The sequence below is a fragment of the Paenarthrobacter sp. 4246 genome (genome assembly GCF_040546855.1).
GTDB lineage: Bacteria > Actinomycetota > Actinomycetes > Actinomycetales > Micrococcaceae > Arthrobacter.
Map to the genome: position 1 here is coordinate 113,456 of NZ_JBEPOP010000004.1, position 56,445 is coordinate 169,900.

Annotated in this window: 52 protein-coding genes (2 of these 52 only partly in view); 20 read left to right on the forward strand and 32 right to left on the reverse strand. The window is 62.8% G+C overall.

The genetic code is table 11. The features are described 5' to 3' along the window. The 4 genes in view from ABIE35_RS08405 to ABIE35_RS08420 are tightly spaced (at most 3 nt apart) and all read right to left on the reverse strand, a layout consistent with a single transcriptional unit that may run on beyond the window. Window positions 1–361, reverse strand: partial view of a hypothetical protein gene (locus tag ABIE35_RS08405; protein ID WP_354514018.1) — the beginning only. 395 nt of this gene lie to the left of the window's left edge; the window shows 361 of its 756 coding nt (coding positions 1–361); its start codon is at window positions 359–361; its stop codon lies beyond the left edge, outside the window. Further along, on the reverse strand, window positions 348–872 hold the full coding sequence (locus tag ABIE35_RS08410) for a signal peptidase I (RefSeq protein ID WP_354514020.1): 525 nt from the start codon (window positions 870–872) through the stop codon (window positions 348–350). The genes ABIE35_RS08405 and ABIE35_RS08410 overlap by 14 nt, the downstream gene beginning before the upstream one ends. Then, window positions 869–1,528, reverse strand: a complete 660-nt coding sequence (locus ABIE35_RS08415; RefSeq protein WP_354514022.1) for a SipW-dependent-type signal peptide-containing protein — start codon at window positions 1,526–1,528, stop codon at window positions 869–871. Before ABIE35_RS08415 ends, ABIE35_RS08410 begins: the two co-directional genes overlap by 4 nt. 3 nt (window positions 1,529–1,531) lie before the next feature. Continuing rightward, window positions 1,532–2,161, reverse strand: coding sequence for a SipW-dependent-type signal peptide-containing protein (locus tag ABIE35_RS08420; RefSeq protein WP_354514024.1), 630 nt, complete (start codon window positions 2,159–2,161; stop codon window positions 1,532–1,534). A 400-nt stretch (window positions 2,162–2,561) separates the two neighbouring features. On the opposite strand from ABIE35_RS08420, the gene ABIE35_RS08425 reads away from it, so the two are divergent. Further along, window positions 2,562–3,194, forward strand: coding sequence for a uracil-DNA glycosylase (locus tag ABIE35_RS08425; RefSeq protein WP_354228844.1), 633 nt, complete (start codon window positions 2,562–2,564; stop codon window positions 3,192–3,194). 145 nt (window positions 3,195–3,339) lie between these two features. Here ABIE35_RS08425 and ABIE35_RS08430 read toward each other — a convergent pair whose 3' ends face one another. Then, window positions 3,340–4,392 carry an ABC transporter substrate-binding protein gene (locus ABIE35_RS08430; RefSeq protein ID WP_502921374.1) on the reverse strand — a complete coding sequence of 351 codons (1,053 nt, stop codon included), beginning with the start codon at window positions 4,390–4,392 and terminating at the stop codon, window positions 3,340–3,342. Window positions 4,393–4,503: 111 nt separating this feature from the next. Here ABIE35_RS08430 and ABIE35_RS08435 point away from each other — a divergent pair, with 111 nt between their 5' ends. From ABIE35_RS08435 to ABIE35_RS08445, 3 genes are read left to right on the forward strand one after another with little or no spacing between them, the layout of a single operon-like run. Then, on the forward strand, window positions 4,504–5,586 hold the full coding sequence (locus ABIE35_RS08435; RefSeq protein WP_354514025.1) for an iron chelate uptake ABC transporter family permease subunit: 1,083 nt from the start codon (window positions 4,504–4,506) through the stop codon (window positions 5,584–5,586). Beyond that, a complete protein-coding gene (gene fepG, locus ABIE35_RS08440; protein ID WP_354514026.1) occupies window positions 5,583–6,629 on the forward strand; it encodes an iron-enterobactin ABC transporter permease in 1,047 nt (348 codons plus the stop codon). The genes ABIE35_RS08435 and fepG overlap by 4 nt, the downstream gene beginning before the upstream one ends. Beyond that, window positions 6,626–7,447 carry an ABC transporter ATP-binding protein gene (locus tag ABIE35_RS08445; RefSeq protein ID WP_354514027.1) on the forward strand — a complete coding sequence of 274 codons (822 nt, stop codon included), beginning with the start codon at window positions 6,626–6,628 and terminating at the stop codon, window positions 7,445–7,447. The genes fepG and ABIE35_RS08445 overlap by 4 nt, the downstream gene beginning before the upstream one ends. 79 nt (window positions 7,448–7,526) lie before the next feature. Here the strand turns inward: ABIE35_RS08445 and ABIE35_RS08450 are convergent, their stop codons facing one another. Together ABIE35_RS08450 and fbaA are read right to left on the reverse strand one after the other, a co-directional pair. Next, window positions 7,527–7,949 carry a DUF3151 domain-containing protein gene (locus ABIE35_RS08450; RefSeq protein ID WP_354514029.1) on the reverse strand — a complete coding sequence of 141 codons (423 nt, stop codon included), beginning with the start codon at window positions 7,947–7,949 and terminating at the stop codon, window positions 7,527–7,529. Continuing rightward, window positions 7,949–8,968, reverse strand: a complete 1,020-nt coding sequence (gene fbaA / locus ABIE35_RS08455) for a class II fructose-bisphosphate aldolase (protein WP_354514031.1) — start codon at window positions 8,966–8,968, stop codon at window positions 7,949–7,951. Before fbaA ends, ABIE35_RS08450 begins: the two co-directional genes overlap by 1 nt. Before the next feature lie 187 nt (window positions 8,969–9,155). Here fbaA and ABIE35_RS08460 point away from each other — a divergent pair, with 187 nt between their 5' ends. Next, a complete protein-coding gene (locus tag ABIE35_RS08460; RefSeq protein WP_354514033.1) occupies window positions 9,156–10,238 on the forward strand; it encodes a hypothetical protein in 1,083 nt (360 codons plus the stop codon). A 35-nt stretch (window positions 10,239–10,273) separates the two neighbouring features. Here the strand turns inward: ABIE35_RS08460 and ABIE35_RS08465 are convergent, their stop codons facing one another. Together ABIE35_RS08465 and ABIE35_RS08470 are read right to left on the reverse strand one after the other, a co-directional pair. Further along, complete coding sequence (locus tag ABIE35_RS08465; RefSeq protein ID WP_502921378.1) at window positions 10,274–10,945, reverse strand: TrmH family RNA methyltransferase; 672 nt, start codon at window positions 10,943–10,945, stop codon at window positions 10,274–10,276. Between the two features lie 83 nt (window positions 10,946–11,028). Continuing rightward, window positions 11,029–12,204, reverse strand: a complete 1,176-nt coding sequence (locus ABIE35_RS08470) for a hypothetical protein (protein WP_354514037.1) — start codon at window positions 12,202–12,204, stop codon at window positions 11,029–11,031. A 304-nt stretch (window positions 12,205–12,508) separates the two neighbouring features. On the opposite strand from ABIE35_RS08470, the gene ABIE35_RS08475 reads away from it, so the two are divergent. Together ABIE35_RS08475 and ABIE35_RS08480 are read left to right on the forward strand one after the other, a co-directional pair. Then, the gene (locus ABIE35_RS08475) at window positions 12,509–13,330 is read left to right on the forward strand and encodes an HAD-IIA family hydrolase (RefSeq protein ID WP_035761154.1); all 822 of its coding nucleotides are present in this window, start codon (window positions 12,509–12,511) and stop codon (window positions 13,328–13,330) included. 12 nt (window positions 13,331–13,342) lie between these two features. Beyond that, window positions 13,343–14,089: a tyrosine-protein phosphatase gene (locus ABIE35_RS08480; protein WP_354514039.1), complete on the forward strand. Its 747-nt coding sequence runs from the start codon at window positions 13,343–13,345 to the stop codon at window positions 14,087–14,089. Between the two features lie 29 nt (window positions 14,090–14,118). On the opposite strand, the gene ABIE35_RS08485 is transcribed toward ABIE35_RS08480, so the two are convergent. From ABIE35_RS08485 to ABIE35_RS08575, 19 genes are all read right to left on the reverse strand, one after another. Beyond that, window positions 14,119–15,243 (reverse strand): thioesterase domain-containing protein, encoded by a 1,125-nt coding sequence (locus tag ABIE35_RS08485; protein ID WP_354514041.1) that lies wholly within the window; start codon window positions 15,241–15,243, stop codon window positions 14,119–14,121. A gap of 105 nt (window positions 15,244–15,348) precedes the next feature. Further along, window positions 15,349–15,921, reverse strand: a complete 573-nt coding sequence (pyrE, locus tag ABIE35_RS08490; RefSeq protein ID WP_089593522.1) for an orotate phosphoribosyltransferase — start codon at window positions 15,919–15,921, stop codon at window positions 15,349–15,351. A 26-nt stretch (window positions 15,922–15,947) separates the two neighbouring features. Beyond that, window positions 15,948–16,934 carry a LacI family DNA-binding transcriptional regulator gene (locus ABIE35_RS08495; RefSeq protein ID WP_354514662.1) on the reverse strand — a complete coding sequence of 329 codons (987 nt, stop codon included), beginning with the start codon at window positions 16,932–16,934 and terminating at the stop codon, window positions 15,948–15,950. Window positions 16,935–17,069: 135 nt separating this feature from the next. Next, a complete protein-coding gene (gene mmsB, locus ABIE35_RS08500; RefSeq protein ID WP_354514043.1) occupies window positions 17,070–18,353 on the reverse strand; it encodes a multiple monosaccharide ABC transporter permease in 1,284 nt (427 codons plus the stop codon). A 5-nt stretch (window positions 18,354–18,358) separates the two neighbouring features. Further along, a complete protein-coding gene (gene mmsA, locus ABIE35_RS08505; RefSeq protein ID WP_354514045.1) occupies window positions 18,359–19,888 on the reverse strand; it encodes a multiple monosaccharide ABC transporter ATP-binding protein in 1,530 nt (509 codons plus the stop codon). Between the two features lie 142 nt (window positions 19,889–20,030). Next, entirely contained in the window at window positions 20,031–21,155 is a 1,125-nt protein-coding gene (gene chvE / locus ABIE35_RS08510) for a multiple monosaccharide ABC transporter substrate-binding protein (protein WP_354514047.1), read from the reverse strand. A 339-nt stretch (window positions 21,156–21,494) separates the two neighbouring features. Next, on the reverse strand, window positions 21,495–23,780 hold the full coding sequence (locus ABIE35_RS08515) for a gluconokinase, GntK/IdnK-type (RefSeq protein WP_354514049.1): 2,286 nt from the start codon (window positions 23,778–23,780) through the stop codon (window positions 21,495–21,497). Then, window positions 23,770–24,999: a D-mannonate dehydratase ManD gene (gene manD / locus ABIE35_RS08520; protein WP_354514051.1), complete on the reverse strand. Its 1,230-nt coding sequence runs from the start codon at window positions 24,997–24,999 to the stop codon at window positions 23,770–23,772. The genes ABIE35_RS08515 and manD overlap by 11 nt, the downstream gene beginning before the upstream one ends. 35 nt (window positions 25,000–25,034) lie before the next feature. Continuing rightward, a complete protein-coding gene (locus ABIE35_RS08525; RefSeq protein WP_354514053.1) occupies window positions 25,035–26,405 on the reverse strand; it encodes a mannitol dehydrogenase family protein in 1,371 nt (456 codons plus the stop codon). After that, entirely contained in the window at window positions 26,402–27,808 is a 1,407-nt protein-coding gene (gene uxaC / locus ABIE35_RS08530; protein WP_354514055.1) for a glucuronate isomerase, read from the reverse strand. Before uxaC ends, ABIE35_RS08525 begins: the two co-directional genes overlap by 4 nt. Before the next feature lie 107 nt (window positions 27,809–27,915). Then, window positions 27,916–28,962: a LacI family DNA-binding transcriptional regulator gene (locus ABIE35_RS08535; RefSeq protein WP_354514057.1), complete on the reverse strand. Its 1,047-nt coding sequence runs from the start codon at window positions 28,960–28,962 to the stop codon at window positions 27,916–27,918. Between the two features lie 76 nt (window positions 28,963–29,038). Continuing rightward, window positions 29,039–30,208: a Gfo/Idh/MocA family protein gene (locus ABIE35_RS08540; RefSeq protein ID WP_354514059.1), complete on the reverse strand. Its 1,170-nt coding sequence runs from the start codon at window positions 30,206–30,208 to the stop codon at window positions 29,039–29,041. A 41-nt stretch (window positions 30,209–30,249) separates the two neighbouring features. After that, window positions 30,250–31,086, reverse strand: a complete 837-nt coding sequence (locus ABIE35_RS08545; RefSeq protein ID WP_354514061.1) for a sugar phosphate isomerase/epimerase family protein — start codon at window positions 31,084–31,086, stop codon at window positions 30,250–30,252. Window positions 31,087–31,173: 87 nt separating this feature from the next. Continuing rightward, a complete protein-coding gene (locus ABIE35_RS08550; RefSeq protein WP_354514063.1) occupies window positions 31,174–32,073 on the reverse strand; it encodes an ATP-binding cassette domain-containing protein in 900 nt (299 codons plus the stop codon). After that, window positions 32,070–33,971: a dipeptide/oligopeptide/nickel ABC transporter permease/ATP-binding protein gene (locus ABIE35_RS08555; RefSeq protein WP_354514065.1), complete on the reverse strand. Its 1,902-nt coding sequence runs from the start codon at window positions 33,969–33,971 to the stop codon at window positions 32,070–32,072. The genes ABIE35_RS08550 and ABIE35_RS08555 overlap by 4 nt, the downstream gene beginning before the upstream one ends. Then, a complete protein-coding gene (locus tag ABIE35_RS08560; RefSeq protein ID WP_026542293.1) occupies window positions 33,968–34,909 on the reverse strand; it encodes an ABC transporter permease in 942 nt (313 codons plus the stop codon). Before ABIE35_RS08560 ends, ABIE35_RS08555 begins: the two co-directional genes overlap by 4 nt. Window positions 34,910–34,915: 6 nt before the next feature. After that, the gene (locus ABIE35_RS08565) at window positions 34,916–36,454 is read right to left on the reverse strand and encodes an ABC transporter substrate-binding protein (protein ID WP_354514067.1); all 1,539 of its coding nucleotides are present in this window, start codon (window positions 36,452–36,454) and stop codon (window positions 34,916–34,918) included. Window positions 36,455–36,700: 246 nt separating this feature from the next. Beyond that, window positions 36,701–37,708 (reverse strand): Gfo/Idh/MocA family protein, encoded by a 1,008-nt coding sequence (locus tag ABIE35_RS08570; protein ID WP_354514068.1) that lies wholly within the window; start codon window positions 37,706–37,708, stop codon window positions 36,701–36,703. 56 nt (window positions 37,709–37,764) lie between these two features. Next, entirely contained in the window at window positions 37,765–38,610 is an 846-nt protein-coding gene (locus ABIE35_RS08575) for a sugar phosphate isomerase/epimerase family protein (protein ID WP_354514070.1), read from the reverse strand. Window positions 38,611–38,812: 202 nt separating this feature from the next. Between ABIE35_RS08575 and ABIE35_RS08580 the strand changes: the two genes are divergently transcribed. From ABIE35_RS08580 to ABIE35_RS08600, 5 genes are all read left to right on the forward strand, one after another. Beyond that, entirely contained in the window at window positions 38,813–39,832 is a 1,020-nt protein-coding gene (locus tag ABIE35_RS08580) for a LacI family DNA-binding transcriptional regulator (RefSeq protein ID WP_354514072.1), read from the forward strand. A gap of 58 nt (window positions 39,833–39,890) precedes the next feature. Continuing rightward, the gene (nadE, locus tag ABIE35_RS08585) at window positions 39,891–40,712 is read left to right on the forward strand and encodes an NAD(+) synthase (protein WP_354514074.1); all 822 of its coding nucleotides are present in this window, start codon (window positions 39,891–39,893) and stop codon (window positions 40,710–40,712) included. Between the two features lie 282 nt (window positions 40,713–40,994). Further along, window positions 40,995–41,645: a PadR family transcriptional regulator gene (locus tag ABIE35_RS08590; RefSeq protein WP_354514076.1), complete on the forward strand. Its 651-nt coding sequence runs from the start codon at window positions 40,995–40,997 to the stop codon at window positions 41,643–41,645. 77 nt (window positions 41,646–41,722) lie between these two features. Continuing rightward, complete coding sequence (locus ABIE35_RS08595) at window positions 41,723–42,481, forward strand: MerR family transcriptional regulator (protein ID WP_354514078.1); 759 nt, start codon at window positions 41,723–41,725, stop codon at window positions 42,479–42,481. 44 nt (window positions 42,482–42,525) lie between these two features. Then, entirely contained in the window at window positions 42,526–43,119 is a 594-nt protein-coding gene (locus tag ABIE35_RS08600; protein ID WP_354514079.1) for a TetR/AcrR family transcriptional regulator, read from the forward strand. A 42-nt stretch (window positions 43,120–43,161) separates the two neighbouring features. Here ABIE35_RS08600 and ABIE35_RS08605 read toward each other — a convergent pair whose 3' ends face one another. Next, the gene (locus ABIE35_RS08605; RefSeq protein ID WP_354514080.1) at window positions 43,162–43,953 is read right to left on the reverse strand and encodes an NAD-dependent epimerase/dehydratase family protein; all 792 of its coding nucleotides are present in this window, start codon (window positions 43,951–43,953) and stop codon (window positions 43,162–43,164) included. 308 nt (window positions 43,954–44,261) lie between these two features. Between ABIE35_RS08605 and ABIE35_RS08610 the strand changes: the two genes are divergently transcribed. Beyond that, entirely contained in the window at window positions 44,262–46,865 is a 2,604-nt protein-coding gene (locus ABIE35_RS08610; protein WP_502921379.1) for a GH32 C-terminal domain-containing protein, read from the forward strand. Window positions 46,866–46,926: 61 nt separating this feature from the next. On the opposite strand, the gene ABIE35_RS08615 is transcribed toward ABIE35_RS08610, so the two are convergent. After that, complete coding sequence (locus tag ABIE35_RS08615) at window positions 46,927–47,220, reverse strand: putative quinol monooxygenase (RefSeq protein WP_354514084.1); 294 nt, start codon at window positions 47,218–47,220, stop codon at window positions 46,927–46,929. Window positions 47,221–47,257: 37 nt separating this feature from the next. After that, on the reverse strand, window positions 47,258–48,268 hold the full coding sequence (locus tag ABIE35_RS08620; RefSeq protein WP_354514664.1) for a LacI family DNA-binding transcriptional regulator: 1,011 nt from the start codon (window positions 48,266–48,268) through the stop codon (window positions 47,258–47,260). Between the two features lie 176 nt (window positions 48,269–48,444). Here ABIE35_RS08620 and ABIE35_RS08625 point away from each other — a divergent pair, with 176 nt between their 5' ends. The 5 genes from ABIE35_RS08625 (at window position 48,445) to ABIE35_RS08645 (ending at window position 55,387) form a co-directional block, all read left to right on the forward strand. Then, window positions 48,445–49,557, forward strand: a complete 1,113-nt coding sequence (locus ABIE35_RS08625; protein ID WP_354514086.1) for a substrate-binding domain-containing protein — start codon at window positions 48,445–48,447, stop codon at window positions 49,555–49,557. Window positions 49,558–49,645: 88 nt separating this feature from the next. After that, a complete protein-coding gene (locus tag ABIE35_RS08630; protein WP_354514087.1) occupies window positions 49,646–50,692 on the forward strand; it encodes an ABC transporter permease in 1,047 nt (348 codons plus the stop codon). Then, window positions 50,689–51,483, forward strand: a complete 795-nt coding sequence (locus ABIE35_RS08635; RefSeq protein WP_089593486.1) for an ATP-binding cassette domain-containing protein — start codon at window positions 50,689–50,691, stop codon at window positions 51,481–51,483. The genes ABIE35_RS08630 and ABIE35_RS08635 overlap by 4 nt, the downstream gene beginning before the upstream one ends. A 133-nt stretch (window positions 51,484–51,616) precedes the next feature. Further along, complete coding sequence (locus ABIE35_RS08640) at window positions 51,617–52,573, forward strand: carbohydrate kinase family protein (protein WP_354514089.1); 957 nt, start codon at window positions 51,617–51,619, stop codon at window positions 52,571–52,573. A 93-nt stretch (window positions 52,574–52,666) separates the two neighbouring features. After that, window positions 52,667–55,387, forward strand: a complete 2,721-nt coding sequence (locus ABIE35_RS08645; protein ID WP_354514091.1) for a carboxypeptidase regulatory-like domain-containing protein — start codon at window positions 52,667–52,669, stop codon at window positions 55,385–55,387. On the opposite strand, the gene ABIE35_RS08650 is transcribed toward ABIE35_RS08645, so the two are convergent. Beyond that, on the reverse strand, window positions 55,357–55,521 hold the full coding sequence (locus ABIE35_RS08650; protein ID WP_354514093.1) for a hypothetical protein: 165 nt from the start codon (window positions 55,519–55,521) through the stop codon (window positions 55,357–55,359). The genes ABIE35_RS08645 and ABIE35_RS08650 overlap by 31 nt on opposite strands. Here ABIE35_RS08650 and ABIE35_RS08655 point away from each other — a divergent pair. Both ABIE35_RS08655 and ABIE35_RS08660 read left to right on the forward strand, forming a co-directional pair. Then, the gene (locus ABIE35_RS08655) at window positions 55,514–56,392 is read left to right on the forward strand and encodes a GNAT family N-acetyltransferase (RefSeq protein WP_354514096.1); all 879 of its coding nucleotides are present in this window, start codon (window positions 55,514–55,516) and stop codon (window positions 56,390–56,392) included. The two genes, ABIE35_RS08650 and ABIE35_RS08655, sit on opposite strands and share 8 nt — an antisense overlap. Then, window positions 56,382–56,445: the beginning of an SAM-dependent methyltransferase gene (locus tag ABIE35_RS08660; protein ID WP_354514097.1), read on the forward strand. Its footprint extends 683 nt past the window's final position; 64 of the gene's 747 nt are visible here — the first part of the coding sequence; it begins with the start codon at window positions 56,382–56,384; its stop codon lies beyond the right edge, outside the window. Before ABIE35_RS08655 ends, ABIE35_RS08660 begins: the two co-directional genes overlap by 11 nt.

Genomic DNA, 56,445 nt, shown 5'->3' on the forward strand with positions numbered 1-56,445 from the left:
TCCGGTGCATCAACACGCGGTGGCCGTCGGCGCAGGAATTTCCGATCCAAGGTTGGGCGCAGGACTGGAGTTCAACGCTGAGGAAGTCCCGCAGCACATCTGTTGCCACCGGCTCCGATATCAGCCCGACTTCGAGGGAGGCGGCCGGCTCACCACGGACAGTGACGTCCATGGCCCAATCTGCGCTCCCGCCCGGGGTGAGCCGATGCACCTGGCCGGCCGGACCGGCGTCGAGCTCCAACCAGCCGGACGGGTCGCTGTTGGCGGCAACAGTGACTGCACCTGCCGGAGCGGCAAGCGCGGCGCCCAGCATCAGTGCGCCCAGCAAACCCGCCATCCCCACTGAGTTACGCCGCGGCATGCTGCCCGGTCTTGCGTCGGCTTGGGCTCCGTGGCCACAGCACCCAGGTCACCAACGCGGACACGGCCACGGTGGTGGCGCCAAGGACCACAGGGTTGGCGGCCGCGGCCAGCGGGTGCGCGAGCCCCGGTACGGACCAGAGGACCAGTCGGGCTTTCTCCACGGTGTAGGGCGCTGGATCGGCTTCGGCGTTGGCATCGCCCTTCATGGTGATCGTTCGCGCGGTTCCGTCCGCAGGCACAATCGATTGGACCCTGTGCGTGATGGGCAGCTTCCCGGGCCTGTCCACGGTCACCACATCGCCAACGGCGATCTCATCCGCCGGGATCCCGCGGACCACGGCCAGTGAACCGGCCGGAATTGCCGGTGACATGGACCCCGTCTTGAACATGATCAACGTGATGTTGAACAGCAGCGCGCAAACCACCGCGAGGATACACACCGCGCCGCCCGCCGCAGCGATGTTCAACACGGTTTCCTGCAGACCGCCACGGATCCGACGGCGGCTCATGAGCTTGAGGTGGCAGTAAATTGCCAGGTAGCGGTGGCGGTTTGGCCCTGCAGGGCATTGTTGGCGCCAGCCGGAAGCGTCACTTCGAAGCAGAACTGCGTGGGCGCCCCGGGCAGCGTTGCTGTCGCGGCGGCCAGGGGATTGACGACGCCGGCCGCTTGCCCTTGCGTGAACGGTTTGGCGCCGTCGCTGCCCACCACGAACGTTGGCGACCCAGTAAACGACGCGGCCTCGCACGTCGCAGAACGAACCACCCTGTAGCGCAGGGCGGCGCCCAGATCAGCAGTGCCGATGCCGCTGCTGGTCACCACAGGTACACCAAGTACCACTTCGCCTGCCACGGAAGTTGCTTTGGTCCTGATGGCGAACGGCGCGTAGCCCACACTTCCGGGGCTCATGGCAGTTGCCGTGAAGGCCAGCGCCGCACCGGGCGATACATCATTGGCACTCCACGTCCCTGCGGCGCTGTACGGCTTGGTGACATTGGATTCGGTAACGAACGCACTCGCTCCGAAGGAACCCGTGGCGAAGTCGCTGTCGGTCCACGATGCCAGGGTCACGGAGCTCCCGAGCCCCAGCACCAAGGTCCCGGCAAGGAGTGCGCGTATGCGGAGCAGGGCCGCACCGCGCTTGGTTTCGGCTTCTCGTCGGCCCATGGATTACTGCGATTGTGCGGCGAATTCCCAGGTGGTGGTCCCGGATTGGGATTGGACGAGGTCATCATCGGCAGTGATCCGGAAGCAGAGGTTCACGGCGTCGCCGTCGGCCGTGCCGGCTCCTTGCGTCAGTGCGAAGGTGACGCTGCCCGGCGTCGTGCCCAATGCCTGCCCGGCTGTCACCAGCGTTCCCGTCACAGGTTCAGCGCACCCGAAATCGGTGGACTGCGTGAGCGAGTACGTCAGTCCGGTCAAAGCTCCGGTGGACGCTTCCGTGGAAACAGTGACCGTGGCATCGTTGGTTGTGGTGCCATCCAGCCTGACCGCGAAGGGGGCTGTGACCACATCGCCGGGCGCAAGGTTGGCTGGCGCGGCAGTGAAGCCAAGAGTTGCCGGGTCGGAAACGGGGTTCTCCCCGAAGGCGGTCCCGTCCGTGCTGCCCTCAAGGTTGAACGCACCGGCGGTGAAGGTTCCCTGGGCAAACTCGGAGTCATTCCACGCTGCCAAGGTGATCGCTGCGCCCACCCCCAGCACCAGCCCGCCGGCAAGGATGGCACGGATTCTAGGTGACTTTCCGGGAACGGCGTCGCGATGATCCGGTTCCGTCTCTGGTGATGCTGCCGATGCAACCACTATTACCCCCCACGATTGATGTGATGCTAACGATCAAGAGATCGGAGCCCGGAAGTGGAGGTCCCCCGTTGGTTTCCCCCAAAACCACTGGTTACAACCCATCATCCCCGCGAAGGTATGTCAACGCTTTTGACCTTTGGAAGTGGTTTTCAGACCCTGTTCACCCGCCACGGACTCCAGCGCTGCTTCGGCGGATGCGGGCCACGGCCGTCGAGACCCCGGACACGTTTCCGGGCAACACGCCGCGTCGCATTTAAAGGGCGCGCCGGAGCAGGACCCGTTAACCCCCATAGTCCGGTAAGGTTAGTTAGCCCCCAACAGCACCCTTTGAGGTTCGGCTGCGGCATGCCCGCGGCCCCTTGGAACGGTGCGCTGTAACACCTAGGAGACCTAACCCCTGATGCAAGAACTGGCGACTGAATCACCCGAAGAAATCCTCTGGAACCGCCGCTACGAACCGCACATCGCCGAGGTCAACGAGCTGTGCGACTCCATCAAGGTGCAGAAGCCGGGCAGCGAGGTCCTCTACATCGACCCCGCCCACAGCATGGATGACTGCCGCATCGTCAGCCTTTTCTCCAATCAGCGCACCACCACCGGCGAGGGTTTCATCAACCCGGGCGACGAAGAAGCCACCACCCGCATGCTGGGCATGCAGTGGCAGCTGGGCCTGCGCCCCGAGCTCATGATGCCCTGGAACGCGTACCCGTGGATTGAACCTTCCGAGGAACCGGGCAAGCTCACGCCGGCCAACATCACCGAGGGCCTCAAGCCGCTCCTGCGCCTCCTGCAGCTCCTGCCGCGCACCTCCGCCCTGGTGGCACACGGCAATGAGGCACACCGCCTGGCCGATCAGCTCATGAAGGCCGCACCGGCCAGCATCGCGCGCCGCGGCTTCAAGACCTTCAAGGTCCGCTCGCTCGGTGGCCGCTCCTTCGCCGGCACCCCGGCCCGCCAGCAGGAATACCTGGACGCCATCCACGGTGCTTACGCCGAGGCCATGGCACGTACGGGTATCCCCCGCAAGGCCTGATTAACCTTCCGTTGCGGGGCCCGCTTTGCGCCTCAATCCCTCGGATTAGCCCGCAGACCGGGCCTCACAACGCACGTACGACGGCGGCCCTCACTTTTCTGGTGAGGGCCGCCGTCGTCGTTGGGGTGCTTTTGGTGGGGAGGCGTTAGCCGACGAGCATGCTCCGGAGGTCCTTGAGGATCAGCTGCGCGCCTGTGGGGCCAAGGCCGAGGAACCAGACGTCGTCGCTGACAGCCTTGGCCTGGCCGGCTTTGACTGCGCCGAGCTTGGGCCAGACAGCGCCCTCAACCACGGACGTTTCACCGGTTGCTGCGGGATCGCCGTAGCTGCTGTAGAAGATCCAATCGGCGTCGCCTTGCTCGATATTCTCAGCCGAGATCTCGGCAGCGAGTTCGTCGATGTTCTGGTTCTCCGGGCGGGCCAGGCCGGCGTCCTTCAGGATGACACCGATCAGCGACTTGTTGGCGTAGAGGCGGATCTTGCCAGGGAGGAAGCGCACCAGGGAGATCTTGGGATCGCCCTTCACATCTGCCTTAAGGGCGTCAGCCTCGGCCTGGTAATCGTTAAGCGCCTTGACAGCCTTGTCTTCCTCGCCCAGGGACTTGCCCACCAGGAGGAAGTTTTCCTTCCAGGGGAATCCGGGACGGATGCTGAAGACCGTGGGGGCGATGGTGGACAGCTGCTTGTACAGCTTGTCGGCGCGGAGCTGGCTGCCCAGGATAAGGTCCGGCTTCAGCGCAGCGATTGCTTCGAGGTTGAGGTCCTGGATTGTGCCCACCGAAGCCACGTCCTTGACCTTGTCAGCCAGGTAGGTGGGGACAGGGTTGGCGCCTTCAGTAGTGGCCATGCCCACCGGCGTGATGCCGAGGGTCACGACGTCATCCAACTCGCCGGTGTCGAGGACCACCACGCGGGTGGGCTTCTTCTCCAGGGTGGTCTCGCCGTTGGCGTGCTTCAGGGTGCGCGGGAAAACGCCGGGAGCGGCGTCGGTGCCCAACTTGGCTGTTTCCTGGTCCGCGGTGGTGAACTTGGAGCCGCCGGTGGCAACGTCGGCGTTGCCGGCGGCCGAACCTGAGCCACCACTGGTGCCACAGCCCGCAAGGAGGCCTGCCACCACAGCGACTCCGGCCACCTTCATGGCCAGCTTGCGTAAGCGGGAAGCCTTAAGCGGCTGGACTTCAAAATCGTCATTTTTCACGGAGTAAGGCTAACCTAATTAAGTCACACTTCCGTGACCTTGTGACGACAGTCACTAAAAGCACCGTCACATTGCCCCACCTCTCCGGAACGGTCCCCTGCTGTGTCCCAAATGACGGCCCCTGCGCCGAAGCCGAGCCCCGGGCCACCGGCCACCTCGCCGTCGGCCGGGCACGCGACCGAACGTTCCGGCGTCGTCAGTAAATCCCGCTGGCGGGTCCTCTTCCTGATCCTGGCGGCTGCAGTTCTTCTGGGTGCCGTGCTCCTTAGCCTGGGCGTCGGCGCCAAGTTCATCCCTGCGCCAACGGTCTTCGATGCTTTCACCAATCCGCAGGACTCAGCCGATCACGCGATCATCCTGCAAAACCGGCTGCCGCGCACGTTGACGGGCATCGCCGTGGGTGTTGCCCTGGGCGTGGCGGGTGCGCTCATCCAGGCGATCACGCGGAATCCTTTGGCCGATCCCGGCATCCTGGGCGTCAACGCGGGAGCGTCGTTCGCCATTGTCATTGCCATTGGCGTCTTCGGGATCGGATCCCTCAGCGGCTACATCTGGTTCGCGTTCCTTGGCGCCATCCTGACAACCGCGGCCGTCTACTTGATCGGCACCTCGGGCAGGAACGTGGTGAACCCGATCCGCCTGACGTTGGCCGGTGTTGCTTTGGGCGCGGTCCTCACGGGAATCGGCTCCGGACTCACGCTCCTGAACCCCAAGGCGTTTGACCACCTGCGCTCGTGGAGCATTGGCTCGCTGGACACCCGGAGCATGGAATCGGTGATGACTGTAGCGCCGTTCATGGGCGTGGGACTGGTTATCGCCTTGTTCTGCGTTGGGGGGCTTAACGCCATGGCGCTGGGCGACGACCTTGCCACCTCCCTCGGCGCCAGTGTCAACCGCACCCGGATCATGGGGGTCGTGGCCATCACCCTCCTCAGCGGTGCGGCAACTGCCGGTGCCGGTGCCATCGGCTTCGTGGGCCTCATGATTCCGCACGTTGCCCGCTGGATCGTCGGGCCGGACCAGCGATGGATCCTGGCAACCACCGTGCTGCTCTCCCCCATCCTGCTGTTGGTCTCGGACGTGGTGGGCAGGATAGCCGCGCCAGGCGAGTTGCCGGTAGGCGTGGTGACGGCGTTCATCGGGGCGCCCGTGCTGATCGCGTTGGCGCGGCGCCGGAAGGTGAGTGGGCTATGACGCGCCTGGATGTTGGCAGGCCCGTTGTCCTGCTTCGCAACCGTTCGCTGAGCCTCCGGTTCGATGTCCGCAGCATCCTTGTCTGCGTCCCGTTGATCCTCGCCGCCCTGACGGTTGCTGTCATCAGCTTGGCCACCGGCGACTACGACGTTTCAGTACAACAGGTCCTGCAAGCCTTCACAGGTGATGCCCCCGGGCTGGCCCAAACAATCGTCATGGAGTGGCGGCTCCCCCGGGTACTCGCGGCGCTGGTATTCGGCGCCGCGCTTGGTATGAGCGGTGGCATCTTCCAGTCCATGACCCGGAATCCCTTGGGCAGCCCGGACATCATCGGCTTCAATACCGGCGCCTACACCGGGGCGCTCATCGTCATGCTGACCCTTGGCGGGGGCTATCTTGGCATTGCCGCAGGAGCACTTGCAGGCGGTATCCTCACTGCTTTGGCCGTCTATTTGCTGGCCTACCGGCGAGGCTCCCAAGGATTCCGGCTCATCATCGTGGGCATCGGCATCAGCGCGATGCTGGCCGCGTTCAACCACTGGCTGATCCTGCAGGCAGAACTTGAGGCCGCTTTGGCGGCAGCCGTCTGGGGAGCCGGGTCCCTCAACGGCATCACGTGGGAGCAAGCGGCGCCTGCCGCCGTCGTGATTGTTGTGGTTGGCTTGGCCACGCTGGCCGCCGCACGCCGCATGCAACTTCTGGAAATGGGCGACGACGCCGCACGGGCCTTGGGCGTCCGGGCGGAACCCACCCGTTTGCTGTTGCTGATCCTGGGCGTGGCGTTGACTGCAGCCGTGACTGCGGTGGCCGGTCCCATCGCGTTTGTCGCCTTGGCCGCACCGCAGCTCGCCCGTCGTCTTACCCGAAGCGCCGGCATCACGCTGGTGCCTTCCGCCGTGATGGGCGCCTTCCTCCTGGTGGCCAGCGACCTCGCGGCCCAGCGTTTGTTCGCCCCGATCCAGTTGCCGGTGGGCGTGGTGACGGTGTGCATCGGCGGTATCTACCTCGTCTGGCTGCTGGCCAGGGAAGCAAGGAAATCATGAGCCTCACTACAGCCGCGCCACAGCTCCATGCCGAAGCACTGACCATCGGCTATGAGCAACGCATCATCTCCGAGAACCTCAATGTGCGCATTCCCGAGGGACAGTTCACGGTGATCGTCGGGCCCAACGCCTGCGGCAAATCCACGTTGCTGCGCGCCCTCGCCCGGCTCATCAAACCCCGCAGTGGACAGGTGCTGCTGGACGGAAAATCAGTGACGACCCTGCCGGCAAAAGAACTGGCACGCCGCCTCGGGCTGCTGCCCCAGTCCTCCATCGCCCCCGACGGCATCACCGTGGCAGACCTCGTCGCCCGCGGCCGATACCCACACCAGAAGCTGCTCCGGCAATGGTCCGTGACGGATGAAGCGGCTGTGGTTGACGCGATGGAGGCCACCGGCGTCGCTTCCTTGTCCGGCCGACTGGTGGACGAACTGTCCGGCGGCCAGCGGCAGCGCGTGTGGGTAGCCATGGTCCTCGCCCAGCAGACACCGCTGATGCTCCTGGACGAGCCCACTACGTTCCTCGATATCGCGCACCAGATCGAGCTGTTGGAGCTGTTCCGCGAGCTCAACCTGGACAAGGGCCACACGCTGGTTGCCGTGCTGCACGACCTCAACCATGCCAGCCGCTACGCGGACCACATCATCGCCATGAAGGACGGCGTGGTGGTGGCCGAGGGTGCTCCCGCTGCCGTGATCACCGAGTCCTTGGTGGAGGAAGTGTTCGGCATGGCGTGCCGGATCATCGATGACCCCGTGACACACACGCCGCTGGTGGTCCCGTTGGGGCGGCCGCGGCACTCGGCGGTCACGGACTAACGCTGTTCGGCTAACGCTGTTAACGACGACAGCGACCCTCGCCTTTTGGTGAGGGTCGCCGTCGTTGTTTGCTTGGGTCCTAGCGGGCCTCGATCGCTGCCTTGGCCTTCGGGTCGGAGTCATTCAGGAACTTCTCGATCCGCTCCGGCTCTTCAGCCTCGCCGATCGCCGACGCGGCACGGCCCAAAGCGTAGAGAGCACGCAGAAAGCCCTGGTTGGGCTCGTGCTCCCACGGGATGGGTCCGACGCCGCGCCAACCATTGCGGCGCAGGGAATCCAGGCCGCGGTGGTAGCCGACGCGGGCGTAGGCGTAGGACTCGATGGTCCGGCCTTCGGCCCAGGCTTCTTCCGCGAGGATGGCCCACAGAAGAGATGACGTGGGGTTCTTGGCCACCAGGTCCAGCGCCTCGTTGCCCAGTGCCAGGTGCTGGTAGATCTCGGTTTCGGCGGGCAGGAGCGTGGGCTCCGGCCCCATCAGGTTCTTCCGGAATTCGTCGGACATTAGAAGGTCTTGCCCACCGATCCGAGCTGCTGGGCGGCTTCGACGATGCGCGCGGCCATGCCGGCTTCGGCGGAAGCGCCCCAGACGCGGGGATCGTAGGTCTTCTTGTTGCCCATTTCGCCGTCGATCTTCAGCACGCCGTCGTAGTTGGAGAACATGTGGCCGGCCACCGGGCGGGTGAATGCGTACTGGGTGTCGGTGTCGATGTTCATCTTGATAACACCGTAGGAAACGGCGTCAGCGATTTCCTGCTCCGTGGAGCCCGAGCCACCGTGGAAGACCAGGTCGAACGGGTTTTCCTTGCCGATCTTGGCACCAACCTCGGCCTGGATCTGCTTGAGCAGTTCCGGGCGGAGCTTCACGTTGCCCGGCTTGTACACGCCGTGCACGTTGCCGAAGGTCAGCGCGGTGAGGTAGCGGCCGTTTTCGCCGGCTCCGAGTGCCTCAATGGTGGCGAGGGCGTCTTCGGTGGTGGTGTAGAGCTTCTCGTTGATTTCGTTCTCAACGCCGTCTTCTTCGCCACCAACAGTGCCGATTTCAACTTCGAGGATGATCTTGGCAGCAGCAGCGCGCTCAAGCAGTTCGCGGCCGATGCGCAGGTTCTCGGAGAGCACCTCGTGCGAGCCATCCCACATGTGCGAGTTGAAGATCGGGTCCTTCCCGGCCTTGACGGCTTCCTCCGAAGCGGCCAGCAGCGGGAGGACGAAGTCTGCCAGCTTGTCCTGCGGGCAGTGGTCCGTGTGCAGGGCGATGTTGACGTTGTAGTTCTTGGCAACTTCGCGGGCGAACGCTGCGAAGCCGAGGGAACCCGCAACCATGTCCTTGATCGAGGCGCCGGACCAGTAGGCTGCGCCACCGGTGGAAACCTGGATGATGCCATCGGATTCGGCCTCGGCGAAACCGCGGATCGCAGCGTTCAGAGTCTGCGACGACGTCACGTTGACCGCGGGGAAAGCGAATCCGCCAGCCTTTGCGCGGTCGATCATCTCGGAGTAAATCTCTGGGGTTGCAATGGGCATGGTGACTCCTATGCTGAATTCGTCTGTGGGTTGGTAACCCTGGAGTAGACCGCTTACGGCTAGCACCCATCCTAGCGATATCCGCCGGGACGCCGTGTTTCGGGTCACTGAGAGCCTTAACACTTCCGCGGGGTTCACATCCCACCTACCCCCTGGGATTCATCGAAACGGTGGATATACTGCGGGAATGGAGATCCCACCGAGTGCAAACAATCAGCCCCGTCTGGCGCCACCCCTGCAGCAGCAGGGCGGTTCTTTCCCCGAAGGGAAACCCGGGCGGAAGCGGAACATTATTATTGCCATCGCAGCGGGCGCAGCGGTAGTCCTCACCGCGGCAATCCTTGCCTTGGTTCTCGTGGTTTTACCGCTGTTCTCACCGGACCGGGGCATGAGCGCCACAGCTGGAACATACTTTCAGGCCCTGATCGACGGAGACGGAGAGAAAGCCCTGAGCGTCTCCGATCCCGGCGTCCCCGAGAATGAAAAAGCACTCCTCCAGAACAACGTTTACAAAAGTGCAGGACAGCGCATTGACGGCTACCGGATCCTGGACGCAAGATCCGATTTTGTCACTGCCGAAGTTACCCAGAACGGCCGCAAGCAGGACATTCTTTTGAGGATGACCCAGTCACGGGAGGGCGAGTGGAAGGTCGGACCCAAAAACTTCCAGAAGATCCGGCTCAGTTCCAGCCGTCCCGTGGGGTCGTTCACCGTGAACGGCGTGGTTGTTACCGCTCCTGACTCCGGAACCGCTGCCAGTGATTCCCTGCTGATGCCGGCCTTCCCCGGCGAGTACATCCTCGGCATTTCCGGAGACAAGTACACAACGGCAGAAGAGCAGAAGGCCTTGATCAGCATTGACCGGGCGATTTCCAAGAACACCGAAAGTTTGAAAGTGTTACCCACCCAGCTGCTCCTGGACGAGACCCGGACACTTCTTGAGAACAAACGGACTGAATGCACTGCCTCCGCTCCGGCTAGTACCGCCGAAGCGACGCGACGTGGCTGTTCCGGGTTTGCGATCTCCGAATACCGACCTACCCGCAACGTGAAATGGACCATCGAGAAGGATCCCACCTTCACTCTCCTTCGCGGCGAGGACAGTTGGATCATTCAGTCGGCGCAATCGGGCGCGGCTTCGGTGAGCTACGAAGTGAACAGCGGCCGTGACGACGCCCCGCAATGGGAGCCGAAGGTTGAGCTTGTAATACCCAGAGCCTCAGGTGAGATCCAGATCGTGGACGGAAAAGCCACCCTGAAAGATCGGTAGACGGGCATCGGCGCGGGCCGATACTTGAGGCTTGCCTAGCTGACAGGTTGCTGGAACACGTGTCGGCGGACCCACGCGTGCATGGCGATGGCCGCGGCTGAGGCCGCGTTCATGGACCGGGTGGAGCCGAACTGCTCGATGGAAAGCGTTGCGACGGCGGCATCGTGCACCTCGGGCGTGAGGCCGGGGCCTTCCTGCCCGAATACCAGCACGCAGTTCTTGGGGAGGTCGTAGGTCTCCAAAGGCACGGAATCCGGGAAAATGTCGATGCCGATCACCGCCAGCCCCTCCCCCTCCGCCCACTGGACGAACTCCTCAACGGTGGGGTGGTGGCGGACATGCTGGTAGCGGTCGGTGACCATGGCCCCGCGACGGTTCCACCGCCGTCGTCCAATGATGTGGACCTCCTTGGCGAGGAAGGCGTTGGCGGTCCTCACCACGGTGCCGATGTTGAGATCGTGCTGCCAGTTCTCAATGGCGATGTGGAAGTCGTGACGCTTGGAATCGAGATCCGCCACGATCGCCTCGTGCTTCCAGTACCTGTACTGGTCCACCACGTTGCGGCGGTCACCGTCCCTCAACAGGTCCGGGTCCCAATGGTCGCCCACTGGCAGCTCGCCTTCCCAAGGCCCGACGCCGACCTCGGGTTTCGCTTCTGCCTCGCCCTCCGGTGTGGTTCCCTCAGGGGATTCGGCAGGCGTGGGCAGGGCTACATTGGGGGGAAGGTCAGTCACCCCTCAACTTTAGCCCTGCCCCGTCACCCGGATGAGCGGGCTGGGTCGAGCGGCTCCTAGCCCATCTTCCACTTGTTGATGCGGTACGAGTTGGCCAATTGCTCGAAGAGTCCCGGATGCGCATCCCAGTATGTCTTGTGACCACTGACGCCGAGCATCTGCGGGGTACCCCAGGGAGTCACAGAGAACAAGTTCACGGCCTGGATGGCTTCGCCACGGGCATTGGTGCAGGTGAAGCCGATGACTACTGCGGCACCACGGCGGAACTCACGGATTTCCGGCATGGACGTCTTGAAGTCGGAGGTGCACTTGTGGCCCACCAGGTTCTGGGGCAGCTCCGTGGCGGTCATGCCCTTGTAACGGGCTTCGATGTCCTGGATGGCCTTCTTGACCTCTTCCGGATCCTTGCCGAACTTGCCCTCCTCGGACTCTGCAAAGAACGCGTAGGCGAGCGCGATGCCGTCGCCGTCGGCTTCTACCGTGCCCTGGGCCTTCTTTTGGATCTCTTCGCCAGTGGTGGGGTCCTTGGTGATGCCGAACGACTCGTCGTGGGTCCACTCGGCCAAGTACTGGAAGGAGGATTCGCCCGTGACCCACTTGCTGAACAGTGGATCGCCGTCCGCCGGAACGTTGCTGGGTCCGGCAAGCTCTTCCCACACGGCCGGCAGCGGGATGGCACCGGCAGGGATATCACTGGATGCGGACGCGTCGCCTGACGGTTCAGCAGACGGCTCCGCCGCTGCTTCGGATGCTTCCTCGGAAGATGTAACTGACGGCGCAGGAGTCTCCACTGCAGTCGGCTTGGTCATGGACGGAATCAGCCACGTGAACGCCACCACCAGCGCAAAAATCACGACGACGGCGACACCGCCCAGGATGAGGAACAAGGACTTCTTGTTGTGGTCGCCCGGGTTCTGGCCGGGGTAGCCAGGCTGGCCGGGGTGGCCAGGCTGGCCGGGCCCACCGGGCTGGCCGGGGTAGCCAGGCTGGCCCGGCCCACCAGGCTGGCCGGGGTAGCCAGGCTGGCCCGGGTATCCGGCACCCGGCGGTGGGAAGCCCGGCTGGCCCTGCTGGGCGTCCTGGTGCCCCGGCTGCGCGTCCTCCGGCTGGTACATGGGTTGGGTCTGCTCCGGCTGGTACTGGCCGTACTGACCCTGACCGGTGTCGTAGCGCGGCTGCGGTACGCCGTCGGGGTTGTAGGGAGGCTGAGGCGCTCCGTTGTTGTTGCTCATGGCAGGCCCTTTCAAAGGCAGTGAGTCACCGGGATGTTTCTGGGGACACCCGATGGTTAAACCGGAAGAGGGGACCTGCTGATGCGCGGGCGGCACATAAAAACCACCATGTCGATCCCCCGACCCACGGTGGTGGCACGCCTGCGCCGCCCCCAGCGTAGTCGAATCAGAGGCGTCCACCGCAAGTCACAGCGGATATCCACATGGGCAGAACTACCCACATAAGCGGGATCACAGGATGTTAGGGCCGCAGATTGATGAAAGACTGGTGGCAGTGCATAAACAATCCCAGCCGGAGGCAAATATGGCAGAAGAAACCACGTCCACATCGGTTTATCGGAACGGCCACGAAATTGAATGCTGGCTCACGGACATGGATGGAGTCCTGGTTCATGAAAACCAGGCGATCCCCGGCGCAGCTGAACTCATCCAGCGCTGGGTAGATACGTCCAAGCGCTTCCTGGTCCTGACCAACAACTCCATCTTTACCCCACGCGACCTCGCAGCCCGCTTGCGCGCGTCCGGCCTGGAAGTTCCGGAAGAGAACATCTGGACGTCCGCGCTGGCCACCGCCCAGTTCCTCAAGGACCAGGTCCAGTCCTCTGATTCCGGCAACCGCGCGTACACCATCGGCGAAGCAGGCCTCACAACAGCCCTGCACGAAGCCGGGTTCATCCTCACGGACACCGACCCCGACTTCGTAGTGCTCGGCGAAACCCGCACCTACTCCTTTGAAGCGATTACCATGGCCGTCCGCCACATCCTGGCCGGCGCCCGCTTCATCGCTACCAACCCGGATGCCACTGGTCCTTCCAAGGACGGGCCCATGCCGGCAACCGGGGCCATAGCGGCCATGATCACCAAGGCCACTGGCCGCGAGCCCTACATCGTGGGCAAGCCCAACCCCATGATGTTCCGCTCGGCCATGAACCAGATCGATGCCCATTCGGAGACCACGGCCATGATCGGCGACCGCATGGACACGGACATCGTGGCGGGCATGGAAGCAGGACTGCACACAGTTCTGGTGCTCAGCGGCATTACGCAGCGCGAAGAAATCGTGTCCTTCCCGTTCCGTCCCAACCAGATCCTGAACTCCGTGGCCGACCTCAAGAGCCAGATCTAAAAGGACCGAACTATGGCTGTGCTTAATCTGCGTCCTCTGGCCGGTGGCCGGATTCTCAGGGGGAGCCAGCCGTTCGGTTTGGATGCCGCTGCGACGTCGGGTTTCCTGGCGGAGCACGGCATCCAGACGATCGTGGACCTGCGCAGTGAGCTTGAGCGCTCCTTGGTTCCGTGGTTGATCCCCGGCCATGAAGCCGTTCGAAACGACGAAGTCCACGACGACGGTACCCGGCCCGCCGCAGTCCCACCTGCCGTCGTCCCGCCCGCCGTCGAACTCGTCAACAACCCGCTGGACCCGAACGCAATCGCCGGCTCGCTCCATGCGGTGGAGACACCGGAGGATCTGGGCGAGCTGTACCTCGGCTGGATCAAGTTGCGCCCGGAGTGGGTCGCTGATGCGCTGCGGCCCGTTTCCCGCGGCAAGCGCACGCTGGTCCATTGCTCGCTGGGCAAGGACCGCACGGGGGTGGTGTCGGCAATCGCCCTCCTGGCCGGTGGCGGATCAGAGGATGCCGTGGTGGAGGATTACACCACCACCACCCTCAGCCTTCCCACCATGCTGGAAGTCATGGCTGAAACATGGCGCCTGCATGTCCCCTCTACTCCTGCGGCCTATTTCAGCCCGGAGCTGATGGTCCTGCAGAGCCCTGAAGCAGCGATGCGGCATTTCCTCGCTGCCTTCGCGGAGGAGTTCGGCGACGCGCGGAGCTTCCTGCGCGAGGCGGGCCTCACCGCCGTCGAGGTTGAAGCGCTGCGTTAAGCGGGCGCCCAAGGTAGTCCGGTCAGCACCTAGGCCGGACGGATGACCCTGCCATTCGGCTCCTGGTACGACGGCTCCTCAGGCTGGGGCGGGAGCGGCTGGAGTTCATCCTGGACGCGTTCCAGCAGCGGGCGGTAGATGCTCCCGTTCCATTGCGGACTGGCGTGGGCTGGTCGCGCGCCTTCGGTGCTGAGTGTGGGCAGGGCCATGTTGGCCCCGAAGACCTTGCTCCACCCGGCACGCGCCGACTCATAATCCACGGTGCCATCCTTGGCGTTGCCCAAAAAGGCCATCTTGGCGCCACCGATCTTTCCGGCCAGGCGGAGTCCGTCAAAGTGGTAAATGTACGCCGACTCCGTCTGGATGAGCACGCTGGAAGGAGCGATTGGCGAGAGCTGTTCCAGGCTTTGGTCGAGGATTTGCCGCCACGTGCGCTCGTCCTTGTGCGCCACGCGCTCCCCCAGCTCATAGCCGCCGCGGAGGACTGACGGAATGCGGAAGCCATTCTCGTAAAGGAACACGACGCCATCGAACCAGCTCTGGTCCAGGACGTCGGCACGGCTGAACGGGCTCGAATCCAGAACAATCAGCTGCGTTTCCACGCCGTGCAGTTCCAAGAGGCGGGCGGCCACCTGGGTGGCGAGCATCCCGCCGAAACTGTGGCCATAGAAGTAGAGCTTCTCCAGTTCCAGCTCGCGGACGTGCAGGATGATTTCGCGGACGATCTCGTCCACGTCCAGTCCCAGGTTGGAATATCCGACGGCGGCAAGGCGGCCGCGCTGGTGCAGGGCAGGACGCAGTGAGTTGAGGATCCACTGGGCTTCTTCCCAGCTGGTTTTGTACCCGGGGAACAGGATCCAGCTGGCTTTGGGGAAGTACAAGTCCGAGTATGGATCAGGAACCCGGAGGATCTTGGTAGCCCGCCGCTCGGCCTGGACACGACGGGTGAAAAGCATGTCCCCGGCCAGCGCCGCGGAGGCTCCGGCGGTGATGAGGAAGTTCCGGCGGGACGTCTTCCTGAGGCGGGCAGCGTAAGGCAGGATCCGGGCCCATGCGCCCGGATCCTCTGCCTTCTCCAGTTCAGGAGAAGCCGGCACGGAGAGGTTTTGGTCCACCTCCGCCGGTGCCGGGAGCTTCCCTACTTGAACGTCCACGCAGCAAGCATAGGCTTCGGAAGGTGGTACCTCACAGCCCCGTAGATTGTGTACAGCTGATGCCCTTAAGATGCGCCCTTAAGGTCCGGAACTGTACAAAACTCCTTAGTCGAGGCCCAGCTCGTCCTTGCCGAAAGCGAAGAGGTACGGCACGCCGGTTTCAGCTTCGATCTTCTCTTTGGCGCCGGTACTACGGTCAACAATCACAGCGACGGCCACCACATTGCCGCCCGCTTTACGGACGCCTTCGACGGCGGTCAGCGCGGACCCGCCGGTGGTGGACGTGTCCTCGAGGACCACCACGTTGCGGCCCTCAACGGAGGGGCCTTCCACCTGACGGCCCATGCCGTAGGACTTCTGGGCCTTGCGGACCACGAAGGCGTCCACTGCACGGCCGGCATCGGCAGCAGCGTGCATCACAGCGGTTCCGACGGGGTCGGCACCCATGGTGAGTCCGCCCGCGCACTCAACTGAAACGCCGGCGTCGTCGATCATTGCCAACATGACCTGGCCCACCAGCTTGGAGGCCTCGTGGTGCAGGGTGATGCGGCGGAGGTCGATGTAGTAGTCCGCTTCCTTGCCGCTGGAGAGGATCACCTTGCCGCGGACCACCGCCAGTTCCTTGATGAGTTCAAGAAGGCGGGCACGGGCAGCAGCAGTATCAAGCGTGGAAGTCATGGCTCCTAGTTTAGTAGGAGTGACGTTCAGCGAGGCGCAGGGGCGGCCGTGGTGGAGCGGATCACCAAGCGGGGGTTGACCATTTGTTCACCGCTCGTCTGCTCTCCATCCAACTGTTGCAGCACGGCCTCCATGCAGCGGCGTCCGAGTTCCTCGAAGTCCTGCTTGATGGAGGTCAGGGGCGGCATGAAGAATTCAGCTTCCGGTTGATCGTCGTAGCCCACCACGCTGATGTCGCCGGGCACGTGACGTCCCGCTTCCTGGACGGCGCGAAGGACGCCCACGGCCATCTGGTCGTTGGCCACGAAGACAGCGGTGATGCTGCTGTGCTGCAGGAGATCGCGGCCGGCACGGTAACCCGAGGCGGCATCCCACCCACCTTCCAGCAGGACGTCAGCTCCCAGCCCCGCAGCACCGAGCGCTTCCTGCCAGCCTTTGATGCGCTCCGCAGCGTCGATCCAGTGCGGGGGGCCGGAGATGTGGGCAATATTGCGATGCCCCAGACCGATCAGGTGGTCGACGGCCAGGCGGGCTCCAAGCCGTTGATCGAGCGAGGCGCCCGTCAGTTGGTTGCCGGCTCCTGCGCCCACGGCAACGATCGGCACGGGAACCGAAACGTCGCGCAGGACGGCCAGGACATCGGGGTGCGGAACCAGGATGACAATGCCGTCCACGGACTGGTTTCGGAAATGTGCGATGGCATCATTGATGCTTTCGCCGGTTACCTCGCGAAGATTGGCGATGCTGACGAAGTACCCGGCTTCCCTGCCCGCCTGTTCAACCCCCAGGAGCGTGTTCGCCGGACCAAACTGGCCCGTTTCGCACGCAAGCACCCCGATGGTCCGGGACCTTCGGGTCACCAGGCTGCGGGCTGCTGTGTTCCGCCTGTACCCGAGGTGCGCGATGGCTGATTCCACGCGTTCCCGGGTTTTTCCGCTGACGTTGGGATGGTTGTTCAGGACGCGGGAAACGGTTTGGTGCGAGACCCCGGCCATCTTCGCAACGTCACCCATGACGGGAGGCCGGGCTGGCAGCGCGGGCAGGTCCAGCGAGGTCCGCGGGCCCAGCGGGGCGGGCGGACCCGGCGGGGCCCCGGGCCGTGCCCGGGACCCCGCCTCTGGCGGATGTTCGCCGCGTGACATCGGATCCTACTTAGCGTCGACGCCCACGGGCTCCGCTTTGGCGGCGGGGGCCGCGTCGGTTGCCGGCGGCGTGGTCTTCCACTTGAAACGACGGCCCATGGAGGACCCTCCTCCGGCGCCGGTCCGGTTCTTGTTGAAGATATCGAAGCCGACGGCGAGCAGGAGCACCAAGCCCTTGATGAGCTGCTGGTAATCGGTACCCAGGCCAAGGATGGACATGCCGTTGTTCAGGACGCCCATGATCAGGCCACCGATCATGGCGCCCGCTACAGTGCCAATACCGCCCTGGACCGCTGCGCCACCAATGAATGCGGCAGCAATGGAGTCGAGTTCGAAGCCGGTACCACCGGCGGGCTGTGCCGAGTTCAGGCGGGCAGTGAACACCAGGCCGGCCAACGCGGCAAGCACACCCATGTTGACGAACAGGCGGAAAGTGACCTTCTTGGTCTTGATGCCCGAAAGCTCGGCTGCGTGGAGGTTTCCACCGATCGCGTAGGTGTGACGGCCGAAAATGCTGTTGTTCATCAGCGCCGAGTAGACGATCACCAGGATCGCCAAGACGATCAGGACAATCGGGGTTCCGCGGTAGCTGGCCAGCAGGAAGGTGATGATAAGCATCAGCACTGCGATAAAGCCGTTCTTGACGGCGAACCAGGCCATCGGCTCATTCTCAAGGTTGAACTTGCGGCGTACCCGGCGTTCCTTCAATGCCTGGAAGAGGATGGCTGCAGTGCCACCGACGCCAAGGATGACCGTCAGCCATTCCAACACGGAGGTACCCCCGGAAATGTCCGGCAGGAAGCCACCGCCCAGTGCACGGAGTTCGTTGGGGAAAGGGGTGATCTGCTGGTTCTTGAGGGTGATGAGGGTCAGCCCACGGAAGATGAGCATGCCGGCGAGGGTGACGATGAAGGCCGGAATGCCCACATAGGCAATCCAGTAGCCTTGCCAAGCTCCCACCAACGCGCCAACCAGGAGGCAGGCCGGGATGGCGAGCCACCACGCCCAGCCCCAGTGCACGATCATCACGCCGGCCACAGCGCCGATGAAGCCTGCGATGGACCCGACGGACAGGTCGATATGTCCGGCAATAATGACCATCACCATGCCGATGGCCAGTATCAGGATGTAGCTGTTCTGGACCACCAGGTTGGTGACATTCTGCGGCTGCAGGAGGATGCCGTCGGTCAGGACCTGGAAAAGGATGACAATCAGGATCAGGGCGACGAAGATGCCAACCTGGCGGAGGCGGCTTGTGAGGAAGCCAAGGGATTCTCGTAGGGCGGACATGTTCGCTATTCCTTCTCTTGGGTCATGTAGTGCATGAGGGTTTCCTGGGTGGCTTCGGCGATGGGGACTTCGCCGGTGATGTGGCCTGCGGACAGGGTGTAGATCCTGTCGCAGATGCCCAGGAGCTCCGGAAGCTCAGAGGAGATCACAATGACTGCTTTCCCCGCAGCTGCAAGCTCGGCAATGATGGTGTAGATCTCAAACTTGGCGCCGACGTCGATTCCACGGGTCGGTTCGTCCAGGATCAGGACGTCGGGGTCTGAGAACATCCATTTGCTCAGCACCACCTTTTGCTGGTTTCCACCCGAAAGTTTGCCGGTGATGGCAGCAACTGAGGGAGCTTTGATGTTCATGCTCTTGCGGTAGTGGTTGGCTACGGTGGTCTCTTTGTTGCCGTCCACCCAGCCGCGCTTGGCCAGCTTGTTCAGTGCGGCCATGGAGATGTTGCGCTTGATGTCTTCGATCAAATTCAGGCCGTAGTGCTTCCGGTCTTCGGTTGCGTAGGCGATCCCGTGCTCGATGGCGTCGGAAACGGTGGAAGTGTTGATTTCTTCCCCGTACTTGTAAACCTTGCCCGATACTGCCCGCCCGTACGTCCGGCCAAAGACGCTCATGGCCAGCTCGGTCCGGCCGGCACCCATGAGGCCTGCCAGGCCTACAACTTCACCCTTGCGGACGTTGAGGCTGGCATTGTTCACCACCATGCGGGAATGGTCCTGGGGATGCTGGACTGTCCAATCCTCGATGCGGAGGACTTCCTCGCCGATGTTGGGGGTCCGGTCCGGATAGAGGCTTTCAAGGTCGCGGCCCACCATTCCACGGATGATGCGTTCCTGCGTGATCTGGCCCTGATCCAGCCGCAGGGTCTCGATGGACTTGCCATCACGGATGATGGTGACGGCGTCTGCCACTTTGCGGATCTCGTTGAGTTTGTGGCTGATGATGATGCTTGTGACGCCCTGGCCCTTGAGGTGAAGGATGAGGTCCAGCAAGTGGTCTGAGTCTTCGTCGTTCAGCGCCGCGGTTGGCTCGTCCAGAATGAGGAGTTTGACTTCCTTGGACAGCGCCTTGGCGATCTCCACCAGTTGCTGCTTGCCAACGCTGATGTGCTGGATGGGGGTCACCGGATTTTCGCTGAGGCCCACCCGGGCCAGCAGCTTGGCGGCTTCCAGGTTGGTCTTCCGCCAGTCCACCCAGCCGTTCTTGGCCAGCTCATTGCCGAGGTAGATGTTCTCGGCGATGGACAGGTACGGGCTCAGGGCCAGTTCCTGATGGATGATCACGATGCCGCGCTTTTCGCTGTCCGTGATGCTCGAAAAATCGCAGGGTTCGTTCTCGAAGAGGATGTCGCCGTCGAAAGTGTTGTGGGCGTAAACGCCGGAGAGCACTTTCATGAGGGTGGACTTCCCGGCGCCGTTCTCACCACAGATGGCGTGAACCTCACCTCGGTTGACGTCCAGGGTGACGTCCTGCAGGGCTTTTACCCCGGGGAAGGTCTTGGTGATTCCTCGCATTTGAAGAATGGGTACGTTCATCGTCAATTCCCGCTGACTGGTTGGAACTTGGCCGGGCCGAGGACTCGACAGGCTCTGGAGGAGGCTGCGGTCCCGCCGCACTGTGTACTGGAACAGCTGCGCGCTGCAGCACAGGGCGGCGGGACCGCAGACCGGGAACTAGCTACTTGACGTCGGATTCCTTGTAGTAGCCCGAGTCGATGAGTTCCTTCTGGAAGTTGTCCTTGGTGATGATGACGGACTTCAGGAGGAAGGCCGGAACAACCTTGACCTTGTTGTTGTAGGTCTTGGTGTCATTGGTTTCCGGCTCGGTGCCCTTGAGGACAGCGTCCACCATCTTCACGGCCTGCGCGCCTAGCTGGCGGGTGTCCTTGAAGATTGTGGAGTACTGCTCGCCGGCGACGATGGACTTCACGGAGCCCTTTTCTGCATCCTGTCCGGTGACCACGGGAAGGCTTCCGGTGGAGTAGCCGCCGGTGCTGGTCAGGGCGGAAATGATACCGATGGAAAGGCCGTCGTACGGGGACAAAACGCCGTCCAGCTTGGTGCCGGAGCTGTAGGCCGAGGTAAGGATGTCTTCCATGCGCTTCTGGGCTACGGGTGCCTGCCAGCGCAGGATGGCTGCCTGCTCAAACTTGGTCTGGCCGCTGGGAACCTTCAGCGTGCCGGCATCCATGTACGGCTTGAGGGTGTCCATGGCGCCGGTCCAGAAGAAGTTGGCGTTGTTGTCGTCCGGGCTTCCGGCGAACAGCTCAACGTTGAACGGGCCCTTGCCCTCTACCTTCTTGCCGCTGGCGTCAACCAGGCCAAGCCCGGTCAGCAGCGAGGTTGCCTGCTGGACACCAACGGTGTAGTTGTCGAAGGTGGTGTAGTAGTCCACGTTCGGCGTTCCGTTGATGAGTCGGTCATAGGCGATGACCTTGACGTTCTGCTCCTTGGCTTTGGCCAGGACATCGGTCAGGGTGGTGCCATCGATGGCCGCGATGATCAGGGCCTTTGCGCCCTTGGTCAGCATGTTCTCAATCTGGGAAACCTGCGTAGGAATGTCGTCGTTGGCGAACTGGAGGTCCGTCTTGTAGCCGAGATCCTTCAGCGACTTCTCCACGTTGGCGCCATCTGCGATCCAGCGTTCGGAGGTCTGGGTGGGCATGGAAATGCCTACCAGGGAATCGCTCGGGTTCGCGCTGCTGGTGGACTCCGCAGTGCCTCCACGGCTTCCGCAGCCCGTGGCTCCCACGGTCAAGGTCAGGACAACCGCTACGGCGCCCAGGAGTTTTTTCAATCTCACGATGCTCTCCTTCCGCGGCAGCATTGCCGCGAACTCTGATGCAGCCGGAGCATCTGCGCGTCCGGCACGGTAAAGCTGGGTGGCCTGTGTGCTGAGGGCGGCACATGCCGGTGAAAAGTGATGCGACTGCCATTGTGAACGCTAACAATACCGTCGGTCAAGTGCCGTGGATCACGAATTGATTACCGACCGGAACCGTCCCAGTATCTCTTGACTTGAATCGTTGTTAGCGTTCACAATTGGCGACTTCATCGTTCCGGACGGTAAGGCCGAGCCGCGGGAGGGCAAGAAAGAGCCCGGTACTGCGTTGCAGGCAGTACCGGGCGTCGATCAGTGAAATCAGAGGCGGGTGTCGAACGAATCGCAGAACACGTTCTGGTTAAACGTCCCCAGGAACCCGGACTTGCCCTGGATCTTCTCGATCGTGGCCCGAATGGCCTCACGCGTTGCTGCGTGTGCGTGAATGGCTGTCTTGACCATGGGCACGTCGATCAAGTGGTTCGGCTGGTTCAAGGAGACAAACACCGTGGGAACCTCCGTGGCATACCAGGGAATTTCGGCAGCCATGGGCGAGGACCACTTGATCCGAATGGAAGCCTCCTGCGCGAAACCCTTTACATTCGCGAAGACAAAGGCGGCGTCGTAACGCTCCGCATAGTCGCCGGTGGCTTCCTCGGACAAGACCCGCATAAAGTTCATACCCCTCTCCCCTGCGGCTTCGCGCTGCTCAGCGGTCCTGAACACGCTGACCTGAAATCCTGCGGTTTCAAGTTCTTCGCGGACGGTGTCCAGGTAGGCCAGAGGATCGGCGCGCGTGAAGTCGGCTCCACCTGAGATGCCGTAGAGACGGATCCGCGGATGCGTCTGAGGGGTGATGGGCAGGTTGCGGGCGGTGTCCTTCACCAGCGTCACGGTCTTGTCGGCAACGTCCGCGGCGATGGCGCGGTGGGCCTCACTGCCAATAACAGCCAAGGCTTCGGCCGACGGAACCAACGAATCCCGCGACGCGAGGTGCAAGCCGAGGCTCGCCTTGAGGCCAAGGATCCGCCGCAGGGCATCCTGCAAACGCCCCTCGCTGATGACTCCGGACTTATAGCCGTCCAGCATGTACCCGAAGTCCTCCTCCGGGTTCCGGAAGAACAGGAACATGTCGCAGCCCGCAGCGATGGTCGCAGGCACCAAGTCGCGGCGCTTCATGGCCTGTGTCAGACCAACCATCAGCGAAGCATCCGTGAGGACCAGCCCATTGAAACCGAGTTCGCCACGGAGCAGATCCTGCAACAACTCAGGCGCCAGCGTGGCAGGGAGAATCTCAGCATCCGACAAGCCTGGCCGGAAGTGCCGGGACACCTCGGGCGCACCAATGTGGCCCACCATGATGGACTGCACGCCGTGCCCGATCATTTCGCGGTACACGTGTCCGTAGCTGGCGTTCCAGTCTTCATAGCCGAGGGTGTTGTATGACGTGACTACGTGCTGATCGCGCTCATCAATGCCGTCCCCCGGAAAATGCTTCATGGCGCAGACGGTGGGTGATTCACTGATGCCGTCGAAGTACTCCTTGGCCCGCTCAACCACAATCTCCGGGGTGTTGCCGAAAGCCCGCGTGGAAATGACCGTGTTGCGCCAGTTGTAGTGAATGTCCACGATCGGCGCGAAGGCCCAGTTGCAGCCCAGTGCGGCAGTCTCGACGCCGGCCACCTGGCCCATCTGCCGCGCAATGTCCTTGTCCGGGTGCGAGCCCGCCTGCAAGTGCGTGGAAACGAACGTGCCGTCGTCGCAACTGCCGGCGCCGCCCATCTCCGGATTGGACGCGATCAGCAGCGGAATGCGGGTTTTGGACTGGGCGTAACGGATGTGTTCCTGCACGGCCGATGACGGCCCTGGCCGGTACCGCATACCGCCCACATGGAAGTTCTCCAGCACGCCGTCGAGGTACGCCGGGGAGTAGTCGTTGTTGTGATTGATGAACAGCTGGCCGATCTTCTCTTCCAGCGTCATGGAACCAATGGTGCTCTCTACCCACTCCACCGCGGCGTCATCCAGGTTGTAGGGAGCCGCTGCCAAATCCACCAAGTGCGGCCCGGTAGACGCTGCGGACTGGCCTGTCAGTGCGGCATGTACGTCATTCACGATGTCCTCCACGGGCGATGCGATGTCCACAAGAACCCCGGCTTCGTCGTCCTCGAGCGGTTCCAGCGTAGCCAACTGCGAGTCCAGCAGCGAGGCCGGCATGAAGTGCCCGGGCCGGGCAGTCATACGGGCGTTCAGCAACTCGCGGGTGCCGTGCAGGTGCACGAACACCACGGATGGGTCGGCGCTGCGGATGATGTTCCGGTACGAGCGTTTGAGCGCGCTGCACGCGATGACAAGAGCAGATTTCGACGCCGGGAATCGCCTGCCGATTTCAGCCAGCCAGGGTGCACGGTCGTCGTCGTTCAGCGGAGTACCCGAGGCCATCTTGTCGATGTTCGCCTGGGGGTGCAGCGAATCGCCGTCGAGGAATCCAGCGCCGAGGCGCTTGGCGAGGGCGGCACCAATGGTGCTCTTGCCGCAACCGGCCACGCCCATCACTACGATGTGGTGGCGGTGCCCATCTTCAGGGGAAGCAGATCTACCAGTCATGAACCGTGCCGTCCACGAGTCGGTTGTAGGGCAGGTAGGCCTGCTGGTACGGGAACGCGGCGGCGGCTTCCTCGTTGAATTCGACGCCGATGCCGGGGTTGTCGCCCGGATGCAGGTAGCCGTCTTTGAAGGTCATGGACTGCTGGAAGACCTCGTTGGTCTTGTCAGAGTGCTGCATGTATTCCTGGATCCCGTAGTTGTGGATGGCCAGGCCGACGTGCAGCTGGGCGGCAAAACCTACCGGGGAGATGTCCGTGGGGCCGTGGAAGCCGGACTTGATCTGGTACTGCGCGGCGAAGTCCATGACCTTCTTGAGCGGTGAGATGCCGCCGAAGTGGGTGGAGGCTGCGCGGACGTAGTCGATCAGCTGTTCCTTGATGAGGGTCTGGAAGTCATACACGGTGTTGAAGATTTCGCCGATGGCCAGCGGGGTGGTGGTGTGCTGGCGGACCAGGCGCAGGCCCTCCTGGTTCTCGGCCGGGGTGCAGTCTTCCAGCCAGAAGAGGTCGTACGGTTCCAGGGCCTTGCCGAGCTTGGCGGCCTGGATGGGCGTCATGCGGTGGTGTCCATCATGCAGCAGCGGGATCTCCGGGCCGAACTCGTTCCGCACTGCCTCAAAAACGGTGGGCAGGTGGCGCAGGTAGGCGCGAGTGTCCCAGTCTTCTTCCAACGGGAAGTTACCACGGCCGGCGGGCTCGTAGTCGTACCGTTCGCCCGAGGCTTGGGCTTGCGCGGCAACACCATAGACGGCCTTGATGCCAGGGACCGCCGTCTGGATACGGATGGACTTGTAGCCCAGCTCCAGGTGCTCACGAACGGAGTCGAACAGCGACGGAATATCAGCGCCGGACGCGTGGCCGTAGGCGCGCAGCCCGTTACGGGAAGCGCCACCAAGCAACTGATACACCGGCATCCCGGCAACCTTGCCCTTGATGTCCCACAACGCCATGTCGACGGCGGCGATGGCGGCCATCGTGACGGGCCCGCGGCGCCAGTACGAGCTTCGATACAGGAACTGCCAGGTGTCCTCGATCCTGTGCGGATCCTTGCCAATCAGCAGCTGCGCCACATGCTCCTTGAGGTATGCAGCTACCGCGAGTTCACGGCCGTTGAGGGTGGCGTCTCCGATGCCCGTCACACCGTCCTCCGTAGTGATGCGCAAGGTGACGAAGTTGCGGGACGGGCTGGTCACAAAGACTTCAGCGGCAATGATTTTCACAGCTTTTCCTTTCGGGATGTGGCTGGGTTGAAGGGTTAGGTTGGATTACCACTTACGGCAACCGGTTGCGCATCTGTTGCAAACGCTTGGCCGAGCCGGTAGACCAGCTCCACTACCGGGGGATCCCCCGCAAGCCCGGAATCCAGCAACGACACCAGGGCAGCAGTGCGGTCAAGGCCGGAAAGCTGGTTGGCCTGCTCCACCTCCAAAGCACGGGGATCCTGCAGGCCAGCGTTCGTTTCCACGAACGCAGCCCACGCGGCGATCATCCTGGCCGCAGCTTCACCGGTTCGCCCTGCTGCGCGTTCGGCGCGGAGTACAGGAACGGCCCGCATGCGAAGCTTGGTGCTGGCGTCCATGGCGATCTGAGCCAAGTGGTGTGCAATCCGGGAGTTGCCAAAGCGCTCCAGCAACGCCTCCCTGTAGTCGGGAATGCCCAGATCGTCACCGGCAAGGTGCCTGGACGCCTCGTCCCAGAAATCTTCGACGGCTCGCAGGCATAGGGGATCGGCCAGAGCTTCGGCCACCGTGGAGTGCCCACGCAGTTGCCCGGCGTAGGCCAGGATCGAGTGCGCACCATTAAGTAGCCAGAGCTTGCGGTTTTCATAGGGCTCGATGTCGTCCACAAAGACAGCCCCGGCGTCCTCCCACCGCGGACGGCCTGCAGGGAAGACTCCGCTCAGGACCCAGTTGCGGAAAGGTTCGGTGACCACCGGAGCGTCGTCCCGGTAGCCGCACTTTTCGCTCACCAGGGCAACGTCATCGGCAGTTGTCCGGGGCGTAATGCGGTCAACGGACGTGCTCACGAAGCTCACGTTCGCCTCGATCCAGGCGGCCAGGCCGCCGTCGAACTCTCTGGCAATACCCAGCACGCCACCCCGGGCGACGTTGCCGTTGTCCGAGAGGTTGTCGCAGGACACCACGGCGAGGGGACCGGCGTCGGCGTCCCTGCGGGCGGCGAGGCCGCGGACCAGACGCCCCAACGGCGTCGTGGGCTTTTCGCCGGCACGCAGCAACGTCACGTCTTCCGCGCCAAACCCGTAGGCGGCTTCGGTGATGGTCAGGGTGACCACGGCGGTCTGCGGAGCGGCGACCAGTTCAACCAGCCGGCCGACGTTGGCACCATCGACGGCTTCGACGATGCTGCCCACAACCTCGAAGGAGTCGCCGGCATCGGATCGCTCCACCACGGTAAACAAACCATCCTGTCCCGCGAGAACCTCGGCGGCGTCCGGTCGGCGTCCGGTGAAGGAGGCGATGCCCCACTCCCCCGCGTCGGCGGCGTGCTGCGTGTACCAGGCCTGGTGCGAACGGTGGAAGGCACCCAGGCCAAGGTGGACAATGCGGACCGGCGCCTTGCCGGCGGGGCGGGTCTCGCGGTTGAGACGCGGAAGCCCGGCGTTCACAGCTTGAACACCCTGCGCGGGGAGGAATCGACGACGTCGAGAATCAGCTCGTGCGCGCGGTCCTCAGTGACGCGGTGCTCGGCTACAAGGCGTGCGAGGAAGGACGCTTCGATCCTGCGGGAGGCGTCGTGCCGTGCGGGAATGGAGCAGAAGGCGCGGGTGTCATCGATGAAGCCGGAGGACCGCGAGAAGCCGGCAGTTTCTGTCACCGCAGAGCGGAAGCGCAACATGGCGTCGGGCGCATCCAGGAACCACCACGGGGCGCCGATGTACACAGACGGGTAGAAGCCTGCCAGCGGCGCGAGTTCGCGGGAAAACACTGTCTCGTCCAGCGTGAAGAGCACCAGGTGGAAATCCTTGGCCGTGCCGAAGTCCTGCAGCAACGGCCGGATGGCCTCGGTGTAGTTCACGGCGAACGGAATGTCGTGACCGGTATCGGCACCAAAGGACTCGAAGGTAGGGCCGTGGTGGTTCCGGTACGAACCCGGGTGGACGGTCATGACCAGGCCATCCTCCACGGACATGCGCGCCATCTGGTACATCATGTGGGCCTCGAATGCGTCGCGATCCTGCGAAGTGGCCTTGCCGGAGCGCGCCTTTTCGAAGAGCGCTTCCGCTTCCACGGGGTCCAGCTTGAGCGTGGCCGGGGTGCGGACGCCATGGTCCGCCGATACCGCGCCATGCTCTACGAAATAACGACGCCGGTTTTCCAGGGCCGCGATGTAGCCGGCGTAGCCAGTGCCGCCGTCAGCCGCGGTCTCGATGAGCCGATCCACATTGGCACTCCAGCTGGGATGAGCCACATTCAGGTAGGCGTCCGGGCGGAACGTGGGCACGACGCGGCCGTTGAAGGTCGGATCTTCAGTGAGTGCCTTGTGGCTGGCCAGACTGTCCAGCGGATCATCCGTTGTGGCGAGGACCTCGATGTTGAAGTCCTTGAAGAGCTGCCGCGGGCGGAAGTCGGGTTCCACCAACTTGGCAGCAATAGCGTCATAACTTGCGTCTGCGGACAGCTCACTGAGGTCCGCGCCGAGTTTGAACACATCATTGAACTGGGTGCGCAGCCAGTACCCGGAGGCAGTGCCTTCGAAGAGCGGCCAGGCCTGGACAAAGGTCCGCCAGATCTCCCTGGACTCCGGGGCGGACGCGGTGCCGGCCAGCAGCTGATCCATCGGAACTCCGTTGGCGTGGATCAGGCGGGTGACGTAGTGATCCGGGCTGACCAGAAGCGCAGCAGGGTCGGGGAACGGCGTGTTCTGCTCGATGACTGCGGCGTCAACGTGGCCGTGCGGGGAAATGATGGGCAGGTCCTGGACGCGCTCCAGCAAGGACCGCGCGATGCTGCGCGTCCCGGGATCTGCGGGCAGGAGCCTGTCAGGGTGTGCTGCGATGGACTGTGACATAGGTCAATCTTGGCGGTCCGATCCAACCTTTGTCAACCGGTTGCCAAAAATTGCCAACTAGTTGCTGAGTGGCCGTCCATCACGGCCAATGGCGTTCCGCCCTGGGGCTAAACCAACAGCCGTCCGCTGGAGCCACGCACTACGAGTTCCGTCTCCACCCGGACAGCTTCGCCCGGAGCGTCCTGGCCTTGGAGCATGTCCAGCAGGATGGTCACGGCACGGGTGCCGCACTCCCCCAAGGGCGAGCGCACTGTGGTCAGGGCGGGAGTGGTGAAATCGGCGCCGAAGATATCGTCGAAACCAACAATGCTGATCTGGTCCGGAACGCGCATGCCGCCGGCCTGCAGTTCCTGCATCAAGCCAATGGCCAAGAGGTCGTTGTAGGTGATCACCGCCGTCGCCCCGCTCTGCAGGACGTCGCGCGCAACCTGCCGGCCGCCGTCGACCGTTGGTTTGGACGACTCCAGGCGCACCGCGCTCAGCTTGGACCACTCGGCGGCGGCTTTGACGCCTTCCCAACGGCGGGCCGTCATCCAGGACTGCTTGGGGCCGGCGACGTACGCCAGCTTCTCGTGGCCATTGGCGGCCAGGCTGCGCACGGCTTCGCTGATGCCCTTGTTGACATCGGGAACAACGCACGGCACGCCTTGGATTTCGCGGTTGATGACGGCCACGGGTTTGTCCGCGGCCAAGGCGCGGATGTGGTCGTCGTCCATGCGCGGGCTGGCCAAAATAAGGCCGTCAACCGTGCTGAGGAGGCGCCGGGCGGCGGTTACCTCCGTCTCCGGCGACTCGGCAGACTCAGCCAGAACCAACGTGTAATCGCGGGCTGAGCCGGTGGTTTCAGCGCCGCGGATGATGTCGAAGAACGTGGGGTTGGTGATGTCCGCGACGATCAAGCCGATGGTCTGGGTGCGGCCGGTGGGCAAGGCCCGCGCGAAGGGGTTGACCTGATAGTTCAGCTCCGCTGCCGCATCCTCAATAATCTTCTGCGTCTTGGCGCTAACGCGGCCGGGCTTACTCAGCGCGCGGGACACAGTGGAAGGATTCACGCCCGCCAGCTTCGCGATGTCGTAAATCGTGGCAGAAGACTTCTCCCCCCGGCCTCGTTTGGTGGGGGTGGTTGCTGTTCCGGTGCTCGTCACGTCAGTCACCGCTCCATCGTAGACCGCATGGCAACAAAAAAGGCCGGTTGCCAAACAAATCAGCAACCGGCCCATTTCGCGCTTGTTAGGAACGCTCGGGGAACTTGCCCTCTTCTGCGATGCGCTTGTTCAGCTCTTGCAGGAACTCGTCCTCATCAAAGTCCAGCGATACTTCCTTGCCGGTCCAGGCGGAGAGGTGGATGGCGTTGGCCAGGCGGACACCGTTGATGCCATCGGACCCCGGGGCCAGCAGCGGCGTACCGTCCAGGATGTTGGCAGCGAAGTTCTCCAGGACACCTGCGTGCTGGCCGCCCCAGACGGACTCGAATTCGATGACCTCGCTGGTGTACAGCTCGTCGCGGTTCAGCTGCCCCATGAAGAGCTTGCGGACATCGTCCATGCCCATCGCATCGCTGATGTCCCGTTCCGGCTTGACCAAGCGGGTGACGGTGGCAACCTTGCTGCCCTCCACCACGATCTTGCCCTGGTCGCCCAGGATTTCGAACCGGTCCGTTCCCACAATGTCATGGGTGGCCGTGACGAAAACGCCAGTGGCGCCGCCGTTGCCATAATCCACTACCGCGGTGACCTCATCCTCGACGGCGATATCGCGGCGGAAGCCGAACGCCACCTTCGAGTACACGGACTTGGGGACGCCGCAGATCCACTGCCAGAGGTCCAGCTGGTGCGGTGCCTGGTTGACCAGGACGCCGCCGCCTTCGCCGCCCCAGGTGGCGCGCCATTCGCTGGAGTTGTAGTAGCCCTGGGGACGCCACCAGTTGGTGATGATCCAGTTGGTGCGCCGGATGCTGCCGATCTCGCCGTTATCGACGATTTCCTTGAGCTTCTTGTACAGCGGGTTGTTGCGCTGGTTGAACATGATGCCAAAGGAGAGCTCCGGCTTGGAGGCCGCGAACTCATTAAGCTCCTTCACCTGCTTGGTGTAAACGCCGGCGGGCTTCTCCACGAGCGCGTGGATATTGCGCTTGAGTGTCTCGATGCCCATCTCCGGGTGCAGGAAATGCGGCACACAGGTGACAATCGCGTCCACGGAACCGCTCTCCAGCATCGCGATGTAATCCTCGAAGAACGGGACATCGGGGTACTGGGAAGCGGCCAGCTCCTTCTTGGCGGGATCGACGTCGCTGATGGCGGCGATCTCCATGTTCGGCACGAGGCCGTCGGCGATGAACTTGGCGTAGGCGCCGCCCTGCTGGCCAAATCCGATGATGCCGAGGCGTACTTTCTTGCTCATGACTGCAATCTCCCGTGTCTAAAACTGAAACTAGTTGAAATCTAGAAAAGGTCGGCGTGGCCCATGGCCACCAGGTTGTCGTATGAGGTCTGGAGTGCATCCCATACGGTCCGCCCATAGAGCTCGTCCTGCTCCACCAAGAGGTACCTGGCACCCGCGGCCACGGCGGCAGGAACGATGGACGCGAAGTCCAGGTTGCCCTCTCCCACTTCGGCGAACTGCACCACGTTGCGGAACTCGGCCATGAATCCGGGGAAATCGCCCTTCTCCAGGAGCCCGAACGACGATTCCGGCAGTTGACCGATCCTGTAGTCCTTGAGGTGGACCATGGCAGTCTTGCCCGCGTATTTTTCGAGGGTGCGGACAGGGTCCAAGCCACCGCGCTGGACCCAGTGGACGTCGATTTCCATGCCCATGGCCGGTGAGTTCGCAGCGATGATGTCCAGCATGTACTTGCCGTCAAACTTCGCGAACTCAATGTGATGGTTGTGGTAGTACAGGCTGATGCCGTGCTCCTGGAGGCGTTCAGCGTAGCCGTTGGCCCGCTTGGCGAATTCAACCACCGAATCCAACGATTTCATTGCCCCGAACGGAAGCATGCCGATGCGCAACAACGAGCTGTCCAGGCGCTTGGCGTCGTCCACAATCTTGTCGAAGTTGTCGGCCAGCGATTCCACGGGCATGCCCTTGCGGCCTTCGATATTGACCGAAAGCGCTGCGATGTCCATACCCAGCTCCGTACGGGAGCGGTCAAGTTCACCCACGTTCTCCGGAGTCATGGGGATTTGGGAAATCTCGACGGCGTTATAGCCGATCGCGCTGACCTTCCGGAGTGTTTCGAACGCTCCAACGTCTGCAAAACTGTCTTTCAGCATCATGGCTTGTACGCCTATTGTGGCCACTTTTTCCTCCGGGGTTTCCGGGCCCTTCCGGACCCTGGGATGTGTGATGGGGCGCAGGGCTGTTCAGGCCACGGCACCTTGCTGTTCTATTTGGCTGTGTTGGTTCGCGAGCAAGCGGTGCCGGTCTGCCCGGCGTTGTTCCTGCCGGTCAGGATCAGGCACGGGCGAGGCGAGCAAAAGCCGCTGCGTGTAGGGGTGTTCGGGATCGCGGGTGACCACCTCTGCGGGGCCTTGCTCCACGATTTCGCCGTGGTACATGACGGCGACGCGGTGGCTGATATGCCGGACGACGTCGAGGTCGTGGGACACGAACAGGTACGAGACCCCTGTGTCCTTCTGGATTTGCAGGAAGAGATCCAGCACGCGGGCCTGCGTGGACAGGTCCAGCGCGCTGACCGGCTCGTCGCAAACGATGAGTTTGGGTGAGAGCGCCAAAGCCCGGGCGATCGCAACGCGCTGGCGCTGGCCACCGCTGAACTCGCGGGGAAGGCGGTGAATGGCGTCGGTTGGCAGCCCCACTTGGTCCAGCAGTTCCTTGACGCGCTTCTTGGCCGCTGCAGGCTCCATCCCTTGCACGCCCAGTGGTTCGGCCAGGATGTCGCCGATTTCCAGCGCCGGGTTAAGTGAAGTGTAGGGGTCCTGGAACACCACTTGGAGGTCGCGGCTCAGCGTGCGGCGTTCCTTGCGGGACGCATGGCTGATGTCGTTGCCTTCGAAGATCACTTTTCCGGAGGTGACCGGCGCGAGCCCCAGGACGGCGCGGCCGAGGGTGGTCTTACCCGAGCCGGACTCCCCCACCAGTCCCAGGGTCTCCCCTTGGCCGATGGTGATGTTGATGTCCGTCAGGGCCCGGAAAGGCTTGGCCCGGAACCGCTTGCTGGGGTATTCCACCACCAGGTTTTCTACCGACAGGAGCGGGGACTTATCCGATGAGTCCGGCTGCTGGCTAAGGGAAGTGCTCATGCCACCGGCTCCTTCTGTGCTGATCCGGACTGTGCTGCAGATCCAGGCTTCGATACAAGCATGGTCATGGGGGTCTTTCCTTCGAGCATGGACCCCAACAGGGTCTGCGTGTACGGCTCCTTCGGGTTCCGGAGGATCTCACGGACGGTGCCTTCTTCCACCAGCCGCCCGTTCTGCATCACGGCCACGCGGTCGCACAGATCGGCAACAACTCCGAAGTTGTGGGTCACCAGGATCACGCCGATGTTCAGACGCTGCTGAAGTTCGCGCAGCAGGTCCAGCACGTCCGCCTGGACGGTGACATCCAGCGCCGTGGTGGGTTCGTCAGCGATCACCAGGTCCGGTTCGCAGCTGATGGCGCCGGCGATGAGCACACGCTGTGCCATGCCGCCGGAAACCTCGTGGGGGTAAGCGTTGAAGGTTCGTTCCGGGTTGGCAATGCCGACGTCGGCGAGCAGCTTGAGTGCACGCTGGCGGGCTTCTGCTTTGGAGATTCCGAGGACCCGGACCATGGGCGTCACCAGCTGGTAGCCGATGGTGAAAGCCGGGTCCAGGTTGCTCATGGGTTCCTGCGGAATGTAGGAGATCCGCTTGCCGCGCAGCTTGGACAGCCGCTCCTGGTTGACGCGGTCATCACCGGGAGCCACCGTGTACTTGCCGTCGAACTGGATGGAACCGCCCACAATCCGTGCGTTGTCGGGGAGCAGGCCCAGGATGGAGAACGCGGTCTGGGACTTGCCCGATCCCGATTCGCCAACGATGCCGAGGATTTCGCCACGGTCAACGTGGAACGAGACGTCGTCCACTACCTTTTTGATGGAGCCATCAGCCTGCGGATAGCCGACGCCGAGGTTGGTTACTTTGACCAGGTGGTGCTCGGTTCCGACGTCGACGGCGGCCACAGACTTCCGTGACTGCCGCGCCTTGGCGGGGTCCGTCGTCGTGCTTTCTGCTGGAGCAACCGCACGCTTCTTGCGATGCTTGATCTTTTCGCCGTCTTCCAAGGCGTCGCGGATGGCGTTGCCCAGGAGGACAAGACCGCCGATGGTGAGTGCCATGGCCAGTGCCGGCCAGAGCAGCAGGGTGGGCGTGAGGTAGACGTTCTTGAAGCCCTCGGAGAGCATGACGCCCCACGTTGCCTTGGTGGGATCGCCCAGGCCCAGGAATTCGAGTCCGGACTGGATGGCGATGGCCACGCCGGCGATGGCCGCGGTCTGGATGATGATCGGTGCGCGGACTACCGAGAAGATGTGGCGGGCGATGATGCTGAGGTCAGACAAGCCGGAGACCCGGGCGGCGTCCACGTAGAGCTCGTTCCGGACCGACTGCACGGCGGTGCGGGTGAGCCGGAAGTAGGCCGGGCTGATCAGGACACCGAAAGCGATCATGGAGATCCATACAGAAGGGCCGAACGCTGCGCGGATGGTGAGGAGGACGATCAGGCCGGGCAGGCTCATGAGGATGCTGACTACCCAGTTGGAGACCGCTTCGAATTTGCCCCCGTAGTACCCGGCGATCAGGCCCGCCGGGAGTCCGATGGCAATGGCCACGCCGGCACACAGCAACGCGGACAACAAGGTCAGCTGGGCGCCGAAGAGCAGCCGGCTCCACGTATCGCGTCCTGCACTGTCAGTGCCCATGATGTTGACTGAGTCCGGGGCCGCCAACGTTTTGGAGATGTTGGCGAAGTTCTCTTCGAAAGGCGCTATCACCGGGGCGAGGATGGCCAGCGCAGCGATGGTCAGCAGGATCACCAGCGAGGCGATGCCCATAGGGTTCTTCAGGAGGCGCCGCAGGACGGTGGAACGGACCACCGTGCCGCTCTGGCCGGCCTCGGGCTTCGCTGCGAGGCCCATGGAGTCTGCCGATACTGCTGCTGAATCTACGGAATCGCTCATGACACACGTACTTTCGGGTTGAGCCAGCCATTGAGGATGTCCACCAGGAGGTTCACGACGATGACCACCACCACGGTGTACATCACCACTCCCATGACGACGGGAAGATCGGTTTGGGTGGTGGCGGCGACGGCCAGCGGACCCATGCCCGGGAGGGCGAAGATCTGCTCGATGATCACTACACCGCCCAGCATGCCGATCAGTTGCAGGCTCAAGACGGTGAGGCCTGCCGGTGCGGCGCTGCGCAGCACATGCTTGAAGAGAATTTCACGTTCTCCGATGCCGCGGCTGCGCAGCGTCCTGACGTAATCACGCTCGAGCTGCTTGATCACGGCGGATCGAATCTGCTGCGCGCCACCGGTCACGCCGTTGATCAGCAGTGCAATGACCGGAAGGGTCATGGAGTAGACCCAGGCTTCCGGGCCCACCTCCGGGGAAATGGTGCTGGTGGCGGGGAAGAAGCCGAGCTGGATGGCCAGGATGGTTACCAGGAACACGCCGATCACGTAGCCGGGGATGGAGTCCCCCACGATCGCGCCAATCTGGACCACCCTGTCCACCCAGCCGCGCTTGACGGCTGCGGCAACGCCGATCAGTGCTGCGCAGATGGCGATCAGGATCATTGCGGTGAAGACCATGGTCATGGTCACCGGGATACGGGTAGCAAGCGAGTTGGCCACCGGCTCCGAGGTGAACCAGGAGGCTCCAAGGTTGCCGGTCAGGGCATCGCCCAACCAGGCGAAGTAACGGACAAAGAGCGGTTGGTCGAGTCCCAGTTCCTGTTCTTTCAGGGCCACCTGTTCAGGTGTTGCCTGATCCCCCAGGATGTTCTGGGCAATGCTTCCGCTGGAGGTGTAGAGCAGGGTGAAGGTGAGGACCGAGACGACGAACAACACCACCAGACCGCTGCCCAGTCTTTTCGCAATGAACTTGATCATGGGGTCCTACTTGGCGGGCGAGTAGTTGTAGATGGACGGAACGGCCTGCTGGACCTGCGGCGTGACGTTCACTTTGTCGTTGTGGTAGTACATCTGGTTCACGCGGAACAGCGGGGCGAACCAAGCCTGTTCCACCACATATTTGTTGACGTCCTGGGCCAGCTTGCCGGCATCCGTACCACCGGTGCGCACGGCCGCGATCTTGGCCTCAAGCTCAGGGGTGGTGGTCTTGAACGGGTTGTAGAGGGCTTTGGTGGAGACGATCTGGTCGATTGCCACTGTCGGCTGACCCTGGAAGAGGTTGTAGAAGAGTGCCGGATACTTCTGGGCGGCAACATCCGAGGTGAAGGTGTTGGTGATGGCCGCGCCCGGGGTGAGGGTGATGCCCACATCAGCGAGCTGCTGCTTGAGGACGGAGATCAGGGTTTCCGCGCCGGGAAGGGTGGGAACTTCGAAGCTGACCTTGCCCTCGAAGCCGGACTCCTTCAGGAGCTGCTTGGCTTTCTCGGGATCGTAGCTGTAGTAGTTCTCCAGCTCCTCAGACCAGGCACCGCTGTCCTTACCGAACGGCTGCGTGGTGGGAGTGCCCTGGCCCAGCATGACCTGGTCCAGGATGGTTTTGCGGTCAAAGGCGTGGTTGATGGCCTGGCGGACCTTGAGGTTGGCCAAGGCCGGATTCTTGGTGCCATCACGGTCCAGCAGGAGCAATCCGGACCAGTCAACCTGGTTGGTTTCGAGCTTCATCTTGGCGCCCTCGGCCTGCTTGCCGTTCTTGGGGTCCAGCAGGGTGGCGTCAATCTGGCCGGAGACCAGTGCGTTGGTGCGGGCGGTGGGGTCCAGGAGGATTTTCAGCGTAAGCTTCTTGAACTTCTGGAGGTCCTTGTTCCAGTAGCCTTCGCGGGCAGTGAACACGGACTGGGAGTCCTTCACGGACGCGGCCTTGTCCATCACGTACGGGCCGGAACCTACCGGAACAGTCTTGATGGCATCGGTTCCCAGTGCGGCGGGGCTTCCCATCAGGCCAGCAGCCTGGCTGAGGAAGTACTCAAGGGCCGGTTCCGGTGCGCTGAGGTTGATGTCAATGGTGTCAGCATCCACCACGGCAATGTCGGATACGGAGGCAAGCTGGCCCATCTGCGGGCCATTGGCCTTCTTGAAGTGGTCCATGTTGGCTTTGGCTGCCGTAGCGTCGAACTTGGCACCGTCACTGAAGGTGACGTCCGTGCGGAGGTCGACGGTGAGCTTGGTGTTGGTGTCGTTGTACTTCCAGGCGGTGGCCAGCATCGGGCTGAGCTTGCCGTCCGGTTCGCGGAGAATCAGTGAATCGTAGGCTGCTTGATAGGGCTGGAGCGCGTGGCCCACGTGGGCCTGTGCCGGATCCCAGGAGGTGAGGTCCCTCAGGGTGCCCAACGTCAGGGCCGTGACGGTCTTGCTGCCGGCAGTCGAACCAGTTCCAGCTCCGGCACCTCCGCCGCCACATGCGGTAAGCGCCAGGGAGGCGCTGAGGACGATGGCGGCTGCTGCCGCCTTGGGACCTAACTTCATTGTCGGCTCCTACTGAGTCTTTGCCTGATGCGAGTCAGAGCTTGGGGCGTGTGGCCTGCGCCACACATTTCTTGGGTGTGAGATTTACAGTACGGACTTTGTTCGATCTTGGCAACCGATTGTCAAAAGTTTCTTAGATTGTTGCCAAGCGCCGCGATGAGACATCTGGAGACACGGACCCGTCACGCGAAAACAGCCGGAATCCCTGAGGTTTCCGGCCCTTCGCCCAACGGTTGCAAGGATGGTTCAGCCCACCCGATCGAGCATGTCCGGGTAGCTTTGCGCGTAAATATCCTTGATGATCCCCAGGGACTTGCCCGCCTCGGCAGGGTTGATCCAGAAAGGTCCGGGATCAACCAACTTGGCGTAGAAATCAGTGATAAGCAGCTGATGGGAAACACCCCAGTAGGACCTTCCCCCGGTTTTCGCCACCCGCTCCTGGACGACGTCGACGGTCCCATCGGCATATGTCACCGTGAGATCGCCCCGCAGGCTGAGAATCGCCTTCTCGGTGACGATGTCCAGCGTCACGGGAGCATTGACGGCATTGGCCAGGGTTGCGTAGAAAACGCTGCGGGCGCCATTGACATGCTCGGCAACAAACTCTGCAGTGTCTTCCACCTCGATCACGCCACCCAACGAACGGGTGGACGCGTGGCCCTCCACTTTGGCGACATCACCCACCAGCCACTGCAGCAGGTCCACCGTGTGGATGGCCTGGTTCATCATCAGGCCGCCTCCACCCTCCGCCCAGGTTCCACGCCATGGACGGCTTTCGTAATAGCCGCCGTCCCGATGCCACATGACGGTTGCCGAGGCGCCGATCACCTGACCCAACGTGCCGCCGTCGAGCAGTTCATGCATCGCTTGCGACGTCGCGTTGTACCGGTTCTGGAAGCAGATGCCGATCTTTGCCGTACTCCGCTCCGCCACCTCAATCAGGCGTTGTCCCTCTTCTAACGTGTGGGCCAGCGGTTTCTCGACGATCACATTGACGCCCTGCTCAAGGCAGTCAGCCGCCACGGAGGCATGAAGGTGGTGCGGCGTACAAACATGCACGACGTCGGGACGCACCTTCTGGAGCATGTCCAGGTAGTCCGCGTAGCCGGGGACGCCGTGGGCGACTGCCGCCGCCTCCAACCTTTCCGGGTTGGTATCGCAAACTGCCACCAGCTCCGCGCCCCCTACCGCAGATAGTGCCTCAAAATGAACGGTTGAAATGTCGCCACAACCGATGACTGCCGCTGTTGGCATGTCCTGCTCCTTCGAAGGATGATGCTGCCGGATGGTAATGCTGGTGCCTGCAGGGATCAGGCGAGTGTGACGCCGTTTTTGCTTGCGAGGCCGGCGAAGGCCCTGGCTGCGATGCCGAAAGCCACAGGGCCGGAGTAGCCGCCCATTTCATGGGCGCTGGCAAGGTGTGGCTCCAGCGACGCGAAGCCCTTGTACCCGTCGGCGGCCAGTGCAGCGATGGTGGCATCCAGCTCGCCGTCGCCTTCGCCGGAAGGAACCACCTCGCCAGTAGTGGCGATCGCATCCTTCACCTGCAGGTACTCAAGGTACGGGCGCAGTAAGGCGTAGCCCTCGGTGAATGGCTTGACGCCTACCTGGACGAAGTTGGCGTTGTCCCAAGCGACGCGCAGCGCCGGGGAGTTCACCGTTTCCATGATGTCCAGGACACGCTCGGGGGTGTCGCCGTAGATGCCCTTCTCATTTTCGTGAAGCAGAATCACGTCATTGGCGGCTGCCTCAGAAGCCAAGGCCGTCATGCGCTCCATCACGGCATCCCGAATCTCTTCCTGGCCCTGCGCCTCGCCCCGGTAGAAGGAGAAAATCCGCACGTACTTGGTGTCCAGGGCTTTCGCTACCGAGATGATCTGGCGGAGCCGTCCGAGCTCATGCTCAACCGGCAGGCTGACATCCACCTTGCCGATGGGGCTGGCTACAGCCGAGACCTTGAGGCCCTTGTCGTCGAGGATCGCCTTTAGTCGCTGGACAGCTTCCGGCTCCAGCTCGGACACGTTGATGCCCCAGGCGCTGCGGACTTCAAGGTGGCTGGCGCCGAGGGCCAGCAGCACGGCGGCTTGGATGGCGGGATCTGGATCTACTTCGTCGCCGAAACCGGACAGGCTCCACACGGCATGGGGGTGGGTCACGAATTCTCCTAGGTAACCCTGCGACGCCACCGGCCGGAGCGCGGTGACGCAGTTCACAGGAGTGTCTTTGTCCTCACGAGTTTAGCCACGTTGGCACGATTTTGACAACCGATTGCCATGCGCTGCCATAGTGTGGCATTCTTGACCCACGGTGTGGCAGTGGTCACAGCCGGATGATTTTGTCGTTCAGAGAGGAACGCCCATGGCGACGCAACCCATGGCAACAGGCCGGCCTGCCACCATCCACGACATCGCTGCGCTGTGCGGCGTAGCGGCGTCCACGGTTTCGAGGGCCCTTGCCAATCCTGAGCGCGTCAATATCCGCACCCGCGAGCGGATCCAAGCTGCCGCCGTCGAGCTTAATTACACGCCCAACTCGCAGGCGAAAGCCCTGAGCTCAGGGAAGACCGGCGCTGTTGGCGTCTTGGTTCCGGACATCACCAACCCGTTCTACTTCGACCTCATCCGAGGCACCCAGCTGCAGCTCAAGGCCGCTGGCTACACGCAGTTGCTGGTGGATACCGAAGAGTCGGACGAGGTGGAGGCCAGCACGCTGGAGCAGCTGCGCAAGAGCGCCGACGGCGTGATTGTGGCAGCGTCCCGCCTCAACGACGACGCACTTGCCGCTGCCGCCGCCCTGATGCCCATGGTCACCGTAAACCGCGACGTCGACGGCGTCCCCGCAGTCATCATCGATACCCCCTCAGCCATGCCGCAGGCCCTGGACCACCTGATTTCATGGGGCCACACGTCCGTTGCCTACGTTTCCGGTCCCGCCGTTTCGCAGTCCAGTGCGCGGCGCTGGGCCGCACTGTCGGCAGCCGCGGAGGAACGCGGAGTTGAAGTCCGCCGACTTGGTCCCTTCGCACCCAAAACCCAATCCGGCGCAGCTGCAGCGGATGCAGCAGTCCACAGCGGAGTCACCGCGTGCATCGTCTTCAATGACCTCATCGCCATCGGCATGTTGCAACGACTCCGTGAACGGGGCCTCCGGGTGCCTGAAGACATGAGCATCGTGGGTTGTGACGACATCTTTGGCGCAGATTTCTGCAACCCTCCCCTGACCACCATGAGCTCGCCGATCGAGCAGGCGGGCCGGGTGGCCGTATCCATGCTGCTTGCCCAGTTGAATCCGCTCGCCGGCGGCGGGAACCGGAATCGCTCCGTCATGCCCACCCATCTCACAGTCCGCGGCTCAACGGGTCCGGTTCCTTCCGCTTAGCCCGAATCGCGGCGCAATATGGTTGAGCCTGCGTGACCGGGCTGGCTAGTGTTGGACCATGCGCGAACTCCAGGAAAAGATCATTGAAGAAATGGGCGTCCAGCCCCGGATCAACCCTGCAGAGGAGGTCCGCAAGCGCGTCGATTTCCTGAAGGATTACCTGAAGGCGACGCACACCAAGGGATTCGTTCTTGGAATCTCCGGCGGCATAGATTCCTCGCTTGCCGGCCGCTTGGCCCAACTGGCCGTTGAGGAGCTTGAAGCGGAGGGTGTAGAAGCGAACTTCGTCGCCGTCCGACTCCCCTACGGCATCCAGCATGACGAAGACGACGCGCAGGCGGCCCTCGACTTCATCAAAGCCAAGACCGAGTGGACCTACAACATCTCCCAAGCCGTGGACGGCTTCGAGGACGAATTCGAAAAGACCACAGGCGCCCCGATCTCCGATTTCCACAAGGGCAATACCAAAGCCCGCGCACGCATGATCGCCCAATACGCACTGGCCGGTGAACACAACTACCTGGTGGTCGGCACGGACCATGGCGCCGAGTCAGTGACGGGCTTCTTCACGAAGTTTGGCGACGGCGGCGCGGACATCCTTCCGCTGTTCGGCCTGAACAAGCGGCAGAACCGCACTCTCCTGGCCGAACTGGGCGCCCCTTCACGGGTCTGGGAGAAGGTTCCCACCGCCGACCTCCTGGATAACAAGCCAGGCCGCACCGACGAGGACGAGCTCGGCATCACCTACGACCAGATCGATGACTACCTCGAAGGCCGCGACATCCCCCTGGACGCCGCGGAACTAATCGAACAGAAGTATCTCCGCACGCGCCACAAGAGAACAGTTCCGGTCACGATCTTTGATACGTGGTGGAAATAGGGCTTTAGAACCAGCCACGACGGCGGGTGCCGGCTTCCGTACGGAAGTCCGCACCCGCCGTCGCGCGTTAACCGACCCTCTCTCACCTCCCCCGCCCTTCCCGCCGGCCCTCTCTCACCTCCCGCGCCCTTCCCGCCGCCCCTCTCTCACCTCCCGCGCCCTTCCCACCGGCCCTCTCTCACCTCCCGATTCACCTCTTGACGTCGCGATAGTCACCGATATATCGTTAACTATCGCCGATACTTCTTCGGTGAACCATTCAACCGAAAGGACGATGCTGTTATGAAAGGCATCAACGAACACGACAACTCATTCCCTGAGCACGACCACGGACATCCCGACCACGGACACGGCCGGGGCCGCTTTAACCGAGGCAAGGGCCGACGCGGACCGGGCGGACACGGAGGGGGCGGATTTGGTCCGGGCTTCGGGCCGGGCGGTTTCGGCCCCGGCTTTGGGCCCGGATTCGGACCAAGGGGCTTCGGTCCTGGCGGCTCACGCCGAGCAAACCGTGGTGACGTCCGGGCAGCGATTCTCTCGCTCTTGGCGGAGGCTCCTTCCAATGGCTATGGCCTCATCAAGACCATCGCGGAGAAGACATCCGGCGCATGGCGTCCCAGCCCCGGCTCCGTCTACCCGACGCTGCAGCAGTTGGTGGACGAAGAACTGATCGTCGCCGTCGGCGAGGGTCGGCGCACCGAGTTCACCCTCACGGATGACGGCAAGGCCTACGTGGCCGAGCACGAGGAAGAACTGGCCAACGCCTGGAATACGGAGGCCGATGGAACCGGCGCCGCATTCCACCAAAGCGTCGGCAAGCTCATGGGCGTCGTCCACCAGTTCCGCTCGGCCGCAACCGATGAACAGCGCCAGGCAGCCATTGAGAAGCTGGATGAAACCCGCCGCGCCCTCTACCTGATCCTGGCCGACTAAGTGCTGGTCACCGCCCCCTTGACCTTGACGTAACGTCAACCCCTACTGTCGAAGAACAAGCACAGGACGGAGGACGTATGGACTGGTCAATTCAAGAAATCGCCAAGATCGCAGGGACAACCAGCCGCACGCTGCGTCACTACGACGACATCGGGCTGCTGAAACCAAGCCGGACCGGCCATAACGGCTACCGCTACTATGACGGTCCGGCATTGGTTCAGCTCCAGCGCATCCTCCTGCTCCGCGAATTGGGGCTTGGCCTCCCGGCCATCGCCGAAGTTCTCGATCGCGAGACGGACACCGTCAAAGCGTTGAGCAGCCATCTGGAATGGCTCGCGCAGGAGCAGGACAGGCTGACCCGGCAGATCGCATCCGTCCGGCAGACCATCGACACAATGAAAGGGGATGGAAAGTACATGGCACAGAACATGTTTGATGGCTTCGACCACACTCAGTACAAGGACGAGGTGGAGGAGCGCTGGGGCAAGGATGCCTACGCCGCCAGCGATGCGTGGTGGCGCGGAATGAGCGCCGACGAAAAGCAGCAGTGGAAAGACCGCTCACAAAAGCTGGGCACGGACTGGATAACCGCCGCCGAATCAGGCCTAGCACCGGACAGCGCCGAAGCGCAGGATCTGGCGCGGCGCCACGTCCAGTGGCTGACCGGAATTCCAGGAACCCCGACGGCGGCACCTGGCGGAGACGTGAAGGGTTACGTCACGGGACTCGGCGAAATGTACGTTGCTGATCCGCGATTCGCGGCAAACTACGGCGGAGAATCAGGGGCGACGTTCGTCAGGGATGCCCTGCGGGTTTACGCAGAAATGAACCTGTAGAGGGTCAGGATGCGCTGACCGAGGTTTCCCAATAGTCTGGCCGAATGGGTACAAGCACCGTAAAGTCCGGCGAACAGGTTGACAGGCAGAAACGCATTCTCGACGCAGCCCTGGAACTACTGTCCCGCCACGGAATTTCGGGCATCAATATGCGCGCCGTGGCGCGTGAAGCCGGCGTCGCGCTGGGGCTCGTGAACTACTACTACGAAGACAAGTCAAGCCTGATCCGTGCGGTGCTCCACCAGATTGAAGAGCACGACCTCCTGCTGGTGGAACCCAAAGCTACGTCAACCCCGGACGAACAACTCCGCGAGTCTCTTCGTCGCGTTGCGGACCCAGGGCTGCTGACCACGCCTTACCTGTCCCTCCGCCTCCATTTGTGGGCTCTCGCCCAGGCACATGAGGACTTTGCACAGATCAATGCCGCAGCTTTTGACAGGTATCTCCAAGGGCTTGCGGCGTTGATCGGGAATGCCATTTCCGGGTTGTCTCCTGAAGAATGCAGGGAGCGGGCGGCCGACATTGTTGTTGTGCAGAACGGCATGTGGCTCACCACCCTGTTGGGCATCGACAAGGCCGCCATTGAGCGAGGCATTGCCCGCACAGAAGAGATCGCCTTCGCACAGTCGCGGCACTAGTGCGGGTTTTCGCCGCGACCGCTGCCAGCTGAAGACACCCCGCTACAGGGACATCCTGTCGACGGAATACTGTTTACTCGCGTAAATCCCGCCTTGAGGCAAGGTTGGATCATAATCCTCCGCCGCTCCCCATCGGGCTGCGTCATCCTCAGGAAAGAACCCGATGGCGTCTCCCGCCGTCAGGTCCCACCACCGGACTGCGTTCGCGGAGACAGCGTAAAAGACGGCGACATGTTCTGTGGTCGTCATCGCGGCGAGGAATGCCCGAACCGCATCTGACGGGCTAAGCCAGGTCCGCTGTTCGCGGGCGGAACCTGGCCGATCTTCGTAGCTGCCGATTCGCACGGCGATGGTACTGATGCCAAATTTGTCCGCGTAGAGCCGGCACAGGGCTTCTCCCGCTACTTTCGAAACGCCGTAGAAGCCGTCGGGACGGGGTGGCATGTCCGATGAAACCGGATCGCCTGCGGAGTACATACCCGTCAAACGGTTGCTGCTGGCGTAGACCACCCGGGGTACCCCGGCACGACGGGCAGCCTCAAGAACGTGATAGGTGCCAACGATGTTCACCTCAGCCAAGTCATGGAAATCCGCCTCATCGGGAATTCCCCCGAGGTGGATCACGCCATCCGCGTTTCCGAACAGCTCCACCAATGAGCTCAGGTCACCGAGGTCCGCCGTCACCACCACATCTTGCGGGCCCACCGGCGACATCGAGCGAATATCGGTGGACACCAGCTCAACCTGCATCTTTACGAGGGCCGCCCGCAAGGCAGATCCAATCGTCCCTGCCGCACCTGTAACTACCCAGCGACTCCCCGCAACATCAACCATCCTCCAACCGTACTGCGCCCCCCCCCCGGCTGGAGGCCTCCGGCTCCAGTTGCTGAGGTGTCGGACAGACGACGACGGCGGCAGCACCCGCCGTCGTCGGCCGTCTGCCACCGCGCACTCAATCGCCGACAACGATGTCCGACCTGTCCAGGCTCTGGCGATCCCCTGCCATCATCCCGAACGACCGTTGACTTGTCCGGTGGACTTATCGTAGCTTTCAACGCACTGACAACGTTGTCTAAGTGGGGATGGGCACGCGCGATGAAGGGCGACTTGGAAGAACAATGACTAAATTCACGATCAGTAGGATGCGGGCAGCGACGTCTGCGTTGACGCTGGCGGGCCTGACGCTTTCGGGCCTCATGGCCGGCGTGGCACCGGCCTCTGCAGCACCCGAGGTGGGAAGTGAGGAGTTTCGACCTGCTTTCCACTACACGCCAGCGAAAAATTGGATGAACGATCCCAACGGGATGGTTTTCCATAAGGGGGTCTACCACCTGTTCTACCAGCACAATCCCTCCGGCAACACTTGGGGAAACATGTCATGGGGTCACGCGACGTCGAAGGACCTGGTTCATTGGAAAGAACAGCCCCTGGCCCTGTCCACCGACGCGCAGGAGGATGTGTTCTCGGGCAGCATCGTGGTTGATAAGGACAACACCACGGGCTTCGGGACCAAAGAAAACCCCGCATTGGTGGCCGTCTACACCAGCGCCTACAAGGAAGCTTCCCCGCACCGGGGCTTGCAAGCCCAGTCCCTGGCCTACAGCCTGGATGACGGGCAGACCTGGACCAAATACTCAGGAAACCCGGTGCTGAACCGCAATTCTGCCAACTTCCGGGACCCAAAAGTCTTCTGGTACGACAACCCGTCCGGCGGCGGCTACTGGGTCATGACCGTGGTCGAATCGCAGGATCACAAGGTGCTCCTCTACAAGTCCGGCAACCTCAAGGACTGGACTGCCCTGAGCGAATTCGGGCCGGCCAACGCTACTGGCGGACAGTGGGAATGCCCTGATCTATTCCCGCTGGCGGTGGATGGGGATACTAACAACATCAAGTGGGTCATGGTGGTCAATATCAACCCCGGCGGTGTCGCGGGAGGATCGGCCGGACAGTACTTCGTGGGCAACTTTGACGGCACCACGTTCACCTCCGAAACCACCGAACCAGTGGCCGAGGTACCGGCCGGCACTGTCATGGCAGGCTTCAACGACGGCACCTACAACGGATGGACCTTAAACAACGAACCAGGCAACTGGAAGAACGGTCCTTTCGGTGACGCTCCCGCGCCCGGCTCCCTGCCCGGGCAGAGTCCGGTAACCGGATTCAGCGGAACAGGACTGATCAACTCATTCAACGACGGCGACTGGCCGCTGGGTTCCATGCAGTCACCAACCTTCACAGTGACCGACGACTACCTTAATTTCCTCATCGGCGGCGGTAAGCACCCCCGCGTCTCCGACAAGTTGGACAACACCCCGCCCCCGGGAGAGCTGAAGTTTGACGGCTTCGAGGTTCCCGACGGCACAACGCTGGCCGATGCAGGCTGGACTGGGACAGGCGACCTGACCCCCAACTACCAGCCGGCCACCAGCGGCGGGGACTTCTACATCGGCGCCAAGCGAATCAACACCTTCGAAACAGGCGCCGTACCCGGTGATGACCGCCAGGGAACCCTGACCTCACCCGAGTTCCCCATCACCCAGGACTTCATGTCCATGTTGGTAGGAGGAGGCAACAGAACGGCGGGCTCAGGCGAGACCCTGGCTGTCCAACTGCTTGTCAACGGCAATGTGGTCCGCTCCCTGGCGGGTGATAACGCGGGACTGCTGAACTGGAAAGGCTGGGATGTCTCGGAGTTCGCCGGACAGAAGGCACAGCTGCGGATCGTTGACGAAGCTACCGGCGGGTGGGGCCACATTACCCTTGATCACGTCATGCTCACTGACACAGCCGCCGTCGCCAGGTCCGATGAAGAAACGGTGAACCTGGTTGTCAACGGACAAGTGGTTCGTACCGCCACCGGCAACGACAGCGAGAGCTTGGATTGGGTCTCGTGGGATACAAAGGAATTCGTTGGCCAGCAGGCACACATCAAGGTTGTCGATAACAACAGATTCGGATGGGGGCACATCCTCGCCGATGAGTTCACAGCCAGCTCCACAGCTGCGAAGTCCAGGCTGGAGTCTTATGACTGGTTGGATTACGGACGCGACTACTACGCGGCCGTTTCCTTCTCCAACATGCCCGATAACAAGCGGGTCATCTTGGGCTGGATGAACAACTGGGATTACGCCAACAACATCCCCACCAATCCCTGGCGCAGCGCCATGTCGTTGCCCCGGGAGGTGCAGCTGACGCAGACACCCGATGGACCTCGCCTTACCCAAAGCGTGGTCAAGCAGGTGGACAAGCTCGCGAAAAAGCCCAGCTATTCGGACAGGAATGGCGGTGCCATCAAGGCCGGAACAACCCCGCTGCCCGCTGCTGCTTCAGGTCAGGTCCAGCGTGTGGACATCACGTTCGCACCCGGCACGGCGAAAAAGTCAGGCATCACCGTACTGGGCGACGGCAACTCCTCCACCGTCATCGGCTACGACTCCACCACCGGGACGGTCTTCGTCGACCGCACAAAATCGGGAAACACCTCTTTCCACCCGGCCTTCGCTTCAATTGAGGACGCCCCCGTCGCCCTGGACAAAAAGGGCAATGTCACCCTGCGGGTCTATGTAGACCGCTCATCGGTGGAAGTGTTCTCCGGCGACGGTCTCCGGACCATCACCGATCAGGTATTCCCCAACGCCGGCGCTGACAAGATGACCCTCTTCGCGGAGGGTGGAACAGCGCAACTGAAGTCCCTCACAGTGACCCCTATGGAAGGATCAATGTTCCTTCCCGGAAAGAAGTAAGCAACGTACGCAGCAGGGACGGCGACCGGCTTTCGTCGGGCCGCCGTCCCTGCTTCTACGGTCAGATCAGTGGGTTTAGCCAGGTCAGGGCTGAACCGTCGCCCTCAATGTGATCGGCAAGTTCGGCGTTGAACTCCCGGCCGTAGTCGGCGCCGATGTGCTCCTGGAAGGCCTGCTCGTCCCGGTAGACCTCGAAGACAAAGTACTCCCGCGGGTTGGTTTCCCGCGTGTAGGGCAGGAACATCACGTTCCCCGGCTCGTTCCGGACGTGTTCAGTCAGCGTTTCCATCATTTTCGCGACGCGGGTCTCACTGCCTTCTTTGACAGTGAACTCCGCGTACAGTGTCTTGGTCATGGCCAGTCCTTTGCTCGGTTGGTTTCGGATTGCTCAGCTATTTGCCCGCGTCAGCTGAGGGCCGGATTTCACCGGAACCCCGCTGTATCAGTTCAGTTGGGATGACATACGTTTGGGCGGGACTCTCGTCGCCATCGATCCTTGCAAGGATCCGCTCTGCCGCAAGCTTGCCGATGCGTTCGGGATGCTGGGCGATCACCGTGATCCCGGGGTCCATCATGTCGGCCAGGGTGAAATCGTCAAATCCAATGAGAGCAACCTTGTGATGCAGTCCAAGGGCTTTCAGGGCCCGCATGGCGCCGAACGTCACCAAGTTCTGACTGGAGAAAATCGCCGTCGGCGGGTTCTCTGAGGTAAGCAGCTCGTGAGCAGCCCGGCATGCGGTTTCCTCGTCATGCAAGTTCTCACGAACGGCGACGCCGGACGTGGAAACGCCTGCTTGTCCCACACCATCCAGGAACCCTGTCCGGCGCCTCCCGGCAGTCTGAATATCAGTCCGGTCGCCAAGGTAAGCCAGCCGGGTATGCCCATGCTGGATGAGATGGGCCGCCGCCTTTGCCGCACCAATTTCGTTATCAGTCACTACCGCATCAGCCTCAATGCCCGCGGGCTCACGGTCAACGAATACCAGTGGCAGATCGCGGGAATGCTCCGGAATCATGTACGCCTGGCTCTTGGCGATGGTCGTCAGCACAAGCCCGTCGACCCGACGGCCCAGGAAAGCTGAAATGAGTTTCCTCTCCCGGTCAGGATCGTCGTCCAGGCTTGCAGCGAAGACAGCAATGCCGCGCACAGCCAAGGCGTCTTCCATGGCCCTGTGGATCTCGCCACTGAATGGGTTGGAAACGCTCGGAAGCAGCAGGCCGATGGACTGGGTCTTGCGTCCGGAACGCTTCAGGCTGCCCGCCGTGATGTCCAGTTGGTACTGCAGCTGTTCCGTCGCCCGCATGACCCGCTGGCGGGTCGCCTCGGAGACCCCCGGCTCATCGTTCACTACGCGGGAGACTGTCTTGATCCCAACGCCTGCGAGATCGGCAACATTCTTCATGGTGGGCCGCTTGCGCCCGGAGTCGGACTGGTGACGACTAGACATCGTTGTCAACTTGCTGCTCCTCAACTCGATTTAATACTTGACTCTATCGTGTGAGCTTGCTTACATGTTCCATGACAACGTTGTCAGTCGCAGAAAATGCGCCGCCAACAGCCACAAAACCAGGAGTTTCAATGTTGAGTTCCAAAGTCACGCGGTCCACCCGGAACCGTCTTCTTGCCGCCGGCGCAGTCCTGACCCTCGGCACACTTAGCCTGACAGCCTGCGGAGGCAACTCCTCCCCTTCATCCAGCGGAGGTTCCGACGAGAAGATCGGTGTTTCGCTGATCGTCAAGACCACTTCCAACCCGTTCTTCGTTTCCATGCAGGACGGCGCAAAGAAGGCCGCCGAGGCGGACGGCGTCGACCTTAAGCTTGCGGCGGGCAAGGCCGACGGTGACGAGGACACCCAGATCCAGGCCATTGAGAATGCAATCTCCAAGGGTGATAAGGGCATTCTGATTACCCCCAACGGTCCCTCGGTTGTGGATGCCCTGAAGAAGGCCAAGGACGCTGGCTTGTTCGTCATTGCACTGGACACCCCGCCGGACCCGGCAGACGCCGCTGACATCACGTTTGCCACGGACAACTTCAACGCCGGCGAGCTCATCGGCAAGTGGACCGCCCAGCAACTGGCGGGCAAGAAGGCTGTCATCGCCCTCATCGACCTCTTTGACGACAAGGTGGTCTCGGTGGACTACAACCGCGACCAGGGCTTTCTGACCGGCCTCGGCATCGACACCGCGGATAAGAAGAAGAACGGTGACGAAGCCAAGACGGGAACGTACACCGGCGGAAAGGGCGGTGACTACGAAATCGTCGGCAGCCAGGCTTCCCAGGGAGCCGAAGACGGTGGACGTACCGCGATGGAGACCTTGCTGGCCAAGAACCCCAACGTCAACGTTGTCTACACGATCAACGAGCCCGCTGCCGCAGGTGCTTTCGAGGCTCTGAAGTCCGCGGGCAAGGAAAAGGACGTCCTGATCGTCTCCGTCGACGGCGGCTGCTCAGGTGTGAATAACGTCAAGTCCGGTGTGATCGGCGCAACGGCACAGCAGTACCCGGTCAAAATGGCCGAGCTGGGCGTAAAGGCCATCGTTGATCTGGCAAAGACTGGCAAAAAGCCTGCCAACTCTGAGGGTCTTGACTTCTTCAACACCGGCGTCGAGCTCGTCACCGACAAGCCCGCAGACGGCGTGAAGAGCATCACCACCACCGAGGCATCCCAGATCTGCTGGGGCAAGTAACCCCTTCCGACGCGGGGAGACGCTCCAACCAGCGTCTCCCCCGCATACCCAGCAGTTATCAGAACATGGAAGTTCAGGAGCAACCCAAGTGACCCAGCAACAGACCGCCGGCCCCCCGAGCGCGGGGCATGCTGACCTGGCCGAGGAATTCCTCGACCGCCAGACGCCCCTCAGCAGAATCCGCAACCTCCTCCACCGATACCCAGCCCTGAGCCCGGCTATTGTGCTGCTGATCGCCGTGGTGGTCTTCGGGCTCCTCAACGATCGTTTCCTGCGCGTTGAGAACCTGTCCCTGATTACTCAACAGGTAGCCGTGGTGGGCACCTTGGCTATTGCCCAGACGCTGATCATCCTGACAGCCGGCATTGACCTCTCCGTGGGCGCGGTCATGATCCTGTCTTCAATGGTGATCGCCCAGCTCGCGGTCAGCAACGGCATTCCAGGGCCTATTGCGCTGCTGGCCGGTCTCGTTGTCGGCCTTGGTTCCGGAGCATTAAACGGCTTCCTGGTCACAAGATTCCGGCTCCCGCCCTTCATCGTGACGCTGGGAACCCTGAACATCTTCATCGCTCTGACGCTGCTCTACTCTGGCGGAAGCACCGTGCGTGGCTCCGCCATGCCGGACATGCTCACCTGGCTGGGAAGCACCTTCCCGATCGGACCCGTCCGGATCTCCACCGGTGTGGTCATGATGCTCCTCCTCTACGTGGCCGTAGCGTTCATTCTGGGCAAGACCGCTTGGGGACGGCACGTCTACGCGGTGGGCGATGACAAGGAAGCAGCCCGCCTGGCCGGCATTCCCGTCAACCGCGTCCTGATGAGCGTTTACCTTGCCGCGGGCGCAGTCCTCGCCGTCGGCGCGTGGATCCAGATCGGCCGTACCAATGCCGCCAGCCCCAACGCCGGCGTCGACCTGAACCTGGACTCCATCACCGCCGTCGTGATTGGCGGCACCAGCCTCTTCGGCGGCCGTGGCTCGATCTGGGGTTCGCTGCTCGGAGCCCTGATCGTTGGCGTCTTCCGCAACGGCCTCTCCCTCGCCGGCCTGGACGTGCTCTACCAGACCCTCGCCGTAGGCATCCTGATCATCATTGCCGTATCCGTCGATCAATGGATCCGAAAGGTCAAGTCATGACCACCACAGATTTCGAAGCCCCCCGCACCGAAACCCGCGAGCCCATCCTCAAGGCCAGGAACCTCGTCAAGACCTTCGGCCGCGTCGTCGGTCTCGACGGTGTCAGCTTGGACCTCTACCCCGGTGAAGTTCTGGCCATCATCGGCGACAACGGCGCCGGTAAGTCCACGCTCATCAAATGCCTCACCGGCGCCGAAGTTCCCGACACCGGTGAACTCTTCGTCTCCGGACAGCAGGTTCACTTCAAACGGCCGCAGGACGCCCGCGTCCACGGCATCGAAACCGTTTACCAGAACCTTGCCGTTTCGCCGGCCCTCGATGTCGCTTCGAACCTGTTCCTCGGCCGCGAAGAGCGGCTCCCCGGACCGTTGGGAAGCCTCTTCCGAATCCTCGACACCAAGGGCATGCGCAGGAAAGCCAAGGAAGAGCTGACCCGGCTGGGCATCTCCACTCTCCAGGACGTCACCGTGCCGGTGGAGAACCTCTCCGGTGGCCAGCGCCAAGCCGTGGCCGTAGCCCGTGCAGCGGCCTTCGGATCCAAGGTGGTGGTTCTTGACGAACCGACAGCCGCTTTGGGAGTACGCGAATCCAACCAGGTGCTCCAGCTGGTCCGGGACCTTCGCGACCGAGGGCTGCCGGTCATCCTGATCAGCCACAACATGCCTCACGTGTTCGACGTTGCAGACCGCATCCACATCCAGCGCCTCGGCAAATGCGCGGCAACCATCACCCCGCAATCCCACACGATGACCGACGCCGTCGCCATCATGACGGGTGCGGCCAAGGCCTAAGTGCCACACCGGGCCTTCCGTCCGGACCTTCCGCCCAAATCGGAACCCCTTTCTCCGTCCGCAGACCTGCCACCAGGTCTGCGGACGGACCCATACCTCCACCTCCCACCGTTAACCCGACGAAAGAACCGAGATGCACAACCTTCACCCAAACGACTTCGCCCATAACCAACTGGACGTCCTCGTCATCGGCGAAGCCCTGGTAGATATTGTGAACACCCGGGAAGGCAGCCTCAGCTACCCGGGCGGTTCTCCCGCCAATGTCGCCTACGGCCTGGGCCGCCTCGGGGTACCGACCGGGCTCCTCACAGCTATCGGCGAGGACGAACACGGCGCCGCCATCACCACCCACCTCCACAGCGCAGGCGTCCAGCTGCTTCCCGGATCAACATCCTTGGAGCGCACCGCCACCGCCACCGCCACCCTCGCAACGGACGGCTCGGCCAGCTACGAGTTCGACATCCGCTGGGAACTTGCACCCGTAGCACCGGCCACGATTCCGAAAATCCTTCATGCCGGATCCATCGCCACGTTCCTGGCCCCGGGAGCCGCCACTGTGCGCACCCTCCTGGAACAAAGCCACGACTCCTGCCTGGTTACCTATGACCCCAACATCCGCCCGGCCCTCCTCGGCAGTCATGCCGAAGCAAAGAAGATTTTCGAGGACCTCCTCCCCCTCACCGACGTCATCAAACTCAGTGACGAAGATGCGCACTGGTTGTACCCCGCATCCTCACCGGAGGACGTCGCCTCCCGTCTCCTCAATCATGGGCCTCGGCTGGCCGTCATCACCCGGGGCGCTGAAGGTGCGCTCCTGGCCACACCCGGAGCACGCCTCAACGTCCCATCAGCGAAGACCCACGTTGCAGACACCATCGGCGCCGGCGACTCCTACATGGCCGCCCTCATCTTTGAAGTGTTGGCCAGAGGCGAAAAGGCGTTTGCACCACCAGCCCTCAAGAGCATTGGACAGACCGCAGCCTTGGCCGCGGCGATCACCGTCAGCAGGCCCGGCGCCAACCCTCCCACCTCCGACGAACTCCAAGCGAGGCTGGAAGGACTCAATCAGCAGCCGCTCGCCGCAGTATAGAACTCCCCATGGCACTGCTGCGGGCCGGCGCTTACGATGGCAGAGGACCGCTCGGTCCCTTCAGTCACTTTTTTGGGGAAAAGGACCTTACCCATGCCGTTGCCGCGACCTGCCGCCGACCATCCGTTTCACAGAACACGGCAGGGGGTGTGGGCCATCCTGGCGGCAGTCGCCCTGGTGGCCGCGGGTCTCTTCGCCGGGATCGCGCCCGCCTCGGCCGCGACCTATACCTTCAAAGGTGTGGTCAAGGGAAAACTGACGGCCACAGCAACGGCCACTGCGCTGGGCGACGTGTGGGTGGGTGCCTACACCAATGACGACCGGGCCGACTTCGTTGCCGGTGCGTGGTCTGCTCCCGACGGTTCCTACAGTTTCACCGTGCCGGCTTCCGGCAGTTACAAAATCTGGACCACCTGCAGCAGCGGACCCTGCTCCGCCACCTACGCCTCCGAGTGGAACTCCAACCAGTCCAGCTCCTACGGTTCGACGCCGGTTGCCGTCACCGATGCTGCCCCCACCACCACGTACAACCCGCAGCTGGAAGCCTTCGGCAGCATGAGTGGCCGGGTCACCAATAAGGCCGGCCAGCCCCTGACTGCAGTGTCCGTCTCAGCGTCACCCAACAATGGCGGACAAGTGAGCAGCACCAAGCCCGATGCCAACGGCTACTTCACCCTCACCAAAATCCCGCCCAACCAGGCATACATCAGCGTCCGGGACGAGTCGGGCCAGCGCCTCTACCTGGAGCAGTACTGGACCGGCACCGGCACCGTGGACACCTACACGGCAGCCACGGTCCCGGCCGGAGTTAACTGGACCAACGTGAACTTCGTCCTCAAGGATGAAACCCTCATGGAGGCCACCGTCGTCGATCCTGCGGGCGCGCCGATTGCCGACGTCGGCTATATCCCGTGGGTGTACAACGACGCAACGGCAGCCTGGGAAGGCCCCCAGATGGGGCCGCTTACCTCGAATGCGCAGGGCAAGATCTACTGGCGAATGACAGTGGGCAAGAAGTACAAGCTCTGCGTCTCGGACACTGTCTACGAGGGCGCGCCCCGCGATAAGCGGTACAAGGCCGAATGCTACGACAACACGCCCACCAAGGACACGGCAACCGTTCTGACGGCAACTGCTGCCGGCCAGCGCGTAAAGCTGACCATGCAGCTGGACGTTGCAGGGCTGTCGCTGACACCTGACAGGCCCTTCGTTTACGGTTCTGCCCAGGCGGGACAGAAACTGACCGTCGATCCCGGCGTATGGGGACCGGCTCCGGTGACCCTCGCCTACCAGTGGCAGCGTTCCAAGGACAATTCCGAATTGCAGGACATTGCCGGCGCCACCACCACTGTCTACACACCCACCGCAGCTGATGCCGGGTACGACATCTGGGCAAAGGTGACCGGGACCAAGACCGGATATGCCCCGCACACCACCTCGGTTCACGGCGGTAAGTCGGGCGCCGACGCCGTCACGTCGTCCAAGCCCTTCACTCTTCTGGGAACGCCCAGCGCCGGGAACACGCTGACCGTTGACCACGGCACCTTGAACCCCGCCCCTGATTTTGGCCCCTATTACGACTGGTACGTCAACGGTGTGCAGGACTACAGGACAAACGGGCCCACGTTCCTCCTGCAAACCTCCGACGCCGGCAAAAAAGTCACCGTACGACTCAGCGTCCACGACTGGCCACTCCAGCCCTACTACGGCCAGGCCTCTGTCACTGTTGCGCCGGGCACGTTGACCGCGCCGGTACCCACGGTGTCCGGAACGGCGAAGGTCGGTTCTGTCCTCACCGCTGTGCCAGGCGCGTGGGGACCTGCCCCGGTGACGCTGGCGTACCAGTGGTACCGGAGCGGCGTCGCGATCACCGGTGCCACCTCAGCTACCTACCCATTGGCTGCCGCGGATCTGGGTAAGACCATGACCGTTCGGGTCACGGGCAGCAAGGCAGGGTTTACGACGGCGGCGAAGACTTCCGCTGCGACTGCAGCCGTGGCGGTAGGAACGTTGACCGCGCCGGTACCCACGGTATCGGGGACAGCCAAGGTTGGTTCGGTGTTAACGGCAGTTCCCGGGGCATGGGGACCTGCCCCGGTGACGCTGGCGTACCAGTGGTACCGGAGCGGCGTCGCGATCACCGGTGCCACCTCAGCTACCTACCCATTGGCTGCCGCTGACCTGGGCAAGACCATGACCATTCGGGTCACGGGCAGCAAGGCAGGGTTTACGACGGCGGCGAAGACTTCCGCTGCGACTGCAGCCGTGGCGGTAGGAACGTTGACCGCGCCGGTACCCACGGTATCGGGGACAGCCAAGGTTGGTTCGGTGTTAACGGCTGTGCCAGGCGCGTGGGGTCCTGCCCCTGTGACGTTGGCGTACCAGTGGTTCCGGAGTGGCGTCGCGATCACCGGTGCCACCTCAGCTACCTACCCATTGGCTGCCGCGGATCTGGGTAAGACCATGACCGTTCGGGTCACGGGCAGCAAGGCAGGGTTTACGACGGCGGCCAAGACTTCCGCTGCGACTGCAGCCGTGGCGGTAGGAACGTTGACCGGGCCCACTCCCTCTGTCGCGGGCACCGCAACGGTAGGCAGCACGCTCACCGCGACCCCCGGCGTGTGGGGGCCGGCTCCGGTGACGTTGACCTACCAGTGGTTCCGCGGAAGCACCGCCATTTCGGGCGCCACAGCCCAGACGTACAAACTGGTCGCCGCGGACAAAGGAAGCTCCATCAAAGTTCGCGTGACAGGTACCAAAACTGCGTACACCGCACTGGCCCGCTACTCAGCTGCCACGGCCCTGATCGGCTGAGCATCAGCGGCGGACCTAGCCGACGTTAGTGACGGGATGTAAGAGACGACGACGGCGGCAGCACCGCCGTCGTCGTCTTCCTGTCGGGACTCGATCAAGGGGTACGAACCCGATGAGGAGGCAGAGATGAACATGCCCGATGCTTCACGGCTCACGCAACTGGGAGAGACCCTTGCTCGATGGCAGGTGGATGGCGGCCCCATCCACCTGCATCCTGGAGACCTTGGCTGGTATTCGCGGCTCGGCGCCGACGAGACGGCGTCAGCGATACGGATCTGGGCGGAGGGTGGGGCACCGGCCGCCATCGGCCTTCTCGATGGCCCGCAGCTCCTTCGTCTGGCGATCGACCCGGCGCTACGCAACGACACCGGCCTTGCAAAGCGGATCGCAGACTCGATCGAAGACTCTGAAGGCGGCGTGTTTGCCCAGGGACAGGCGGCGGTGGAGGCGCGAGGCGCCGGTGCTCTGACGCGGGCTCTGGGACAACAGGGCTGGCAAGAGGACGAACCGTGGATTCCCTTGCGCTTGGATCTCTCCGCACCTGTCCAGCCGACAGGCACCCTGATCGAGATCATCGACGACGACCAGGCCGGAGAATGGGTAGACGTGCATTGGTCCGCGTTCCGGGGAACCCCGCTCGATGATGGCGTGCGCCAGACGCTCGTCAACCGGTGGCTGACGATGATCTCCGGGCCCTTCGCAGAGACATCGCGCAACCTCGTCGCCTTCGACGCACAAGGCAGTGCGGTCGCGGTAACAACAGTATGGTCTGCCGGACCGGGGCGTCCCGGCCTCATCGAGCCCATGGGCGTGCACAAGGACCATCGCGGGCTCGGCTACGGGGTGGCGATCACCCGTGCGGGAGCCGCTGTACTGCGGGAGATGGGTTCCTCCAGCGCCGTGGTGGCCGCCGAAGGAGCCAATAAAAGCGCTCTGGCAACCTACCTCGCGGCCGGGTTCGTCGCTGCCACGCCTGTCGTGGACATGTCACGCGGTGAGCATTAGCCAGTCCCTGACCTGGCTTACCCCGCTCTCCGAGGAACGCGCCGCACACCTTG

What these genes read in the sequence shown, in the direction of transcription:
- ABIE35_RS08410 (WP_354514020.1), bottom strand. Translation starts at nt 872, where the DNA reads ATGAGCCGCCGTCGGATCCGTGGCGGTCTGCAGGAAACCGTGTTGAAC.
- ABIE35_RS08415 (WP_354514022.1), bottom strand. Translation starts at nt 1,528, where the DNA reads ATGGGCCGACGAGAAGCCGAAACCAAGCGCGGTGCGGCCCTGCTCCGC.
- ABIE35_RS08425 (WP_354228844.1), top strand. Translation starts at nt 2,562, where the DNA reads ATGCAAGAACTGGCGACTGAATCACCCGAAGAAATCCTCTGGAACCGC.
- ABIE35_RS08435 (WP_354514025.1), top strand. Translation starts at nt 4,504, where the DNA reads ATGACGGCCCCTGCGCCGAAGCCGAGCCCCGGGCCACCGGCCACCTCG.
- fepG (WP_354514026.1), top strand. Translation starts at nt 5,583, where the DNA reads ATGACGCGCCTGGATGTTGGCAGGCCCGTTGTCCTGCTTCGCAACCGT.
- ABIE35_RS08445 (WP_354514027.1), top strand. Translation starts at nt 6,626, where the DNA reads ATGAGCCTCACTACAGCCGCGCCACAGCTCCATGCCGAAGCACTGACC.
- ABIE35_RS08450 (WP_354514029.1), bottom strand. Translation starts at nt 7,949, where the DNA reads ATGTCCGACGAATTCCGGAAGAACCTGATGGGGCCGGAGCCCACGCTC.
- fbaA (WP_354514031.1), bottom strand. Translation starts at nt 8,968, where the DNA reads ATGCCCATTGCAACCCCAGAGATTTACTCCGAGATGATCGACCGCGCA.
- ABIE35_RS08460 (WP_354514033.1), top strand. Translation starts at nt 9,156, where the DNA reads ATGGAGATCCCACCGAGTGCAAACAATCAGCCCCGTCTGGCGCCACCC.
- ABIE35_RS08470 (WP_354514037.1), bottom strand. Translation starts at nt 12,204, where the DNA reads ATGAGCAACAACAACGGAGCGCCTCAGCCTCCCTACAACCCCGACGGC.
- ABIE35_RS08475 (WP_035761154.1), top strand. Translation starts at nt 12,509, where the DNA reads ATGGCAGAAGAAACCACGTCCACATCGGTTTATCGGAACGGCCACGAA.
- ABIE35_RS08480 (WP_354514039.1), top strand. Translation starts at nt 13,343, where the DNA reads ATGGCTGTGCTTAATCTGCGTCCTCTGGCCGGTGGCCGGATTCTCAGG.
- pyrE (WP_089593522.1), bottom strand. Translation starts at nt 15,921, where the DNA reads ATGACTTCCACGCTTGATACTGCTGCTGCCCGTGCCCGCCTTCTTGAA.
- ABIE35_RS08495 (WP_354514662.1), bottom strand. Translation starts at nt 16,934, where the DNA reads ATGGGTGACGTTGCGAAGATGGCCGGGGTCTCGCACCAAACCGTTTCC.
- mmsB (WP_354514043.1), bottom strand. Translation starts at nt 18,353, where the DNA reads ATGTCCGCCCTACGAGAATCCCTTGGCTTCCTCACAAGCCGCCTCCGC.
- mmsA (WP_354514045.1), bottom strand. Translation starts at nt 19,888, where the DNA reads ATGAACGTACCCATTCTTCAAATGCGAGGAATCACCAAGACCTTCCCC.
- ABIE35_RS08515 (WP_354514049.1), bottom strand. Translation starts at nt 23,780, where the DNA reads ATGACTGGTAGATCTGCTTCCCCTGAAGATGGGCACCGCCACCACATC.
- uxaC (WP_354514055.1), bottom strand. Translation starts at nt 27,808, where the DNA reads ATGTCACAGTCCATCGCAGCACACCCTGACAGGCTCCTGCCCGCAGAT.
- ABIE35_RS08540 (WP_354514059.1), bottom strand. Translation starts at nt 30,208, where the DNA reads ATGAGCAAGAAAGTACGCCTCGGCATCATCGGATTTGGCCAGCAGGGC.
- ABIE35_RS08545 (WP_354514061.1), bottom strand. Translation starts at nt 31,086, where the DNA reads ATGATGCTGAAAGACAGTTTTGCAGACGTTGGAGCGTTCGAAACACTC.
- ABIE35_RS08550 (WP_354514063.1), bottom strand. Translation starts at nt 32,073, where the DNA reads ATGAGCACTTCCCTTAGCCAGCAGCCGGACTCATCGGATAAGTCCCCG.
- ABIE35_RS08555 (WP_354514065.1), bottom strand. Translation starts at nt 33,971, where the DNA reads ATGAGCGATTCCGTAGATTCAGCAGCAGTATCGGCAGACTCCATGGGC.
- ABIE35_RS08560 (WP_026542293.1), bottom strand. Translation starts at nt 34,909, where the DNA reads ATGATCAAGTTCATTGCGAAAAGACTGGGCAGCGGTCTGGTGGTGTTG.
- ABIE35_RS08565 (WP_354514067.1), bottom strand. Translation starts at nt 36,454, where the DNA reads ATGAAGTTAGGTCCCAAGGCGGCAGCAGCCGCCATCGTCCTCAGCGCC.
- ABIE35_RS08570 (WP_354514068.1), bottom strand. Translation starts at nt 37,708, where the DNA reads ATGCCAACAGCGGCAGTCATCGGTTGTGGCGACATTTCAACCGTTCAT.
- ABIE35_RS08580 (WP_354514072.1), top strand. Translation starts at nt 38,813, where the DNA reads ATGGCGACGCAACCCATGGCAACAGGCCGGCCTGCCACCATCCACGAC.
- nadE (WP_354514074.1), top strand. Translation starts at nt 39,891, where the DNA reads ATGCGCGAACTCCAGGAAAAGATCATTGAAGAAATGGGCGTCCAGCCC.
- ABIE35_RS08590 (WP_354514076.1), top strand. Translation starts at nt 40,995, where the DNA reads ATGAAAGGCATCAACGAACACGACAACTCATTCCCTGAGCACGACCAC.
- ABIE35_RS08595 (WP_354514078.1), top strand. Translation starts at nt 41,723, where the DNA reads ATGGACTGGTCAATTCAAGAAATCGCCAAGATCGCAGGGACAACCAGC.
- ABIE35_RS08600 (WP_354514079.1), top strand. Translation starts at nt 42,526, where the DNA reads ATGGGTACAAGCACCGTAAAGTCCGGCGAACAGGTTGACAGGCAGAAA.
- ABIE35_RS08605 (WP_354514080.1), bottom strand. Translation starts at nt 43,953, where the DNA reads ATGGTTGATGTTGCGGGGAGTCGCTGGGTAGTTACAGGTGCGGCAGGG.
- ABIE35_RS08610 (WP_502921379.1), top strand. Translation starts at nt 44,262, where the DNA reads ATGCGGGCAGCGACGTCTGCGTTGACGCTGGCGGGCCTGACGCTTTCG.
- ABIE35_RS08615 (WP_354514084.1), bottom strand. Translation starts at nt 47,220, where the DNA reads ATGACCAAGACACTGTACGCGGAGTTCACTGTCAAAGAAGGCAGTGAG.
- ABIE35_RS08620 (WP_354514664.1), bottom strand. Translation starts at nt 48,268, where the DNA reads ATGAAGAATGTTGCCGATCTCGCAGGCGTTGGGATCAAGACAGTCTCC.
- ABIE35_RS08625 (WP_354514086.1), top strand. Translation starts at nt 48,445, where the DNA reads ATGTTGAGTTCCAAAGTCACGCGGTCCACCCGGAACCGTCTTCTTGCC.
- ABIE35_RS08635 (WP_089593486.1), top strand. Translation starts at nt 50,689, where the DNA reads ATGACCACCACAGATTTCGAAGCCCCCCGCACCGAAACCCGCGAGCCC.
- ABIE35_RS08640 (WP_354514089.1), top strand. Translation starts at nt 51,617, where the DNA reads ATGCACAACCTTCACCCAAACGACTTCGCCCATAACCAACTGGACGTC.
- ABIE35_RS08645 (WP_354514091.1), top strand. Translation starts at nt 52,667, where the DNA reads ATGCCGTTGCCGCGACCTGCCGCCGACCATCCGTTTCACAGAACACGG.
- ABIE35_RS08655 (WP_354514096.1), top strand. Translation starts at nt 55,514, where the DNA reads ATGAACATGCCCGATGCTTCACGGCTCACGCAACTGGGAGAGACCCTT.
- ABIE35_RS08650 (WP_354514093.1), bottom strand. Translation starts at nt 55,521, where the DNA reads ATGTTCATCTCTGCCTCCTCATCGGGTTCGTACCCCTTGATCGAGTCC.